This window comes from Streptomyces sp. bgisy130, from assembly GCF_057708345.1.
Map to the genome: position 1 here is coordinate 115,344 of NZ_JBYISA010000012.1, position 57,671 is coordinate 173,014.

Annotated in this window: 45 protein-coding genes (2 of these 45 cut by a window edge); 34 read left to right on the plus strand and 11 right to left on the minus strand. The window is 72.1% G+C overall.

The features are described from left to right. Positions 1 to 44: the end of a M1 family metallopeptidase gene (locus AC3EUV_RS18340; RefSeq protein ID WP_435603360.1), read on the plus strand. It extends 1,363 nt beyond the left edge of the window; only the last 44 of its 1,407 coding nucleotides appear in the window; the start codon falls outside the window, past its left edge; the stop codon is at positions 42 to 44. 16 nt (positions 45 to 60) lie between these two features. On the opposite strand, the gene AC3EUV_RS18345 is transcribed toward AC3EUV_RS18340, so the two are convergent. After that, on the minus strand, positions 61 to 696 hold the full coding sequence (locus AC3EUV_RS18345; protein ID WP_435603361.1) for a trimeric intracellular cation channel family protein: 636 nt from the start codon (positions 694 to 696) through the stop codon (positions 61 to 63). 96 nt (positions 697 to 792) lie between these two features. Here AC3EUV_RS18345 and AC3EUV_RS18350 point away from each other — a divergent pair, with 96 nt between their 5' ends. The 5 genes from AC3EUV_RS18350 (at position 793) to AC3EUV_RS18370 (ending at position 10,308) form a co-directional block, all read left to right on the plus strand. Then, positions 793 to 1,641 (plus strand): thioesterase family protein, encoded by an 849-nt coding sequence (locus AC3EUV_RS18350; protein ID WP_432142001.1) that lies wholly within the window; start codon positions 793 to 795, stop codon positions 1,639 to 1,641. Positions 1,642 to 1,752: 111 nt separating this feature from the next. Next, the gene (locus tag AC3EUV_RS18355) at positions 1,753 to 2,220 is read left to right on the plus strand and encodes a CU044_2847 family protein (protein WP_432142002.1); all 468 of its coding nucleotides are present in this window, start codon (positions 1,753 to 1,755) and stop codon (positions 2,218 to 2,220) included. Continuing rightward, a complete protein-coding gene (locus AC3EUV_RS18360) occupies positions 2,217 to 4,394 on the plus strand; it encodes a VMAP-C domain-containing protein (protein ID WP_435603362.1) in 2,178 nt (725 codons plus the stop codon). Before AC3EUV_RS18355 ends, AC3EUV_RS18360 begins: the two co-directional genes overlap by 4 nt. A gap of 41 nt (positions 4,395 to 4,435) precedes the next feature. Beyond that, the gene (locus AC3EUV_RS18365) at positions 4,436 to 5,449 is read left to right on the plus strand and encodes an AAA family ATPase (RefSeq protein WP_432142004.1); all 1,014 of its coding nucleotides are present in this window, start codon (positions 4,436 to 4,438) and stop codon (positions 5,447 to 5,449) included. Between the two features lie 86 nt (positions 5,450 to 5,535). Further along, positions 5,536 to 10,308, plus strand: a complete 4,773-nt coding sequence (locus tag AC3EUV_RS18370) for an SAV_2336 N-terminal domain-related protein (RefSeq protein WP_435603399.1) — start codon at positions 5,536 to 5,538, stop codon at positions 10,306 to 10,308. Between the two features lie 221 nt (positions 10,309 to 10,529). Here AC3EUV_RS18370 and AC3EUV_RS18375 read toward each other — a convergent pair whose 3' ends face one another. Then, positions 10,530 to 11,378: an alpha/beta fold hydrolase gene (locus tag AC3EUV_RS18375; protein WP_432142006.1), complete on the minus strand. Its 849-nt coding sequence runs from the start codon at positions 11,376 to 11,378 to the stop codon at positions 10,530 to 10,532. Between the two features lie 177 nt (positions 11,379 to 11,555). On the opposite strand from AC3EUV_RS18375, the gene AC3EUV_RS18380 reads away from it, so the two are divergent. Continuing rightward, entirely contained in the window at positions 11,556 to 12,725 is a 1,170-nt protein-coding gene (locus tag AC3EUV_RS18380) for a cysteine desulfurase family protein (RefSeq protein ID WP_432142007.1), read from the plus strand. Positions 12,726 to 12,783: 58 nt separating this feature from the next. Here the strand turns inward: AC3EUV_RS18380 and AC3EUV_RS18385 are convergent, their stop codons facing one another. Next, positions 12,784 to 13,509: an N-acetylmuramoyl-L-alanine amidase gene (locus AC3EUV_RS18385; RefSeq protein ID WP_432142008.1), complete on the minus strand. Its 726-nt coding sequence runs from the start codon at positions 13,507 to 13,509 to the stop codon at positions 12,784 to 12,786. Positions 13,510 to 13,563: 54 nt separating this feature from the next. Here AC3EUV_RS18385 and mnmA point away from each other — a divergent pair, with 54 nt between their 5' ends. The 14 genes from mnmA (at position 13,564) to gatB (ending at position 30,456) form a co-directional block, all read left to right on the plus strand. Continuing rightward, positions 13,564 to 14,694, plus strand: coding sequence for a tRNA 2-thiouridine(34) synthase MnmA (gene mnmA, locus AC3EUV_RS18390; RefSeq protein WP_432142009.1), 1,131 nt, complete (start codon positions 13,564 to 13,566; stop codon positions 14,692 to 14,694). 172 nt (positions 14,695 to 14,866) lie between these two features. Next, positions 14,867 to 15,652, plus strand: a complete 786-nt coding sequence (locus AC3EUV_RS18395) for a VC0807 family protein (protein ID WP_435603363.1) — start codon at positions 14,867 to 14,869, stop codon at positions 15,650 to 15,652. Positions 15,653 to 16,084: 432 nt separating this feature from the next. Further along, positions 16,085 to 17,464 (plus strand): NADP-specific glutamate dehydrogenase, encoded by a 1,380-nt coding sequence (gene gdhA, locus AC3EUV_RS18400; RefSeq protein WP_435603364.1) that lies wholly within the window; start codon positions 16,085 to 16,087, stop codon positions 17,462 to 17,464. 84 nt (positions 17,465 to 17,548) lie between these two features. Further along, positions 17,549 to 18,091, plus strand: a complete 543-nt coding sequence (locus AC3EUV_RS18405; protein ID WP_432142012.1) for an LOG family protein — start codon at positions 17,549 to 17,551, stop codon at positions 18,089 to 18,091. Positions 18,092 to 18,138: 47 nt separating this feature from the next. After that, the gene (locus AC3EUV_RS18410; protein ID WP_432142013.1) at positions 18,139 to 18,828 is read left to right on the plus strand and encodes an SDR family oxidoreductase; all 690 of its coding nucleotides are present in this window, start codon (positions 18,139 to 18,141) and stop codon (positions 18,826 to 18,828) included. Between the two features lie 147 nt (positions 18,829 to 18,975). Beyond that, on the plus strand, positions 18,976 to 19,353 hold the full coding sequence (locus AC3EUV_RS18415) for a MarR family winged helix-turn-helix transcriptional regulator (protein WP_432142113.1): 378 nt from the start codon (positions 18,976 to 18,978) through the stop codon (positions 19,351 to 19,353). Positions 19,354 to 19,504: 151 nt separating this feature from the next. Further along, positions 19,505 to 20,659, plus strand: a complete 1,155-nt coding sequence (locus AC3EUV_RS18420) for an MFS transporter (RefSeq protein WP_432142014.1) — start codon at positions 19,505 to 19,507, stop codon at positions 20,657 to 20,659. Positions 20,660 to 20,832: 173 nt separating this feature from the next. Next, on the plus strand, positions 20,833 to 21,846 hold the full coding sequence (locus AC3EUV_RS18425) for a methionine synthase (protein WP_432142015.1): 1,014 nt from the start codon (positions 20,833 to 20,835) through the stop codon (positions 21,844 to 21,846). Between the two features lie 31 nt (positions 21,847 to 21,877). Beyond that, positions 21,878 to 24,094 carry an NAD-dependent DNA ligase LigA gene (ligA, locus tag AC3EUV_RS18430; RefSeq protein WP_435603365.1) on the plus strand — a complete coding sequence of 739 codons (2,217 nt, stop codon included), beginning with the start codon at positions 21,878 to 21,880 and terminating at the stop codon, positions 24,092 to 24,094. Between the two features lie 156 nt (positions 24,095 to 24,250). After that, positions 24,251 to 26,359, plus strand: a complete 2,109-nt coding sequence (locus AC3EUV_RS18435) for a putative bifunctional diguanylate cyclase/phosphodiesterase (protein WP_432142017.1) — start codon at positions 24,251 to 24,253, stop codon at positions 26,357 to 26,359. Positions 26,360 to 26,896: 537 nt separating this feature from the next. Further along, positions 26,897 to 27,193, plus strand: coding sequence for an Asp-tRNA(Asn)/Glu-tRNA(Gln) amidotransferase subunit GatC (gene gatC, locus AC3EUV_RS18440; protein ID WP_006602950.1), 297 nt, complete (start codon positions 26,897 to 26,899; stop codon positions 27,191 to 27,193). A gap of 5 nt (positions 27,194 to 27,198) precedes the next feature. Then, entirely contained in the window at positions 27,199 to 28,692 is a 1,494-nt protein-coding gene (gatA, locus tag AC3EUV_RS18445) for an Asp-tRNA(Asn)/Glu-tRNA(Gln) amidotransferase subunit GatA (protein ID WP_387237168.1), read from the plus strand. Between the two features lie 5 nt (positions 28,693 to 28,697). Next, complete coding sequence (locus tag AC3EUV_RS18450) at positions 28,698 to 28,931, plus strand: hypothetical protein (protein WP_033266953.1); 234 nt, start codon at positions 28,698 to 28,700, stop codon at positions 28,929 to 28,931. 16 nt (positions 28,932 to 28,947) lie between these two features. Further along, on the plus strand, positions 28,948 to 30,456 hold the full coding sequence (gatB, locus tag AC3EUV_RS18455; protein WP_432142018.1) for an Asp-tRNA(Asn)/Glu-tRNA(Gln) amidotransferase subunit GatB: 1,509 nt from the start codon (positions 28,948 to 28,950) through the stop codon (positions 30,454 to 30,456). A 131-nt stretch (positions 30,457 to 30,587) separates the two neighbouring features. Here gatB and AC3EUV_RS18460 read toward each other — a convergent pair whose 3' ends face one another. Beyond that, positions 30,588 to 30,845, minus strand: coding sequence for a hypothetical protein (locus AC3EUV_RS18460; RefSeq protein WP_435603366.1), 258 nt, complete (start codon positions 30,843 to 30,845; stop codon positions 30,588 to 30,590). 70 nt (positions 30,846 to 30,915) lie between these two features. On the opposite strand from AC3EUV_RS18460, the gene AC3EUV_RS18465 reads away from it, so the two are divergent. Next, positions 30,916 to 31,143 carry a cadmium resistance transporter gene (locus AC3EUV_RS18465; protein WP_435603400.1) on the plus strand — a complete coding sequence of 76 codons (228 nt, stop codon included), beginning with the start codon at positions 30,916 to 30,918 and terminating at the stop codon, positions 31,141 to 31,143. Positions 31,144 to 31,298: 155 nt separating this feature from the next. Here the strand turns inward: AC3EUV_RS18465 and AC3EUV_RS18470 are convergent, their stop codons facing one another. From AC3EUV_RS18470 to AC3EUV_RS18480, 3 genes are read right to left on the minus strand one after another with little or no spacing between them, the layout of a single operon-like run. Further along, on the minus strand, positions 31,299 to 32,303 hold the full coding sequence (locus AC3EUV_RS18470; RefSeq protein WP_432142021.1) for an aldo/keto reductase: 1,005 nt from the start codon (positions 32,301 to 32,303) through the stop codon (positions 31,299 to 31,301). 17 nt (positions 32,304 to 32,320) lie between these two features. After that, entirely contained in the window at positions 32,321 to 32,644 is a 324-nt protein-coding gene (locus AC3EUV_RS18475) for a DUF397 domain-containing protein (RefSeq protein ID WP_432142022.1), read from the minus strand. Beyond that, complete coding sequence (locus tag AC3EUV_RS18480) at positions 32,641 to 33,474, minus strand: helix-turn-helix domain-containing protein (protein ID WP_432142023.1); 834 nt, start codon at positions 33,472 to 33,474, stop codon at positions 32,641 to 32,643. Before AC3EUV_RS18480 ends, AC3EUV_RS18475 begins: the two co-directional genes overlap by 4 nt. 112 nt (positions 33,475 to 33,586) lie before the next feature. On the opposite strand from AC3EUV_RS18480, the gene AC3EUV_RS18485 reads away from it, so the two are divergent. Further along, the gene (locus AC3EUV_RS18485) at positions 33,587 to 34,015 is read left to right on the plus strand and encodes an ATP-binding protein (protein WP_432142024.1); all 429 of its coding nucleotides are present in this window, start codon (positions 33,587 to 33,589) and stop codon (positions 34,013 to 34,015) included. 25 nt (positions 34,016 to 34,040) lie between these two features. On the opposite strand, the gene AC3EUV_RS18490 is transcribed toward AC3EUV_RS18485, so the two are convergent. Further along, a complete protein-coding gene (locus AC3EUV_RS18490) occupies positions 34,041 to 35,066 on the minus strand; it encodes a hypothetical protein (protein WP_435603367.1) in 1,026 nt (341 codons plus the stop codon). Between the two features lie 185 nt (positions 35,067 to 35,251). Here AC3EUV_RS18490 and AC3EUV_RS18495 point away from each other — a divergent pair, with 185 nt between their 5' ends. The 6 genes from AC3EUV_RS18495 to AC3EUV_RS18520 all read left to right on the plus strand — a co-directional run bounded on the left by AC3EUV_RS18495 (position 35,252) and on the right by AC3EUV_RS18520 (position 47,139). After that, positions 35,252 to 37,363, plus strand: coding sequence for a phosphocholine-specific phospholipase C (locus AC3EUV_RS18495; RefSeq protein ID WP_435603368.1), 2,112 nt, complete (start codon positions 35,252 to 35,254; stop codon positions 37,361 to 37,363). A gap of 224 nt (positions 37,364 to 37,587) precedes the next feature. Further along, entirely contained in the window at positions 37,588 to 39,822 is a 2,235-nt protein-coding gene (locus tag AC3EUV_RS18500) for an MMPL family transporter (protein WP_435603369.1), read from the plus strand. Positions 39,823 to 39,951: 129 nt separating this feature from the next. Continuing rightward, positions 39,952 to 40,596, plus strand: coding sequence for a hypothetical protein (locus AC3EUV_RS18505; RefSeq protein WP_435603370.1), 645 nt, complete (start codon positions 39,952 to 39,954; stop codon positions 40,594 to 40,596). Positions 40,597 to 40,810: 214 nt separating this feature from the next. Then, positions 40,811 to 43,483: a type 1 periplasmic-binding domain-containing protein gene (locus tag AC3EUV_RS18510; protein WP_435603371.1), complete on the plus strand. Its 2,673-nt coding sequence runs from the start codon at positions 40,811 to 40,813 to the stop codon at positions 43,481 to 43,483. A 208-nt stretch (positions 43,484 to 43,691) separates the two neighbouring features. Further along, positions 43,692 to 43,880 carry a hypothetical protein gene (locus AC3EUV_RS18515; RefSeq protein WP_435603372.1) on the plus strand — a complete coding sequence of 63 codons (189 nt, stop codon included), beginning with the start codon at positions 43,692 to 43,694 and terminating at the stop codon, positions 43,878 to 43,880. A gap of 160 nt (positions 43,881 to 44,040) precedes the next feature. Beyond that, a complete protein-coding gene (locus AC3EUV_RS18520) occupies positions 44,041 to 47,139 on the plus strand; it encodes a helix-turn-helix transcriptional regulator (protein WP_435603373.1) in 3,099 nt (1,032 codons plus the stop codon). Here AC3EUV_RS18520 and AC3EUV_RS18525 read toward each other — a convergent pair. From AC3EUV_RS18525 to AC3EUV_RS18535, 3 genes are all read right to left on the minus strand, one after another. Continuing rightward, a complete protein-coding gene (locus AC3EUV_RS18525; RefSeq protein ID WP_432142032.1) occupies positions 47,136 to 47,369 on the minus strand; it encodes a DUF6191 domain-containing protein in 234 nt (77 codons plus the stop codon). The two genes, AC3EUV_RS18520 and AC3EUV_RS18525, sit on opposite strands and share 4 nt — an antisense overlap. Before the next feature lie 87 nt (positions 47,370 to 47,456). Further along, positions 47,457 to 48,632, minus strand: a complete 1,176-nt coding sequence (locus AC3EUV_RS18530) for a PQQ-dependent sugar dehydrogenase (RefSeq protein WP_432142033.1) — start codon at positions 48,630 to 48,632, stop codon at positions 47,457 to 47,459. Positions 48,633 to 48,891: 259 nt separating this feature from the next. Then, positions 48,892 to 49,929 carry an aldo/keto reductase gene (locus AC3EUV_RS18535; RefSeq protein ID WP_432142034.1) on the minus strand — a complete coding sequence of 346 codons (1,038 nt, stop codon included), beginning with the start codon at positions 49,927 to 49,929 and terminating at the stop codon, positions 48,892 to 48,894. A gap of 88 nt (positions 49,930 to 50,017) precedes the next feature. Here AC3EUV_RS18535 and AC3EUV_RS18540 point away from each other — a divergent pair, with 88 nt between their 5' ends. The 5 genes from AC3EUV_RS18540 to ilvC all read left to right on the plus strand — a co-directional run. Then, positions 50,018 to 50,980, plus strand: coding sequence for a 2-hydroxyacid dehydrogenase (locus AC3EUV_RS18540; protein ID WP_432142035.1), 963 nt, complete (start codon positions 50,018 to 50,020; stop codon positions 50,978 to 50,980). 305 nt (positions 50,981 to 51,285) lie between these two features. Further along, positions 51,286 to 54,204: a putative bifunctional diguanylate cyclase/phosphodiesterase gene (locus AC3EUV_RS18545; protein WP_432142036.1), complete on the plus strand. Its 2,919-nt coding sequence runs from the start codon at positions 51,286 to 51,288 to the stop codon at positions 54,202 to 54,204. 207 nt (positions 54,205 to 54,411) lie between these two features. Beyond that, on the plus strand, positions 54,412 to 56,283 hold the full coding sequence (locus AC3EUV_RS18550) for an acetolactate synthase large subunit (protein ID WP_435603374.1): 1,872 nt from the start codon (positions 54,412 to 54,414) through the stop codon (positions 56,281 to 56,283). Positions 56,284 to 56,323: 40 nt separating this feature from the next. After that, positions 56,324 to 56,848, plus strand: a complete 525-nt coding sequence (ilvN, locus tag AC3EUV_RS18555; RefSeq protein ID WP_018087233.1) for an acetolactate synthase small subunit — start codon at positions 56,324 to 56,326, stop codon at positions 56,846 to 56,848. Positions 56,849 to 56,949: 101 nt separating this feature from the next. Further along, a protein-coding gene (gene ilvC / locus AC3EUV_RS18560; protein ID WP_432142038.1) for a ketol-acid reductoisomerase crosses the window boundary here: on the plus strand, positions 56,950 to 57,671 show its 5' portion. 277 nt of this gene lie beyond the right edge of the window; 722 of the gene's 999 nt are visible here — the first part of the coding sequence; it begins with the start codon at positions 56,950 to 56,952; the stop codon falls past the right edge of the window.

The window sequence follows — 57,671 nt, forward strand, 5'->3', positions numbered from 1 at the left end:
ACACCTGGCTGAACACGGACAGCAAGCCGGCGCTGCCGAACTAGGCCCTGCGCCCCCGGGTCAGCCGGCGTCCGGCCGGCCGCCCCGGGGGCGCAGCTGCTCCGGCCGCGGCAGATGCAGCCCGAGGTAGACGGCCCCCATCCGCAGGGCGAAGACCAGCCCCGCCGAGACCACCGCGGCGGAGGTGGCGCCGGTGCCGAGGTGGTACAGCAGCAGATAGCAGCCGCCGCCGGCCAGCGCGGCGATCGCGTAGACGTCCTCCCGCAGCAGCAGCGGCGGGAACTCCCCGCACAGCACATCGCGGATGACCTCACCGGCGACGCCGGTCAGCACCGCCAGGATGATCACGGCGAGCGGGGTGGCGCCCGCGTCGATCGCGGCGCGGGCGCCGATCACCGTGACGACGGACAGCCCGACCGCGTCGACCACCAGCAGCGACTTGTGCGGCAGCTGCCAGAACCGCAGATAGATCATGGTGCCGACGCCGACACAGATGATCACGGTCAGCAGTACCCAGTCGTGCGTCCAGTACAGCGGGCGCCGGTCGAGGATGAGATCGCGCAGCGTGCCGCCGGAGATGGACGCGGCGAAGGCGAGCACCAGCCCGCCGAAGGGGTCCATGTTGGCGCGATAGGCGGCCAGCACCCCGCTCGCCGCGAAGGCCGCGACACCGACCAGGTAGAGGACGTGAAGCATGGCGCACATCATGGCAGGCGCGGAAGGAGCGGTTCCGCCCGAGGCGGTAAAAACTGACACTACCGGTCGGTAACTATCCGGTGTAGCGTGCAACCCATGGCTCTGGCGACCCACTGCACCAGCGAGTTCGACCGCGATACGGCGGTCACCCGCCGCGCACCCGGCGTCTATGACGCCCACCTCTCCGCCGGCTGGACGATCATCCAGGCGGTCAACGGCGGCTACCTCCTCGCCCTCATGGGCCGCGCCCTGGGCGACGCCCTCCCGCACCCCGACCCGATGTCGGTCACCGCGCACTACCTCACGGCCTCGGTCCCGGGCCCCGCGGTGATCCGCACCGAAGTGGTCCGCACCGGCCGCACGATGTCGACCGGCACCGCCACCCTCGTCCAGTTCGCGGAGGACGGCAGCGAGATCGAGCGGCTGCGGGTGCTCGCCGCGTACGGCGACCTCGGCGCCCTGCCCGACGACGTCCGCACCACCGCCAAACCCCCGGCCATCCCGCCGTACGAGCACTGCCTGGGCACGGACAGCGCCCCCGACGGCCGCCCCGCGATCCCCGGCAGCACCGCCATCGCCGAGCGGCTCGCCCTCCGCCTGGACCCGGCGACCGCGGGCTGGGCCGTCGGCGCCCCCTCCGGCAGGGGCGAGATGCGCGCCTGGTTCGGCCTGGCCGACGGCCGCGAACCCGACCCGCTCTCCCTCCTGCTGACCGTCGACGCGCTGCCGCCCACCGCCTTCGAGATGGGCCTGTCCGGCTGGGTCCCCACCGTCGAACTGACCGCCCACATCCGGCGGCGCCCGGCCCCCGGCCCGCTGCGGGTCGCCATCACCACCCGCAACCTCGCCGGCGGCTTCCTGGAGGAGGACGCCGAGGTCTGGGATTCCGAGGACCGACTCGTCGCCCAGTCCCGGCAGTTGGCGCGGGCGCTGCTCCAGGGGTAGGGCGGGGATGTCGCTTCCGTGCCCTTTTCGCAGGTGGCTGCGGGTGCGGAAGCGGAAAAAGGACGGGAAAGTACGGGCGGTGACCCGGCGGCTCATGTCAGACTGACCGGCATGGGGGATGTGGCTCTCAGAATCGATGAGGCAACCGTCGTGTGGCTGCGGGCCGCGGAGCCGGCCGCCACCGGCGGTCCGGGCACGCACGACCACTCCGGCGCACAACCGCCGTCCGGCGGCGGCCGAGGCCAGCAGCCCGGCACCGACGGCGAGTTGGAGCTGCCCGAGGAGTTCGGCTCCGCCCAGCCGGTCAGCGCCGACAGCCGGGTGGCCCGGGCGCTGACCCGCGGCGGGGAGGCCCTCGAAGAGGCCCTGCGGCCGCTCAGCGGGGTCCTCGGCCAGATCCATCGCTCGATCGCCGCCGGCAGCCACCGCCCCGACGAGGTCACCGTGGAGTTCGGTGTCACCCTCGGCTCCGATCTGAGCCTCGGGGTGTTCTCCGGCAAGGGAGACGCGAGCTTCAAGGTCTCGGCCACCTGGAATCTCGCCCAGGGCGCGGGGGAAGCCGGCGGGACGGCCCCGTGATCGCAGGCGCAGGCCCGGACACCCCGCTCCAGCAGTCCTTCGCCTCCGTGCGCCATGGCGACCACGCCCTCGGCGCGGGGGTGCTGGTCGCCGAACGGCTCGTGCTGACCTGCGCCCATGTCGTCAACAGCGCGCTGGGCAGGGACCGTTTCGCCCAGCAGACCCCCGGCCCCGGCGACACCGTCACCCTCCGGCTGCCCCATGTCGCCGCCGGCCGCGACCTGACCGCCCGGGTCTTACGGGACATGTGGGTGCCGCCGCGGGCCACGGCGGCCGGGAGCGCGCCCGTCGAGCCCGGCCGGGTGCCGTACCACGGCGACCTCGCCGTCCTGGAGCTGACCGGCGCCGCACCCGAGGGCGCCGAACCGGCCCCGTTCCTCCAGCACAACTACGCCAACGAGACCATCGCCTTATGGGCCAGCGGCAATCCGCTGCCCACGGTGCGCGCCGTGCCCCGGGTCTCCGCGCCGCCCTGGATCGCGCTGGACGTGCTCGGCGGCGCGCAGGTCACCGAGGGCTTCAGCGGCGGGCCGCTGTGGGACCGCGAGCGGCAGGCCGTGGTGGGCCTGGTCGCGGCCGTGCACCGGGCCCCGGAAGGGGCCGCCCCCGGGGCCCGGCCGACGACGATGTACGCCATCAGCGTCCCCGCCATCGAGGCCGAACTCCCCACCCTGCCGCCCTCGGCGGTGCCCACCGCCCGGCGCGGGGTGCAGCAGCTGCTCACCGCGCTGGAGCGGGTACTGAAGGGCCGCGAGGCGGTGCTCGCCTGTGAGGAGCGGCTCGCCGCCCGGCTCGGCAGGCCCTCGGCGGGCCCGGCCGCCGACCTGGAACGGCTGGTCGGCCTGGCGGTGAGCGTCCGCCGCGGTATCCCCGAACTCCTCGACCTGGTACGGGACCACGAGCCGCCGGCCGCCGACCCGTATGACCCGCACGTCCGGCCCGGCCTCTACGGGGCCCGCGAGGACTGGGAGCGCCTGCGCCGCGCCGCCCGTACGGTCCGCCCCGCCGAATACCTGACCACCCGCCAACGCCGCGACCTCTCCGGCCTGTTGGCGCACTGCACCCGTACGGACCCCCGCACCCTCCTGGAACGCGTCCTGCCGCACGCCCCGGAGCTGCCCGCCGTCACCGGCCTGGCCGACGCGATGGACGCCCTGGAGGGCTTCAGCTCCACCACCGGGGCGCCGGTGCCGCCGCTGCTCCAGGGCGTGGTGCGGATCAGCGTCGACGAACGCGCGGCCGGGGCGTACCCGGCCGAGGACCTCGACGCCTGGGTCGAGCGCGTCGCCGCCCGCTCCGGGGTCGACGAGGCGGCCGTCTGCCAGTTCCGCGCCGATGTCACGGCCGCCGCGGCCCCGGTCCGCACCCTGGCCCCCGTCCGGCCGGCCACCGGCACCCCGGCGGCCTCTGCTCCCCGAGTCCAGGTGGAGCTGCTGCCCACCGCGACCGGACGCCGCTTCACCTACCAGATCTGGACCCTCGCCGACCGCCAGCCGCACCGGCTCGCGCTGGTCCGCGATGCCGAGGCGGGCAGCGAGCAGGTGGTCGACGACATCCGCCGGGTGCTGCGCACCGAGGTCCGGGAGGACCCGGAGACCGCCCTGGTGGAGTACTTCCTGCCGTCCGCCTGGCTCGGTCTGGACGTCGACTCCTGGGAGTCGCCCGACAGCGACGAGGACGGGCCGTTCGCGCCCGGGATCACCCGGCGGGTGGTGGTGCGCACCACGGAGCGCTCCCGGGAGAGCTACGCCGGCTGGAAACAGCGCACCGCCGCCCTGCCGCACGCCAAACGCCTGGTCCTCGACCACCGGCACACCGACCGCAAGGTCGCCCGCGCACAACTGGAAGTGCACCGCGACGCCGGCACGGTCATCGTGTGCTGCGAACCGCACCACCACGGAACGCTGTTGCGGCAGTGCGTCCAGGCCGGCGTCCACACCGTGCTGTGGCACCGCGCCGAACACGGCGAGCACATCGCCCAGGACCTGCTGGCCCTGGTCGACGGCACCGACCACGCCGAGGTCCCCGAAGCGGTGCGCCTGGAACGGGCCAGGGCGATGGCCGAGCCGGAGCGCGACACCCACCACGGCCGCCGGCTGTCCCTGCTCTACGACGCGCCCGACCACCGTCCCCCACAACTCGCCCCGGACGCCTGGGTGCTGACGCAGCCCTGAGTGCCGGACCGTGGACGCAGCAATGAACGAGGAGAAGGTGCGTGACCGGACAGAGCGCAGCAGGCCCACACGACGACCCGGGGGCGGCGCCGGAGGACTGGTGGGTGTTCCGCGGCCCCGCGCAGCTGCCTGCCCCACCGCCCTGGCGCCACCTGCCCGCCGGCCGCGGGGAGCCGCCCCGGGCGCCGTATCTGCTGGAGCGCAACGAGATCTCCGTCGTCAACGCCGCCCTGCATCTGCACCGTCCGCTGCTGGTCACCGGCCGCCCCGGCGCCGGCAAGAGCTCGCTGGCCCGCGCCGTCGCCGGGGAACTCGGGCTCGGTGACGTCCTGCGCTGGTCGGTCAACAGCCGCTCCACCCTCCAGGACGCCCTCTACCGCTACGACGCCGTGGGCCGCCTCCGGGAGGCCTCGCTGCGCCGGGAGCGCGAGACCCCGCACGGCTCCGCGCGCCGTCCCCGGGTCCGGCGCGCCACCGGGGCCGGCGACATCGGCCAGTATCTGCGCCTCGGCCCGCTCGGCAGTGCACTGGCGGCCGGCCGCCCCCGGGTCCTGCTCGTCGACGAACTCGACAAGGCCGATATCGACCTGCCCAACGACCTGCTGGTCGTGCTGGAGGAGGGCGAGTTCGAGATCCCGGAGCTGGCCCGGCTGCCCGAGCACCAACAGGAGGTCCAGGTCCTGCTGAGCGGAAGCCGGGAGCGGGTCGCGGTCCACCGCGGCGTGGTCCGCTGCACCCACTTCCCGATCGTCATCATGACCAGCAACGGCGAACGGGACTTCCCGCCCGCCTTCCTGCGCCGCTGCGTACGGCTGGACCTGCCGGAGCCGACCGGCGACCGGCTGCGGAAGATCATCGAACACAACCTGGGGGAGCAGGCGGTCGCCGCGGCGGAGGACCTCATCGAGGTCTTCCACCAGCGCGCCAAGACCCAGACCCTGGCCACCGACCAGCTGCTGGCCGCCGTCCATCTGCGCATCAGCGGCGCCGACCTCACCAAGGAAGAGCTCCTCGCCGCCGTGCTGCACCGCCTCGACGAGTCCATGTCGCCATGATCGACCGACTGCGACAGGCGATGTCGGCCGCCGGCTACGACCTCGGGGCCACCGAACTCCTCGATGTGCTGTGGCTGTCACGGGCGATGGAGGGGTGTGCGGCGGCCGGGGCGCCGGGGGATACGGGGGAGTCGGGGGATGCGGGGGAGCGTGTGGGTGGGACGGGGAGTGCGGACGGGGTCGGGGGCGAGGGGGCTGACGGGACCGGTGCGTTCGACGAGACCCGCGGTCGGCCGGCTGACGGGGGGCGGCGCGGGGACGGGGGGTGGGGGGCGTCCGATGCGGCCGAGGGCTCCGGGGAGTCCGGCGCGGGCCAGGCGTCTGACGGAGCCGATGCGGGGGTGGATGCCGCTGAAGCCGCTGCTCCTGGCGACTCGGCTGACCCCACTGACCTCACCGATCAAGCCGATCAGTTTGACCCTGCCGACCCCCTGACTCCGGCCCTTCCGCCCCGTCGTGCGCTGTACGCCATGGGCAGTCAGGGCGGCGGGACGGGCGCGGAGCGGGCCCGTCCCGCGCGGGTCCCCGGTGGGCGGGCGCTGCCCGATGCCCAGCAACTGGGCCGGGCGCTGCGCCCGTTGCGCCGGTCCCGGGACCACCCGCACCGCACCGTCACGGATATCGAGGCCACCGTCCGGCTCGCCGCCGAGACCGGGTTCCTCGATGTCGTCTCCCGGCCGGACCAGGAGCGGTGCTGGTCCGCCGTGCTGCTGGTGGACTGCTCGCCGTCCATGCAGGTGTGGGGCCCGCTCGCGGCCGAGCTGCGCGCGCTCCTCGCCCGGAGCACGGTCTTCCGTTCCGTCCATGTCCTGTCCGTCGACCCCCGGAATCCGAGCGGCCCCACGGGGCGCCGGCGGTCCGCGGGCGCGGCGGTGACCTTTCTGCTGACCGACGGGACGAGCCCGGGATGGCGCAGCCCGCAGGCCGTACGCGCGCTCGCCGCATGGGGCCGCCGCGGCCCGCTGGCCGTACTGAACCCCCTGCCCCGGCGGCTGTGGCGGGGCACCGCCCTGGATGCCCGCCCCCGGCTCCTGGCCGCACCGGGCGAGTTCGACCCCCTCGGCCGGCTCGTCGTCTGCGATGCGCTGAGCGGCGAGCGCGATCCGGAGGCGGACGGCCTCCTCGCGCTGCCCGTATTGCACCCGACCGCCTCCGCGCTGGAACAGTGGGCCGGGCTGCTCACCCGCCCCGGAGTGCCGCATCTGATCGAAACGGTGCTGCTGGACGAGGCGCCCCCGGCGTCCGCCCGGCCCGCCGTCCCCCAGGGCACGGCCGAGGAGTTGCTGTCCCACTTCAGAGGGGCGTTCTCGCCCGAGGCATACCGTCTCGCCGTCCGCCTCTCGGCCATCCGCCCCCTGACCACACCCCTGATGCAGCTGGTCCGTGCCGCCACGATGCGGGACGCCGGTCCCACCCATGTGGCCGAGATCCTGCTCGGCGGCCTCCTGGAGCGCACCGACCAGGCGCGGGACGCGGCCGCCGCCCACACCCTGGACTGCGCCCTGGGTGCCCCGCCCCCGGGCCAACTCGACCAGCCCGTCTACGACTTCCGCCCCGGCGTACGGGAGCTGCTGTTCAGCGGGCTCGGCGCCGAACAGGCCGTGGAGGTCGTCGAGGCGGTAGGACGCTCGCTGGAGCCGTACATGGGGCGGCTGCCGGACTTCCCGGTCCTGATGGGGGACGAGGAGGGGGAGCTGCGGCTACAGGCGTCGGCGCGGGCCTTCGCGGTGCTGGCCAGTCCGGTGCTGGAGCGGATGGGGGGTGTGGTGCCCGAGCTGACCGACCACCCGGTCCCGGCCCAGCGCCGCCCCGCGCCCCCGCCGCCACTGCCACCGCGCTTCGGTGTCCTCGGTCCTGTCCGCGCCTGGCGCGGGCCGACGCCGCTCGCGCTGGGCGGTCCGGAGGAACAGGCGCTGCTGGCCGCCCTGTTGCTGCGCCCGGGGCACGCCGCCGCCGCGGCCGAGCTGATCCCCGACCTCTGGGGCGCCCGGCCGCCGGGTAACGCCCTCTCGTCGCTGTACGCCTGCGCCACCCGGCTGAACGCGGCCCTCGGCGCAGACATCGGGGCGGGTGCGGGCGCGGACCCCGGTGTGGATCCCGGTGCGGACCTCCTGGTCAGGGAGCGGGACGGGAGCTATGCCCTGCGCCGCCCCGACGGCAGCGCACCCGTCCTCGACCTCGATCTCGACCGTGCCGAGCAACTGATCGACCGGGCCCGCCGCGCCGCGGATCCGGCCGCGGCCCGCCAACTGTGCGATGAGGCACTGGCGTTGTGGGACGGCGCATCACTCGCGGGCCTGCCGGGGCCGTTCGCCGCCGCCCAGCGGGCCCGTCTGGAGCACTGGCGCAGCGACCTCATGGACGGGCACTACCGCCCCCTCGCCGAGGAGCCCGCGCCCGATCCGGCCGGTCCACGGGCCGACGCGGTGGCCCTGCCGCCCGCGCCGGAGCCGTTCGCCGGCCGCAGCGAGCAGATCTCCCGGCTGGCCGCAGGACTGACGGGGGGCACAAGCGACGCCCCGCCCTGCCGCTTCCTCCACGGACCGGCCGGGGCGGGCAAGACGGCACTCGCGCTGCGCGTCGCCCACGAGGTCGCGGACCACTTCCCCGACGGACAGCTGTTCCTGGATCTGCGCGGCAGGGCCAAGGCGGCAGAGGAGCGGGTCACGCCGACCGGCGCCCTCGAAGCACTGCTGCGCGCACTGGGCGTGCCGGACGACCGCATTCCCCTGTGGCGCGACGGGCGGGCGGCCCGCTACCGGTCGCTGCTGGCTGAACGCCGCGTGCTCATCGTGCTGGACGATGCACCCGACGCCGACGGGACAGAGGGGGCCGACACGGCAGCAGCCCTGGCCCCCCTCCTCCCCGGCCCCACGGGCGCACCGGAAGGCCGGGGCGGCAGCGCCGTCCTGATCACCGGCCGTGGATCCCCGCCGCTCACCCAGCTCGCCCAGCTCACCTCGCTCACCCCGCCCGCCGAAGCCCTCGAACTGGCCCCGCTGGCCCCCGCCGAGGCGCAGGACCTGTTCACCGACCCCGGCCCCGCGGCGCTCCGGTGGCTCGACGCACAGCTCTCCCCGGCGGCCCGGCGGGCCTTCCGCCTCCTCGCCGTGACGGACACCGCCGGGGCCTCGTCCGCCGACCTCTCCTCCGGCGCCGCAGCCGCCCTCCTCGCTACCACGCCACAGCAGACCAACTCCCTCCTCAACGAGCTGCGTTCGGTCGGCGCGCTCCACAAGGCGGGCGCCGACCGCTATCGCTATACGGGCCAACTGCGGCGCCTCGCCTGCCGGTCCGCCGATCAGGAGCTGCCGGCGGCGGCCCGTGACGAGGCCCTGGTCCGGCTGCTGACCTGGTATCTGGCCATGGGCCGGCAGGTGCACGCCCTCCGCTGCCCGGGCGACCGGATGCTCCACGACCTCGCCCGCGTCCCCTCCGGCGGCTCCCGCCCCACCACGAAGGACCACGGCCGGGACCGGGACCGGGCCCTGGCCACCTGGGCCGAGGAGACCCCTCGACTGCTCGCCACCGTCCGCCGTGCCGCGCTCCGCACCCCGGGGATCGTCCGCCAGGCCGCTGATCTCCTGCTGCTCGCCCAGGTGACGGCGGACTCCGGCGCGCTCTCCGCCGCGTACGAGCCGGCCGCCCGGACGGTGGCGGCGCGGGCGGCCCGGGACGGCGACGCACGGGCGGAAGGCCGGGCCCGGCTGGCGCTCGCCGAGGCGTACCTCGCGCTGGGCAAGTGCGCCGAGGCCGAGCCCGAGGCGCGGCGCGCGGAGCAACTGGCCAACCGCTCCGGCGACTCCCTCACGCGGTTCCGCGCCCCCTATACGCGCGGCCTCATCGCCCTCCACCAGGGGCAGCACGACACCGCGGAGCGGCAGCTCACCGCGGCCTGGGAAGAGGGCCGCCGCCGCAACGACCAGCTGGGCGAGGCCGATGCGCTCGCCGCGCTGGCCCGGCTCTGGGCCGCGACCGGCAACAGCGACGAAGCCGTACTGTTCGCCGAACGGAGCCTGGGCGTCCACCGCCGGCTCGCCGACGGCTCCGCACGCCTCGCACACGGCCGCTACGCCCTCTCCGAAGCGCTGTCGGCGGCCGGCCGGCACGCCGACGCACTCCGCGAACTCTTCCAGGCCCTGCCCCTCTTCGAGCAGGACCGCCAGCATCTGTGGGCGGGGCGGACCCGCTGCCGGACGGCCGAGGCGATGGTCGCCCTGATCCGCCCCGGCGAAGCGGTGACCGCTGCCGAGGACGCGGCGAAACGGCTGCTGGTGCCGGGCGGCGAACGGTGGCGGGCCGACGCCCTGACCGCCCTGGGCCACGCCGAGACCGCCCTGGGCCGCAAGCAGAGCGCCCAGGCACACTGGCGCGAAGCCCTCACCGTCCACGAGGCGTTCGGCACCCCGGAGACAGGCATGCTCCACGCACTGCTACGCGACAAGGAGGACGCCCCCACCGCCGGCCCCCGCCGCCCCGGCCCCTCCCTCACCGCCGACCTCGCACGCACCGGCACCACCCTGCGCGACCTGACCGCCGCCCTCCGCACCCTCACCGACCAACTACGCCTCCAGCCCCCCGACGAGAACTCCGCCCCGCCCACCCCCGGCGAGAACTCCGCCCCGCCCACCCCCCACCACACCCTCGAATCCCTCGACACCCTCGACACCCTCGAGTCCGAACTCACCACCACCCTCACCGACTTCACCCACACCCCCCGCCCCCCACGCGCCACCCTCCGCCGCCTCCGCACCACCCTGGATTCCCTGACCGCCCCCGAGACCCTGCCGACCCCGTCGGCCGCCGTAGCGGAGGCGGCGGCAGTGGTGCGCGAGCTGGGACGGCGGATGGCTCCGTAGGCAGGAGGGCCGTCAGAAGGCTCAAGTCGACGTCTAGGTGGGGTGGTTGAGCGGGAGTGCATACGCGGCAATCCGCAACCGTCTGGCGTGAGAGGGACCGCGCGCCCGCGGCTCCCGGGAACGCCGCCCCGGGGCGGACGACGACGAGGTCAAGCGGTTCATCGGGCCGAGGGCTGCGCGGTACGGCGGGCCCGCCGGGAGCAGCGCGTCCTGAGACACCCTCACACCGCCAGGAACTCCCCCAACACCGCCGTGAGTTCCGCCGGCGCGTCCTCCTGCACCAGATGGCCCGCGCCTTCGATCAGGCGGAGGCGGGCGCCGGGGATACGGGAGGCCAGGTCGTGGCCCTTGGCGGGCGGGATCCAGGTGTCCTGGGTGCCCCAGCAGATCAGGGTCGGGAGGGTGAGTTCGCCGTAGCGGTCCTGGATGTCGTCCGTGAAGCGCTGGTCGTTCTGGGCGATCTGGCGGTAGAAGGCCGGGCGGCCCGCGTCCGTGCACCAGGGCTCGACCAGCCGGTCGAGGACGGCCGGGTGGAGGCCGGGGTGGCTCGCGGAGGAGACGTACTCCCGTACCAGCGCGCGGTGGAGGTCCGGCGGCAGCTGGGCGAACACGTCGGGGTGGGCGCCCAGCAGCCGGTACGTGCGCGAGCCCCAGGGGGCGAGCGCCACCGGGTCGACGAGGGCCAGCCGCGCGTAGGGGGCACCGTGCAGGAGATGCGCGCGCAGGGCTACGCAGCCGCCGAAGTCGTGCGCGACCACGGCCGGCCGGGTCGCCTCCGTGGCCAGGTCCCAGTGGGCGAGCAGCTCGGCGAAGACGCGGGCCTGGGCGGCGAGTGAGACGTCCTGGCCGGTCCGCTGCTCCGAGGCGCCGTAGCCCGGCATGTCCCAGACGAACACCCGGTGGCGGGCGGCCAGGGCCCGTGCCACCCCGCGCCAGACGTAGGAGGAGAAGGGCGTGCCGTGGAGCAGGACCACCGCCGGGGCGTCCGGCTGCGGGTCCCCGAGTGCGGCCCAGCGCACCTCGTCGCCCGACGCAGCGCGGAACGTCCGGTCCAGATGCCACGGTGTCATGACCGTCAGGCTAGTGACTCCTTACCGGGGTGTCGAGGGCGCGGGCGGGCCGGCCCATGGGCTACCCGAGCGGGGCGGTCGGTGGCCCGCCCCCTGGCATTCCGGCGTACGGCGCTCCCGCGCGCTGCGCATGCGCCCCCGGAGCCCGCCGCGCCGGCTCGTAGAATCGTGCGCACCATGGTTTACCTCGACCACGCCGCCACCACCCCGATGCTCCCGGAGGCGGTGCAGGCGATGACCGCCCAGCTGACCGTCACCGGCAACGCGTCCTCACTGCACGCTGCCGGCCGGCGGGCCCGGCGTACCGTCGAGGAGGCGCGCGAGTCCCTCGCCGTCTCCCTAGGCGCCCGCCCGAGCGAGATCGTCTTCACCGCGGGCGGCACCGAGGCCGACAACCTCGCGGTCAAGGGCCTGTACTGGGCCCGCCGCGCCGCCGACCCGGCCCGTACCCGCCTCCTCGCCAGCCCCGTGGAGCACCATGCGGTGCTCGACGCCGTGGAGTGGCTCGCCGAGCAGGAGGGCGCCCGCGTCGAGTGGCTGCCGGTCGACAGCTACGGCCGGGTGCACGCCGAGGCGCTGCGTACGGCCATCGCCCGCAACCCCGCCGATGTCGCGCTCGCCACCGTCATGTGGGCCAACAACGAGATCGGCACCATCCAGCCGGTGCGCGAACTGGCCGAGGTCGCCGCGGAGTTCGACATTCCGCTGCACGCCGACGCGGTGCAGGCCGTCGGCCAGCTGGAGGTCGACTTCGCCGCCTCCGGGCTCGCCGCGATGACGGTCTCCGGCCACAAGATCGGCGGACCGTACGGCATCGGCGCGCTGCTGCTGGGCCGTGAGTACGCCCCGGTGCCGGTGCTGCACGGCGGCGGACAGGAACGGCACGTCCGCTCCGGCACCCTCGACACCCCGGCCATCGCCGCCTTCGCCGCCGCCGGCCGGTACGCCGTCGCTCACCGTGCGGACTTCGCCCGCGACATCGGCGCGCTCCGCGACGACCTGGTCAAGGCCGTGCGGGCCGCCGCGCCGGACGCCGTCCTCGGCGGCGACCCGGACCCCGCCGGCCGCCTCCCCGCCAATGCGCACTTCTCCTTCCCCGGCTGCGAGGGCGATTCCCTCCTGCTCCTCCTGGACGCCCAGGGCATCGCCTGCTCCACGGGCTCCGCCTGCACCGCCGGCGTCGCCCAGCCCAGCCATGTCCTGCTGGCCACCGGCATGTCCCCGGACCTCGCCCGCGGCACCCTGCGGTTCTCCCTGGGGCACACCTCCACCGCGGAGGACGTGGCGGCACTGGCGGAGGCCATCGGCCCGGTCGTGGAGCGGGCGCGGAGCGCGGGACTGAGCTGAAGGCGGTCCCGTACGCCCGCCAGGGATTAGGGGACGACCGACCGTCGCCCAGCGCGCCTCAGGCCTTCCGTACGGGCGGGCTTTCCCGCGCCCGTACGGGGGGCTTGCGCAGCTCGGCCCGTACGAGCCGCAGATAGCGGTCCCAGTCCCAGTGGGGGCCCGGATCGGTGTGATCCGTCCCCGGCACCTCCACATGCCCGACGAGGTGCTCCCGGTCGGCGGGGAAGCCGTAGCGCCGGCATATCCCGGCCGTCAGCCGCGCCGACGACGCGTACATGGCATCCGTGAACGACTCCGGCCGGTCCACGAAGCCCTCGTGCTCGATCCCGATGCTGCGCTCGTTGTAGCCGCGGTTGCCCGCGTGGAAGGCCACGTCCAGCTCGCGGATCATCTGGGCGACATGGCCGTCCTTGCGGACGACGTAGTGCGCGCCGGCCTCGTGCTCCGGGTCCTGGAAGACGTCCAGCGCGGTCGCGTAGCTGCCCTGGACGACATGGATGACCACCCGGTCGATCACGTAATCCGCCGGCCGGTCCGCCCGCCGGTAGTTCGCCGGGGACGCCGCGACCCACTGCGCGCCCCGATGGTCGACCGCGCCGGGCGTGCGCGGTTTGTCGTTCCCGGGCAGCCGCCACCACAGGTGGGCCAGCGCCTCGCGCCCCGCGAACGCCGCCGCCCCGGCGGCCACCACCCCGCCACCCCCGACCCACAGGGCCCGTCGCCGCGTGATCCCGGCCGGGGCCGCCTGGCCGCCGCCGTCCTTCTCCCCGTCCCTCTTCCCCATGCGCTGCATAACGCTTTCGGCCCTGTCGGCGGTTCCGTCTACTCTGGACTGGCTATGACTGATGACGCCCCCCGCCGCCTCCGTGTGCTCGCCGCCATGTCCGGCGGCGTCGACTCCGCCGTTGCCGCCGCCCGCGCCGCCGAGGCCGGCCATGACGTGACCGGCGTGCATCTCGCGCTGTCCGAGAACCCGAAGTCCTTCCGCACCGGCGCCCGCGGCTGCTGCACGATCGAGGATTCCCACGACGCCCGCCGGGCCGCCGACGTCATCGGTATCCCGTTCTACGTCTGGGACCTCGCCGAACGCTTCCGTGCGGACGTCGTCGACGACTTCATCGCGGAGTACGAGGCCGGGCGCACCCCGAACCCCTGCCTGCGCTGCAACGAGAAGATCAAGTTCGCCGCGCTCCTGGACAAGGCGCTGGCCCTGGGCTTCGACGCCGTCTGCACCGGCCACTACGCCACGGTCGTGCTGCGCGAGGACGGCACCCGCGAGCTGCACCGCGCCTCCGACATGGCCAAGGACCAGTCGTACGTCCTCGGTGTCCTCGACGACCGCCAGCTCGCGCACGCCATGTTCCCGCTCGGCGACACCCTCACCACCAAGGCGGAGATCCGCGAAGAGGCCGCCCGCCGCGGTCTGTTCGTCGCCAAGAAGCCGGACAGCCACGACATCTGCTTCATCGCCGACGGCGACACCCAGGGCTTCCTGGCCAAGCGGCTCGGCACGGCCCCCGGCGACATCGTCGACGAGTCCGGCAAGCGCCTCGGTACGCACGAGGGCGCGTACGGCTTCACCATCGGCCAGCGCAAGGGCCTGCGCATCGGCCACCCGGCTCCCGACGGCAAGCCGCGCTATGTCCTCGACATCTCGCCGGTCGACAACACCGTCACCGTCGGCCCCGTCGAGTCCCTCGACGTCACGGCCCTCTCCGCCATCCGCCCCCGCTGGTGCGGCCGCCCCCCGACGGCCGGCCCCGCGACGTACACGGCCCAGCTCCGTGCCCACGGCGGCGAGACCGAGGTCACCGCCGAGCTGATCGGTGACGCCGAGCTCCAGGTGTCCTTCACCGAGCCGGTGCGCGGAGTGGCCCCCGGCCAGGCGATCGTGCTCTACGACGGCACGCGTGTGGTCGGCTCGGCCACCATCGCCACCACGGAGCAGGCGGCGCGCGCGGAGGCGTAGCCGCCCTCCCGGAGGTGCTCCGGGGAGGCGCGGCGCACCCCGGTGCGCCGCGTCCATCTGACAAATGTCATGGCGAACCCAGGACAGCTGAAACTGTTGCCGGCCACGGCTGTGCCCGAAGCTGAAGGCACCGCAGAAAGCAGCGGTTCACCGCAACATGGGGGAGTACGCCGTGCGCAGCAAGCAGTCCGTGGCCGGGTCCGCAGCCGAGGGGGAGCGCGGCAATCCGCTGGCGAGCTTTGTGCCGCTGATCGTGGACGCGGGGATCCCGATGGCCTCGTACTACCTCCTCAGCGAGGGCTTCGGCTTCAGCACGGTGGCCGCACTGGGCTGGAGCAGCGTGGTGCCGGCGCTGCGGACGGTGTGGGGGCTGGTCAGCAGCCGGAGTGTGAACGGCCTGGCGCTGCTGATGCTGGTCGTCAATGTGGTCGGCCTGGCGCTGAGCGCGGTGGCCGGTGATCCACGGCTGATGATGGCCAAGGACAGCGGGGTGAGCAGCGTGGTCGGGATCGCGATCCTGCTCTCCGTGCGGACGAAGCGGCCCCTGATGACGGCGGGACTCAAGCCGTGGGTCACCAAGGGGAGCGCGGCCGGTAGCGCCGCCTGGGACCGGCTGATGGCCGGCTCGGAGCGGTTCCGGCGGGCCGGGCGGCAGTTCTCGGCGATATGGGGGACGGCCCTGCTGACCGAGTGTGTGGTCAAGGTCATCGGCGCCTACACCGTGCCGGTGGACACCATGGTCTGGCTGGGCACGGTGCTGACGGTGGTGGCCATCCTGGCGGCCATGGTCATCGCGGGGGGCGGCTGCGCCGAGCCGATGCAGAAGATGGTCGACGCCGAGGTCGCGGCCGGGGCCGAGCGCGCCGCTGACGTGGGCGGGCCGGCCAGGGGCGGGGCGGACGCGGGGAGTGCCGTGCCCGTCGGGGCGGCCGGGGCGGCGGCCGGGGTCGCGAGCTGAGGAGCGGGCGGCGGGGGCGCGGAAGGTCCGGCGGCGAGGGGAGCCGGGCGGTGGGGCGCGTGGGCCGGACCAGGAGGTGGGGCGCCTGGGGCGGGCAAAGACCGCTGGTCAACTGTGAGCTCCCGCACAGCGGGCGGTGCGGGCGGCCGGTGCGCGCGAGCCGTCACCGGTGCGCTGACCTGCGGGCATGCGGTGGGGGAGGCCGGGCCGCGGGAGTCGGGCGATTGCGTACGTGAACGACGTGTCGTATATCCCACAGTCGATCGGCGGAGTGCCGCCAAATAGGGTCGGGAAAGCGACGGGACGTCAGCGGCTGTCGGGGCGTGAAATGGTGACGATAAGGACTGGCAAGGAGTTGTAGACCTTGTGAGGACTCGTCAGGGTCCGGACTGCAGGCGGCCTTTCCGCGGCCACGAAAGGGAACGGAAGTCAATGTCGACTGTTCAATCTGAGGTCAAGCCCGGTATTCATACCGCCGGGCCGGCGGCAGCCCTGTACGCCGAGCTGGTCCGGCGGAATCCCGGGGAGCCCGAGTTCCACCAGGCGGCACTTGAGGTGCTGGAGACGCTGGCACCGGTGCTGGCCGCCCGCCCGGAGTTCGCCGAGGCAAAGATCCTGGAGCGGATCTGCGAGCCGGAGCGGCAGATCATGTTCCGGGTCCCCTGGCAGGACGATTCCGGGGCGATTCACGTCAACCGCGGTTTCCGGGTGGAATTCAACAGTGCCCTCGGCCCGTACAAGGGCGGTCTGCGTTTCCACTCGTCCGTGAATCTGGGGATCGTCAAGTTCCTCGGCTTCGAACAAATCTTCAAGAATTCCCTTACCGGGCTCAGCATCGGTGGTGGTAAGGGCGGCAGCGATTTCGATCCGCACGGCAAGTCGGACGCCGAAGTCATGCGATTCTGCCAGTCGTTCATGACGGAGCTGCACCGTCATCTCGGCGAGCACACGGACGTACCGGCCGGCGATATCGGCGTCGGCGGCCGCGAGATCGGTTTTCTCTTCGGCCAGTACCGGCGGATCACCAATCGCTGGGAGGCCGGGGTGCTCACCGGCAAGGGACTGTCCTGGGGCGGCTCCAAGGCCCGTACGGAGGCCACCGGCTACGGCAATGTGCTCTTCACCGAGGAGATGCTCAAGCAGCGCGGCGAGGAACTGGACGGGCAGCAGGTGGTGGTCTCCGGGTCCGGCAATGTCGCGATCTACACCATCGAGAAGGCTCAGGCGCTCGGCGCCAACGTGCTGACCTGCTCGGACTCCGGCGGCTATGTCGTCGATGAGAAGGGCATCGACCTGGCCCTGCTGCGGCAGATCAAGGAGGTCGAGCGCGGCCGGATCAGTGCGTACGCCGAGCGGCGCGGGGTGTCGGCCACCTACGTCCCCGGTGGGCGGGTGTGGGATGTCGCGTGCGATGTGGCGCTGCCGTCGGCGACCCAGAACGAGCTGGACGCGGACGCCGCCCGGGTCCTGATCCGCAACGGCGTCAAGGCGGTCTCCGAGGGCGCCAACATGCCGACCACGCCGGAGGCGGTGACGCTCCTCAAGTCGGCCGGTGTGGCGTTCGGCCCCGGCAAGGCCGCCAACGCGGGCGGGGTGGCGACCAGCGCCCTGGAGATGCGGCAGAACTCCTCGCGTGAGGCATGGTCCTTCGAGCGTACGGAGGGCGAGCTCGCGACCATCATGCGCGGGATCCACCACCGCTGCTACGAGACCGCGGAGCGCTTCGGACAGCCGGGCGACTATGTCGCGGGCGCCAACATCGCCGGCTTCGAACGGGTCGCGGAGGCGATGCTGGATCAGGGACTGATCTGACCCGGGGCGGGTTCGGGGGTGGCGAGCTCGCGCTTGCTGCTCCCCCCACCCGTCACCCCTCCCGCCCGCTCGTAAAGTGACCGCATGAATATCTGCGTCTTCTGCTCCGCCGCCGATCTCGACGACCGCTATGTGGCCGCTGCCCGTGAGTTCGCCGAGCTGATCGGCCGGGGTGGGCATGCGCTGGTCTGGGGCGGTTCGGACACCGGTCTGATGAAGGTCATGGCCGACGGGGTGCAGGAGGCCGGCGGCAAGCTGATCGGCGTTTCCGTGGAGTTCCTGGCGCACAAGGCGCGCAAGGGCGCCGATGAGATGGTCGTCACCAAGGACCTCGCCGAGCGGAAGGCGCAGATGCTGGTGCGCGCCGACGCCGTCGTCATCATGGTCGGCGGTACGGGCACCCTCGACGAGGCCACCGAGATCCTGGAGCTGCGCAAGCACGGGATGCACAGCAAGCCGGTGGTGCTGCTCAACACCGCTGGTTTCTATGACGGGTTGAAGCAGCAGTTCCAGCGGATGGAGGCGGAGGGCTTTCTGCCGCTTCCGCTCACCGACCTGGTCTTCTTCGCGGAGGACGGCGTCGGCACGCTTGCCTACCTGGAGGAGAAGGCGGGCCTCCAGGGCTGAGCCGCCGGGCCCCGCGTCCGGCCGTCCCGCTCGTTAGGATCGGGCCCATGGGTACGCACTTGATCACGGGCGCAGGGTCGGGCATCGGAGCGGCGGTCGCACGGCGGCTCGCGGACCGCGGGGAGGACCTGTGGCTGCTGGCGCGCAACGCGGTCCGGGCCAAGGAGCTGGCCGCGCAGTTCCCCGGCGCCCGTACGCTCGTCGGTGATCTCGCCACCCCCGAGAAGCTGTCCTGGGCCTTCGGTCAGCAGCCGCTGCCGGACCGGATCGACTCCCTGGTGCACAGCGCGGGCGTGATCGAGCTGGGCCTGGTCGCCGATCTGCCGGCCAAGTCCTGGCAGCGGCAGCTCGCCGCCAACCTGGTCGCGCCCGCCGAACTTACCCGGCTGCTGCTGCCGCTGGTGCGCGCCGCCCAGGGGCACGTCGTCTTCGTGAACTCCGGGGCCGGGCTGAGCGCGCGTGCCGAGTGGGGTGCGTACGCGGCGACGAAGCACGGCCTGAAGGCGCTGGCCGACGCGCTGCGGGCGGAGGAGCACGACAACGGGGTCCGGGTCACGTCGGTCTATCCGGGGCGTACGGCCACGCCGATGCAGGAGAGCACCCATCGGCAGGAGGGTAAGGAGTACGACCCGGCGCGCTGGATCGACCCGGAGTCGGTCGCGACGGCCATTCTCACGGCCATTGACCTGCCGCGGGACGCGGAGATCAACGATGTGTCGGTGCGGCCCGGCCGCTGAGGCCCGGGGCCGCTCCGTCGGCGGTTGTCCACAGATTTAGTCCGGGTACCGCTGGTTTCCGCCACGGCGACGTACGCTGCATGAGTGACCATAGAAGCGAAGGCGACCGCCGCGGCGGGGTGCGGGTTCCGGGAGATACGGGGGCTCGTGACGGAGCTGAGCCGCCGGCTCGACGCCCATCAGCGCAGCCGGGTCGCCGAGCTCGATCTGACGCCGACGCAGGCCAAGGCGCTGGAGGAGCTCGGCGAGCCGAGGACGGCGCGGGAGCTGGCCGTGGTGCTCTGCTGTGAGCCGCCGAATGTCACCTATGTCATCTCCAAGCTGGAGAAGCAGGGCATGGTCGTGCGCCGGCCGCATCCGCTGGACGGGCGCGCCAAGCAGCTCGTACTCACCGCGGAGGGGCGGGAGTTGCGGCTCGATCTGCTGCGGCGGATGGGCACCGCCTCGCCGCTCGATCATCTTTCGCACGAGGAGCGGGCCGCGTTGCGCGATGGCCTGCTGAGGGCGCTGGGGCGGGGCGACTGACCGCTCGCGGGGGCTTGTTGCGCCGCCACTGCCGGGGCCCCGGGATGCACACCCACACCGCATCCCGGGGCCCCGGCGTTTTCGTATGCGTTCAGTAAAGCTATAGCTGTAACTATTGTCGCCGGCGATGGCTACAGCTTTAACTAAATCCGTGATCAGTGAGCAGGCCGCGCCGCACGTACCGCCGCGCGAGGACGGGACGACCGCCCCGGACCAGGACCAGGACCAGGGTCAAGACCGGACCCGACTACAGCGCCAGGACCCGACACCACCACCCCACCGCTCTCGCGACGGTGTCCAACTCCTCGTCCTGGCCCTCGGGTTCGTGATGGCGAGCCTGGACACCGGCATCATGAACATCGCCGCGAACGATCTGCGGTCCCGGCTCGGACTGACCATGTCCGGCCTCACCTGGGTCGTCGACGGCTATGTCCTCGCCTTCGCCGCGCTGCTGCTGCTCGCCGGTTCGCTGGCCAAGCGGTTCGGCGCCCGCCGGATCTATCTCGTCGGGCTCGCCGTGTTCACCGCCGCGTCCCTGCTGGGCGCCGTCGCGCCGAACGGTGCCGTTCTGGTGGCGGCGCGCTTCGTCCAGGGGCTCGAGGGGCCCGGCAGGGGCTGGTCCGCGCCGTACGTCCTGGGGGCGTTCGCGGTCGCGGCGGTCGCGCTGGCCGGTTTGCTCGTCCGTGAACGGGTCGCGCGTACCCCGGTCCTGCCGGTCTCGCTCTTCGCCGACCGCGGTTTCACGGCGGCCAATGTGGTGGGTTTCCTCTTCAACTTCGCCTTCTACGGGGCGCTGTTCGTCCTCGGCCTCTTCCTTCAGGGCGCGCGCGGGGCGAGTCCGGTGACGGCGGGGCTCCAGATGCTGCCCGCCGTCCTGGTCCTCCCGTTCGGCAACATGCTCTACGCCCGGTTCGGGCCGCGGCTCGGCGACCGGACCGCGCTCACCGCCTCCCTGGCGCTCTCCACCGTGGGTTACGTCCTGTTGTTCCTGATCCTCGCGCCCGGCCTGCCGTACTGGGTGCTCGCGGTGGTGCTCGCGGTCGCCAACCTCGGCGGCGGGGTCAGCTCCCCGGCGCTGACCGGGGTCCTGATGGCGGCCGCCGGCCGGGAGCACGCCGATATCGGCAGCGCGACCCTCAACGCCAACCGCCAGATCGGCTCTCTGGTGGGTATCGCCGGTATGGGCGCGGTGCTGACGGGGGCGGGCGGCGGCCACCAGGGCGCGGCCTGGGCCTTCGCCCTGACGGCGGGCGCGCTGGCGGTCGCGGTCGTGGCCGGCCGGACGGGCCTACGCACCCGGACCTGAGCGGCGTCCATGGTCCGGCGTGCGGGACGTACCCGGGCCGGTGGAGCGGGGCGTACGCACCGGAGCGTGACCGCCGTACGCATCCGGGCGGGACGGCCCTCGGCGCCGGGGGCCGTCCCGGGCGCGCACACCTGGCGCACCCGGCTCCGCACACCGGCGCATACCCTTCCTGGGTGAGCGAGAACAGCACGCAGAAGTGGACCGCGGGCGCCGCGACCGGGATCGGATCGATGCCGGGCGGTGACGCGCGGGAGGCGGCCAAGACCGTCACCGGATCGCTGGAGACCTTCCCGTATCTGCCGGAGCTGCCGGCCCGGGGACCCGGCGCCGACATGATCGGCCGGACCCTCGGGATGCTGGTCGAGGTCTACGGCCATGTGGAGCCCAGTGGCTGGCGGATCAGTGACCGGCCCGGACGGGACACCCGGCGGGCCCACTCGTGGCTCGGGGAGGATCTCGACGCCCTGGAGGAGTTCACCCAGGGCTACGAGGGTCCGCTGAAGGTCTCCGCGGTCGGCCCGTGGACCCTGGCCGCCGCCCTGGAGCTGCGCAACGGCGAGGCGGCCCTCGGTGACCCCGGGGCCCGCCGGGATCTTGCGGCGTCCCTGGCGGAGGGGCTGCGCGGCCATCTCGCGGACGTACGGCGGCGGATCCCGGGCGCGCGGGTCGTGCTCCAGCTCGACGAGCCGTCGTTGACGGCGGTACTCCAGGGCCGGGTGAAGACGGCGAGCGGCTACCGCACCCACCGGGCGGTGGACCGGGCGGTCGTCGAGGGAACGCTGCGTGATCTTGTCGCGGTGGCGGAGGGCGGCCCCGTGGTCGTCCACTCGTGCGCGCCCGAGGTGCCCTTCGGGCTGCTGCGGCGGTCCGGCGTCACCGGCGTCTCGTTCGATTTCTCGCTGCTCACCGAGCGTGAGGAGGAGGCGATCGGGGAGGCCGTCGAGGGCGGTACGACGCTGTTCGCAGGCGTGGTGCCGGGCGTGGACGGCCGATTGTCAGACCCTGCCGGTAGCGTCATGGGTGTCAGGACGCTGTGGCGCAGGCTGGGGCTGGCGCCGGGGACTCTCAGCGAGTCCGTGGTGATCACTCCGTCGTGCGGACTGGCGGGCGCTTCGCCCGCTTATGCCCGCTCTGCTCTCGCCCATTGCGTCCGGGCGGCGAGATCACTCGCAGACAACCCTGAGTGACCGCACTCAAGGACCACGGGAGGACAAGACGGTGGCTGGCGAACAGCACGCAGCGGAATCCAATGTGCCCGCAGCGGCGCGGGAGAAGCACGCGCAGCTCGCTGAGCAGATCGAGGAGCATCGCTTCCGGTATTACGTGAAGGATGCCCCGGTCATCAGTGACGCGGAGTTCGACAAGCTGCTGCGCTCCCTGGAGGCCCTGGAGGACGAGCACCCCGAGCTGCGCACGCCCGATTCCCCGACCCAGAAGGTCGCCGGGGCCTATGCCACGGAGTTCACCGAGGTCGAGCACCGCGAACGGATGCTCTCGCTCGACAACGCCTTCGACGACGAGGAGTTGGCGGGCTGGGCCGAGCGGATCGCCGGTGAGCTGGGCGGCGACCCCAAGAGTGCCAAGTACCACTTCCTGTGCGAGCTGAAGGTCGACGGTCTCGCCGTCAACCTCACCTACGAGCAGGGCAGGCTGACCCGCGCCGCCACCCGCGGCGACGGCCGTACGGGCGAGGACATCACCCCCAACGTCCGTACGATCGCCGAGATCCCGCACCGCCTGAAGGGCGACACGATCCCGGACCTGGTCGAGGTGCGCGGGGAGGTCTTCTTCCCGATGGAGAAGTTCCTCGCACTCAACGCGCGGCTGGTGGCCGACGGCAAGCCGCCGTTCGCCAACCCCCGTAACGCCGCGGCCGGTTCGCTGCGCCAGAAGGACCCCAAGATCACCGCCAGCCGCCCGCTGCACATGGTCGTCCATGGCCTCGGTGCCCGCGACGGCCTGGAGATCGACCGGCTGTCGGAGGCGTACGACCTGCTCAAGGAGTGGGGCCTGCCGACGGCCACGCACAACAGGGTCGTCGACTCCCTGGCGGACGTGCGGGAGTTCATCGGCCATTACGGCGACGCCGAGACCCGCCGTACGGCCGTTGAGCACGAGATCGACGGCGTGGTCGTCAAGCTGGACGAGATCCGGCTCCAGGGCCGGCTGGGCTCGACCTCGCGGGCGCCGCGCTGGGCGATCGCCTGGAAGTACCCGCCGGAGGAGGTCAACACCAAGCTGGTCGACATCCGCGTCGGCGTCGGCCGTACGGGCCGGGTCACGCCGTATGCCGTGGTCGAGCCGGTGACCGTGGCCGGCTCCGAGGTGGAGTTCGCCACCCTGCACAACCAGGACGTGGTCAAGGCCAAGGGCGTGTTCATCGGGGACACCGTCGTCATCCGCAAGGCCGGCGATGTCATCCCGGAGATCCTCGGCCCGGTCGTCGATCTGCGGGACGGCAGCGAGCGGGAGTTCGTGATGCCCGCCGAGTGCCCCGAGTGCGGGACGGCGCTCCAGCCCGCCAAGGAAGGCGATATCGACCTGCGCTGCCCCAACGCCCGCGCCTGCCCCGCCCAGATCCGTGAGCGGCTGTTCTACCTCGCCGGCCGCAAGTGTCTGGACATCGAGAACTTCGGCTATGTCGCGGCGACGGCACTCAGCCAGCCGCTGGAGCCCGCGGAGCCGCCGCTGAGGGACGAGGGCGATCTTTTCGGCCTCTCCATCGAGCAGCTGCTGCCTATCAAGTCGTATGTCCTCGACCCCGATTCCGGTCTGCCCAAGCGCGACCCGAAGACCGGCGAGGAGAAGGTCGTCACCTTCTTCGCCAACCAGAAGGGCGAGCCGAAGAAGAACGCCCTGGCCATGCTGGAGAACATCCAGGCGGCCAAGCAGCGCCCGCTGGCCCGGATCATCACCGGTCTGTCGATCCGGCATGTGGGCCCGGTCGCGGCCGAGGCGCTGGCCCGGGAGTTCCGCTCGATCGACCGCATCCGGGAGGCGGACGAGACGGAGCTGGCCGCCGTCGACGGGGTCGGGGGCACCATCGCCGCCTCGCTGAAGCAGTGGTTCGCCGTGGACTGGCACCAGCAGATCATCGAGAGCTGGCGGGCCGCGGGCGTCCGAATGGAGGAGGAGCAAACGGGTGATGAGGGCCCGCGGCCACTCGAAGGCGTCACCGTCGTGGTAACGGGCACACTTCAGTCACACACCAGAGATGGCGCGAAAGAGGCCCTCCAGAACCTCGGAGCGAAGGTGACCGGTTCCGTTTCGAAGAAGACCGGATTCGTAGTGGTGGGCGACAACCCTGGTTCGAAGTACGACAAGGCCATGCAGTTGAAGGTCCCCGTGTTGGACGATGATGGCTTCGCGGTGCTGCTGGAGCAGGGTTCTGACGCAGCGCGAGCCGTAGCTGTCACTCCACCTGAGGAGGAGTGAGGTGTCACCTCATCGGCGCATACCAGATTGATCCGCGACGCCGGGTCGCATTCGGGCAACCGTCGTGGATGGCTGCCCGTCGCGGCCTTCCGCGGCCTACTGTTGAGGAGTGCGCCTGCCGTGGCGCGGGCACAGCCGGCTGTGAGAGGGATCGGAATGAAACCGACCGACAGCGCCGCTCCGGCGTCGCGGCTCCGGCGGCTCGTCGTGCCCGCGCTGCCCGCGACCATCGTCACCGTGGCGGGCCTCGCGCTCGCCACGGGCGTCATCGTGACCCTCGGCGAAGGTGACGCTCTGTTCCCCGGCCGGGCCGTGGGCTGGTCGCTGGCCATCCTCACCGGCATCATCGTCGGCCACCTGGTCGCCCTCGGCCGGGACCGCTGGTGGGGCGGCACGGGCTCCGGCGCCGCCCTCGCCCTCGCCGTCCTGCTGCTCTACGGCTGGCTGCCCGCCGTCCTCGTCAGCCTCTCCGTGGTCGTCCTGGTCGGCGCCGCCCGGCGGCACCGCTGGCGACAGGCCGTGGTGCACGGCGCCGTGGACATCCTCGGCCTCGGCACCGCGGCGCTCGGCCTCGTCGCCTTCGGTGTGGCCTCCAGCGTCCGCCACCCCTGGGCCCCGTCGTCCTGGAACCTCTCCGTCCTCCCCGAAGTCGTCGTCACCGCCGCCGGCTACCTCCTGGTCAGCCGCGGCCTGCTCTGGGTCAGCCTCACCCCCCGCACCGGCCAGCTGCCCGCCATCCCCCGAACGGCCGTGGTCCGCCAGGCACTCGTCGGCATCGCACTCCTCGGCATCTCCCCGCTGATCGCCGTCTGCGCCATCCACGCCCCCCTGCTGCTGCCGCTGTTCGCGGTCCCGCTGATCGCGCTGGACTCCACCCTCTGGATAGCCCGCGCCCGCGCCGAGGAGCAGCTGCGCGACCCGCTCACCGGCCTGCCCAACCGCCAGTGGCTGCTGGAGCGCACCTGGACCGCCCTGGACGACGCCGAGCGCGTCGGCGCCCGCTCGGCGCTGGTCCTCATCGACCTGGACCGCTTCCGCTCCGTCAACGACACCCTCGGCCACCTCGCCGGCGACCGTCTGCTGCTCCAGATCGCCGACCGCCTGCGGCACGCCCTCCCGCGCGGCGCCGAGGCGGCCCGGCTCGGCGGTGACGAGTTCGCCGTCCTGCTGCCCACCACCGACTCCCTCACCAGCTCCCAGCGGGCGGCCCGCCATCTCGTCGCCGCCCTCGGCTCCCCGCTGGACCTCGACGGACTGACCCTCGTGCTCGAAGCCAGCGCGGGGGTCGCCGTCTTCCCCGACCACGCCCTCGACGCCGAGGGGCTGCTGCGCCGCGCCGATGTGGCGATGTACCAGGCCAAGCGCGATCGCAGCGGTGTCGAGCTCTACGAGGCCAAGCGGGACGGCAACACCCCTGACCGGCTCGGCCTGTTGGGCGATCTGCGCCGCGCCCTGGACGCCGGCGACGTCGAGCTGCACTACCAGCCCAAGGTCGGCTTCGACGGCCATGTCGCCGGGCTGGAGGCGCTGGTCCGCTGGGTGCACCCGGACCGCGGCCGGGTGCCACCGGACGAGTTCATCGCCATCGCCGAGTCCTCCGGGCTGATGCCCCGGCTGACGGAGTACGTCCTGGAGACCGCGCTCGCCCAGGTGGCGCGCTGGCGCGCGATGGGCCTGGAGGTGCCGGTCGCCGTCAATGTCTCCCCGCGCGATGTGCACTCGCCGGGCTTCGCCGGAGCGGTCGCCGCGCGCCTCGCCCGGCACCGCGTCCCACCCGGCGCCCTCCAACTGGAGATAACCGAGCATGTCCTCCTGGAGGACCCGCAGCGGGCCGCCGACACCCTCGCCGGGCTCACCGCGCACGGCGTCAAGATGTCCCTCGACGACTTCGGGACCGGCTACTCCTCCCTCGTCCACCTCAGGCGCCTCCCGGTCAGCGAGCTCAAGATCGACCGCTCGTTCGTGGCCCGGCTGGCCGTCGACACCGAGGACGCGGAGATCGTCCGCTGCACCCTCGACCTCGCCCACTCCCTCGGCCTCCTGGTCGTCGCGGAGGGCGTCGAGGACGACGAGACCTGGGAGCGGCTGCGTGACCTCGGCTGCGACGCCGTACAGGGCTGGCTGGTGGCCGCGGCGATGCCACCGGACGAAACCACGGCCTGGCTGAGAGCCCGCGGCGAGCGAGGCTGGCAGCGCGAATCGGAAACGGCCGCCCTGGCGGCGGAGAAGGCCGCCGAGCGCCCTTCGGGACAGGTCCTGAACTGACCCGGCCACTGGCCGTCCCTTGTCCCCGCTCCGAAGAAGACCCCGCGGAAGCCCTCCCGGAGGCCGCGGCACCGCACGAGGCACCGCACGAGGCACCGCCCGCGGCGCCGGTTGACGGTGAGACGTCCACCGATCCCGGCGGCGCCGAGCGCGACACCGACGTGCCCGAGGCCACCGATGCCAGGGCCGACGCTGTCCGGGCCACCGATGCCACGGCCACCGATGCCAGGGCCGGCGATGCCACGGCTGACGATCCCCCCGGCCAGGTACCCGAGGCGATCAACCCCCCGGCCGACGATCCCCCCGGCGGCCCGTCGCCCGGCGACCACTGACCGGCCGTCGCACGCCGGGCCACCGACCGCTGACCGGCCGCCGCACGACGGGCCCCCGCCCGCCGCGCGACGGCCCACCGGCGGGCCCGGCGCCCGCCGGAAAGGCCCCGCGCAATTCCCATGCAGGTACGCCAGGGGAATGCGAATAGGATTGGGCCCGCATATACAGCCAAGAACACTCCGAGAACCAGCAGAGGATCGCTGCATGCCTGGCATCACGCGCGAGGAGGTCGCCCACCTCGCCCGGCTGGCACGTCTGGAGCTGAAGGCCGAAGAGCTCGACCACTTCGCCGGACAGCTCGACGACATCATCGGCGCGGTCGCCCGCGTCTCCGAGGTCGCCGATCAAGACGTACCGCCGACCTCCCACCCGCTGCCCCTGACCAACGTCATGCGGCCGGACGAGGTCCGTCCGTCGCTGACCCCCGAGCAGGCGCTCTCCGGCGCCCCGGCCCAGGAGCAGCAGCGTTTCAAGGTGCCGCAGATCCTGGGGGAGGAGTGACCGACATGGCAGACCTGATCAAGCTCACCGCCGCCGAGATCGCGGCGAAGATCGCCGCCGGTGAGGTCACCGCCGTCGAGGTGACCGAGGCCCATCTGGCCCGCATCGAGGCCGTCGACGAGAAGGTGCACGCCTTCCTGCACGTCGACCGCGAGGGCGCGCTCGCCCAGGCCCGCGCCGTGGACGAGAAGAAGGCCCGCGGCGAGAAGCTCGGCCCGCTGGCCGGTGTTCCGCTCGCGCTGAAGGACATCTTCACGACGGAGGGCATTCCCACCACCGTCGGCTCGAAGATCCTCGAAGGCTGGCTCCCGCCGTACGACGCGACGCTCACCAAGAAGCTCAAGGCCGCCGACGTCGTCATCCTCGGCAAGACCAACATGGACGAGTTCGCCATGGGGTCGTCGACGGAGAACAGCGCCTACGGGCCGACCGGCAACCCCTGGGACCTCACCAAGATCCCCGGCGGCTCCGGCGGTGGCTCCAGCGCCGCCCTCGCCTCCTACGAGGCCCCGCTCGCCATCGGCACGGACACCGGCGGTTCCATCCGCCAGCCCGCGTCCGTCACCGGCACGGTCGGCGTCAAGCCCACCTACGGCGGCGTCTCCCGCTACGGCATGGTGGCCTTCTCCAGCTCCCTGGACCAGGGCGGCCCCTGCGCCCGTACGGTCCTGGACGCCGCGCTGCTCCACGAGGTGATCGCCGGGCACGACCCGCTCGACTCCACCTCCATCGACGCGCCCGTCCCGCCGGTCGTCGAGGCGGCCCGCAACGGCAGCGTCGCGGGCATGCGCGTCGGTGTCGTCAAGCAGTTCCGCGGCGAGGGCTACCAGGCCGGTGTCATCCAGCGCTTCGACGAGTCGGTCGCGCTGATGAAGGAGCTGGGCGCCGAGATCGTCGAGCTGGACTGCCCGTCCTTCGACCTCGCGCTGTCCGCGTACTACCTCATCGCGCCCTCGGAGTGCTCCTCCAACCTGGCCCGCTTCGACGCCATGCGCTACGGCCTGCGGGTCGGCGACGACGGCACCAAGTCCGCCGAGGACGTCACCGCCCTGACCCGTGAGGCCGGCTTCGGTCCCGAGGTCAAGCGGCGGATCATGCTCGGTACGTACGCGCTCAGCTCCGGCTACTACGACGCGTACTACGGCTCCGCCCAGAAGGTGCGGACGCTGATCACCCGCGACTTCGAGAAGGCCTTCGAACAGGTCGACGTGATCGTTTCGCCGACCACGCCGACCACGGCCTTCCCGATCGGCGAGCGCGCCGACGACCCGATGGCGATGTACCTCGCCGACCTGTGCACGATCCCCACCAACCTGGCAGGCAACGCGGCCATGTCGCTGCCCTGCGGTCTGGCTCCCGAGGACGGGCTGCCGGTGGGCCTTCAGATCATCGCTCCTGCCATGGCCGACGACCGGCTCTACAAGGTCGGTGCCGCGGTCGAGGCCGCGTTCACCGCCAAGTGGGGCCATCCGCTGCTCGAGGAGGCACCTGCACTGTGACCGCCATGACCAAGAAGGCCAAGAACTTCAAGAAGTCCAAGTCCGGTCTGTACCTGTCGATCGGCAGCACCGCGTTCGGCGCCATCAGCGTCGCCAAGCAGGCCAAGCTGGCCCGCAAGGAGAACGACACGCTCCGCCTGATCGACGCCGCCGTTTCGGCCGCGGCGATCGTCACCGGCCTGGCGATCCTCTACCGCGAACTGAAGCGCCTGGGCGACGACGACGTCCTGCTGGGCTGAGAGGGAAAGTTTCACCGTGACTGTCACTGACCTGGTGTCGTACGAGGACGCCCTCGCGACGTACGACCCCGTCATGGGCCTGGAGGTCCATGTCGAGCTCGGCACCAACACCAAGATGTTCTGCGGGTGTTCCACGGCTCTCGGCGCGGACGCCAACTCGCAGACCTGCCCGACCTGCCTGGGCATGCCCGGCTCGCTGCCGGTCGTCAACGCGATCGGCGTCGAGTCCGCGATCAAGATCGGCCTGGCGCTGAACTGCTCCATCGCCGAATGGTGCCGCTTCGCCCGGAAGAACTACTTCTATCCGGACATGCCGAAGAACTTCCAGACCTCTCAGTACGACGAGCCGATCGCCTTCGACGGCTACCTCGACGTACAGCTGGAGGACGGGGAGATCTTCCGGGTGCACATCGAGCGCGCCCACATGGAGGAGGACACCGGCAAGTCCACCCACATCGGCGGTGCCACCGGCCGTATCCACGGCGCCCGGCACTCGCTGCTGGACTACAACCGCGCCGGTATCCCGCTCATCGAGATCGTCACCAAGCCCATCGAGGGCGCGGGCGAGCGGGCCCCCGAGGTCGCCAAGGCGTACGTCGCCGAGCTGCGCGAGCTCATCAAGGCGCTCGGCGTCTCCGAGGCCCGGATGGAACAGGGCCAGATGCGCTGCGACGTGAACCTCTCGCTGCGCCCCAACGGCACCGAGAAGTTCGGTACGCGTTCGGAGACCAAGAACGTCAACTCCCTGCGCTCCGTGGAGCGTGCGGCCCGTTTCGAGATCCAGCGCCATGCCGCGGTGCTGTCCTCCGGCGGCACGATCGTCCAGGAGACCCGGCACTTCCACGAGGAGGACGGCTCCACTACGGCCGGCCGCATCAAGGAAGAGGCCGAGGACTACCGCTACTTCCCCGAGCCGGACCTGGTGCCGGTGGCCCCCTCGCGTGAGTGGGTCGAGGAACTGCGGGCCACGCTCCCCGAGCTGCCGCGGGTCCGCCGCAACCGGCTGCGCGAGGAGTGGGGCATCTCCGAGCACGACATGCAGTCGATCCTCAACGCGGGCGCGGTCGACCTGATCACCGCCACCGTCGACGCCGGCGCGGACTCCGCCTCGGCCCGTAAGTGGTGGATGGGCGAGCTGGCCCGCCGCGCCAACGAGGACGGCGTGGACCTGGCCGCCCTGCCGATCACCCCCGAGCAGGTCGCCCGGGTCACCGCGCTGGTCGCCGACGGCTCGCTCAACGACAAGCTGGCCCGCCAGACCATCGAGGGTGTGCTGGCCGGCGAGGGCGACCCGGACACCGTCGTCGAGAAGCGCGGTCTCAAGGTCGTCTCCGACGAGGGCGCCCTGGGCACCGCCGTCGACGAGGCGATCGCCGCCAACGCCGCCATCGCCGACAAGATCCGCGGCGGCAAGGTGGCCGCGGCCGGCGCCCTGGTCGGCGCGGTCATGAAGGCCACCCGGGGCCAGGCGGACGCGGCCCGCGTCCGCGAGCTGATCCTGGAGAAGCTGGGCGTCGAGGGCTGACGCGCCACTTCGTGCACGACGGTGAGCGGCCGTCCTTCCCGGGCACTCCTCGGGAGGGACGGCCGCTTTCCGCTCACGGCAGGCGAGAACGCCCGGCTGCCCGTCCCGCGGCGCGCCCCGCCGGGCGGCGTTCACTCCGCGAAGAGCCAGCCACCGCCGAAGACCGCGACCAGCAGCGTGGCACCAGCCGTGAGCGTCATCCACGCCCTCTCCTTGCGCCACCCGACCACCGCGAGCACGGCGCAGCAGACCAGCACCAGATCCGTCACGAGGAGCTCCACGCGGGCCGCACCCTTGGCGATGCCGATGACGGTCGCCACCGTGACCAGCAGCGCCATCCCGCTGGTCCCCAGCGCGATACGGCGTGGGTAGTCGTTCCTGATCAACACTGTTTCGAGATCCTTCCCTGGGGTCCGGGCGCTCTGTGGGGGCAGGGGACAGCACGGAGCCTCGGCCAACATCGGCGTCTACGTGCCCGTCTTCGCCACCGCCGGCATCGGTGGCATGACGGTGTACGCCGTGGTGTTCCTCGTGCTGGTGGCTGTGTGGTGCTTCGCGGGCCGGTTCTTCGCCACCCGACCCGTCATCGCCAAGGCCCTCGCGCGCTGGGGTCACATCCTGCTGCCGCTGGTCCTGATCGCCATCGGCCTGCTCATCTTCATCGAGGGCGGCGCCTTCGGCCTGTAACCCCAGTGGTACGTCACCGAGTTCGCCCCCGGCGTTGCCCGGTCTCCTGAGCCGGACGGCGGCGGGGGCGGCGGGGGGCAGCGGGGGCGGAACCTGACGGGGAGGGGACGGCACATTCCGGGCGCGGCCCGACGGTTGCCGCCCCCCTGCCCGGCTCAGTGGCCCAGACGTTCCAGGGCGGCGAGCGGGTAGCGTTCCCCCGCCACGGCGCCGTCGGGCACGGCCGCCCGGAGCAGGGCCAGCTGCTCCGCGCTCAGCTCGGTCCCGGCCGCCGCCGCGTTCTCCTCCAGGTAGGTACGGCGCTTGGTGCCGGGGATCGGCACGATGTCCTCGCCCTGGCCGAGCAGCCAGGCGAGGACGGCCTGGGCCGGGGTGCAGCCGAAGGACTCGGCGGTGGTCCGCACGGCCCGGACCAGGCGCAGATTGCGGTCGATGTTCTCCTCGGCGAACCGCGGCCAACGCCGCCGGGCGTCCTCGGCGGTGAGATCGTCCCGTGCGGCGAGCGCGCCCGTCAGCATGCCGCGCCCGAGCGGCGAGTACGCCACGATGCCGATGCCCAGCTCCCGGCAGGTCGCCAGCATTTCGCCCTCCACGACCTCGCGGGTGAAGAGGGAGTACTCCAGCTGTACGGCGCTGATGGGGTGGACGGCGTGCGCCCGGCGCAGGGTCTGCGGGCTGACCTCGCTGAGGCCGAGGTGGCGTACGGCACCGTCGGCGACGAGCTCTGCCATCGCGCCGACCGTCTCCTCGATGGGGACGGCCGGGTCGCGGCGGTGCAGGTAGTAGAGGTCGATACGGTCCGTGCCGAGGCGGCGCAGCGAGGCGTGGCAGGCCGCGCGCACCCAGGCGGCGGAGGAGTCGACCGCGTTCACCCGCCCGGTGGCGGCGTCGTGCCGCAGCCCGAACTTGGTCGCGAGGACGAGCCCGTCCCGCACCGATGCCGTACGGCTGTGCAGCCAGCGGCCGAGGAACTCCTCGTTGGCGCCCCGCCCGTAGGCGTCCGCGGTGTCGAGCAGGGTGATGCCGAGCTCGGCCGCGCGGTCGAGCGTACGGAGCGATTCGGCGTCGTCCGGGACGCCGTACGAGGTCGACATCCCCATACAGCCGAGGCCGAGGGTCGAGACGGTGGGGCCGTGCGTTCCCAGCTGCCGGAGCATCATCGTCACTTCCGCGCCCGTCAGTTGGCGACGTCGGCCAGAAACGCGGACCAGGCGGCGGCGCTCAGGGTGAGTATCGGGCCGTCCGGATTCTTGGAGTCGCGGATGTGTATGGCGGAGGGGCAGGTGGAGACTTCGAGGCAGTCGCCGCCCTCGCTGCCGCTGTACGTGGACTTGCGCCAGTCGTAGGCCACTTCGATGCAGTTGCCGCCCGCGCTGCCGCTGTAACTCGACTTCCGCCATTCGTAAGCCGCTTCGAGGCAGTTGCCGCCTTCGCTGCCGCTGTAGGTGGACTTGAACCAGTTCAGTCCGTGAGAGAAGTGCTGGGCTGCTGTGCTGGTCATGACTCTCCTAGCAAGTCGTCCAGCAGGCTCTTCGTCTCCTCAGGGGTGAGGGCCTGCGATCGCAGCATCCCATATTTCTGTTGGTACGCACTGACCTCATCCGGGTCGTCGACCAGGAAGCTGATCCGCTGGGCTTCGATGTAGGCGAGGTGCTCGTGGTCGGGTGTCTCCAGCAGGATCAGTGGACCATCCAGGGAGGCGTGGGTGTGTCGGGACGTTGGCATGATCTGGAGTCCCAGGAAGGGGAGTTCGGCGCACGAGCGGAGATGGCGGAGCTGGGCGCGCAGGATCTCGGGGCCGCCGACCGGCCGGTGGAGCACCACCTCTTCCAGGATGAAGTTGAGCATGGGCAGCGGCTTTTTGCGCTCCAGCAGTTTCTGTCGGCTGATGCGTCCCGAGAGCCACACCTCGGCTCGTTCCTCGTCCAGCGGTGGGTAGAGCGAGTCGAAGGTGGCTTGTGCGTACGCCTCCGTCTGCAACAGCCCCGGAACCACCTGGTTCTGATACGACAGCAGCGTCAGCGCGGCCTCCTCATGCTCCACCAGGTCCTGTACGAACGCGGGCAGCTTCTCCCGCTCCGGAACCTTCGCCACCGCGACCGCCAACGCGCCCTTGGTGTCGAGGATTTCGTCCAGGGTCTCGGCCAGGTCGAGCTTGAGCGGTCGGCGGCCTTGCTCGATGGAGCCGATGGTGTCCTCGTGGAGCCCCACCCGCTCGGCCAGTTCGGGCTGGGTGATGCGGGCGGCCCGGCGGAAATGACTCAGCAGGGCGCCGATGACGTGCCAGGAAGTGATTTTCTTCGGTTTGTTCGCCTTGTTCGCCTGGTGCATGCGCTCTGCCTTCCCCTCCCAGTGACGGCATGACACAGCCAGAAGTCGTACAGCGGATCTGTACGACCTGACACTGTGGTCCAGCGTAGTTACGCACTGTGACAGTGGCGCCATGCAAAAGGAGATCCAGACGCTCTGTGCCCGTACGGTGCGCTACCGGCGGGAGCGCCGATCCGTGCCGCTGGCCAGGGAGTTCGCCCGTAACGCGCTCGTCGAATGGGACTTGGAACGCCGGGCGGACGAGGTGCTGCTGTGCGTCAGTGAACTGGCCACCAACGCCCTGCTGCACGGTGTTCCGCCCGGTCGTGAGTACCGGCTGCGGCTGTTGCTGGGCGAGGACGGGCTGTTGCGGGTCGAGGTGCACGACAGCGGGGACGGGGAGCCACGGGTTCCGGTGCGGGACGGTGCGGCGGAAGAGGAGTGCGGGCGGGGGCTGTTGCTGGTGTCCGCGCTCGCGGACAAGTGGGGGGTGGGGGAGCGCGCCCCGGGCAAGGTCGTGTGGTGTGAGTGGTGGCCGGAGTATGTGGGCGGCCGGCGTTGACCGGGCCGGGGGCGGCCGGTGCGGGTCAGTGGCAGCCCATGGAGGCGGCGACCTTGGTCAGCACGGCGCGTTTGATCGCCGTGTACTGGGCGTCCGAACCCTCGGAGATCACGTGGACATATCTGCGCTCGCGGCCGCCTGCGCAGGCCAGTTCCGTGGCGGCGTCGCCGTCGAAGCGGAGGTCCTTGGCCGTCAGCTTCAAGGGCCGGGCGGACGACACCTGTACACGGGCCTGGACGCCGGTCGGTGAGAAGGCGTCCAGGGTTGCCCGGTCGCGCAGCACGAGCGCCGAGAACAATCCCAGGCCGCGCGCGTCGTCGCCCTCCTCCAGGGCGGAGCACCGGCTGACCGGGTCGGCGCTGAAGCCGCCGAACTGGCGGACCTCCCCGTCGGCCCATTCCCGTACGGTCCTGGCGTCCGCCACGCCGCAGGGCGTCTCGCCGTGCGAGAGGTGCACGGGCTTCGGCGCGGGCCAGGTGAAGCTCCGGGGGACGGGGAAGGGCTTGCCCCCGCACCGGGCTATCTGGGCGTTGCCGACGGCGAGCAGGCTCCTGGCCGCGAAGTCCGAGGCGGCGTGCCGGTCCGCCCCCGCGCTGGGGACGTTGATGTGTGCCAGCTTGTTGTGGCACTGGGGGAGGCGGAGCCAGCCGTCGACCCGGTTGGGGTTCGGCTTGATCATCCCGGGCAGGCCGTGGCGGAGCGGGACGGTGCCGAGGCCCCACCACATGTCCGCCTTGAGCGGGGTCGTCATGACGGTGGCGTCGAGCCGCCAGTCGCCCCGCTGCACCGTGCAATCCGGGTCGCCCCACCGGTCCTTCTCCTCCCTGACCTCCCACGACGCGTCGCCCGGTGCCGCCTTCGTCAGCAGCGAGCGGTCGAGGGAGCCCCAGCACGCCCGGTCCGGCAGGGAGCCGCTCCAGGGCCACGCGCCGTTCACCGTGGCCCAGGCGGCGAGGAGCAGTGCGGCCATGGCCAGGGCGACCGCGGCCCAGAGCCGCCTGCGGCGCGGCGCGCCGGGGCCTGCATTCGCCGGATGTTCGATTTCCCCCATGCCATTGAACCTAAGAGGTGATCCTTCGACGCCGCAACCGCCTGTGGATAACCCGGAGTTGTCACCACGCTGCCTATCGCCGGTCAGGTCGCTCCGCTAGCGTCCCGCTCGCACCGGCTCAATGGGCCGAACGCAGACCATTGAGCGGTCCGTGGTTGTCGTGACTGTCGACTGGGAGGTCGGGCGTGGCACCGGAGATATCTCGTAGACGTGTATTGGGAGTTGGGGCGGGCGCGGCGGGCGCGGCGATGGCCGGGTCGCTGCTGCCGCCGTCGTTGCAGCAGGCACTGGCGGCCGACGCGGCCCGGCCTGCCCGGGGCGGCGGCGGGCTCGCGGAGATCGAGCACGTCATCGTGCTGATGCAGGAGAACCGGTCCTTCGACCACTACTTCGGCACGCTGCGCGGGGTACGCGGCTACGCGGACCGCAATGCCATCGAACTGCCCGGCGGCCGCAGCGTCTTCGAGCAGCCGGGGCTGCTGGGCCTCGGCACCGTGCTGCCCTTCCCGGTGCGCGAGGCGGCCGCCGCGCAGAAGAAGGACCTCCAGTACATCGGCGCGCTGGACCACAGCTGGTTCGGCGGGGCGGTGGCCTGGAACGGCGGCTGGATGAACGGCTGGGTCACCGCCAAGACGGCCGCCACCATGGCGCACTACGACCGGCAGGACGTCCCGCTGCACCACGAGCTCGCGGACACCTTCACCGTCTGCGACGCCTACCACTCCTCCATCCACTCCTCGACCAGCCCCAACCGCAACCACCTGGTGAGCGGTTGGACGGGCTACGAGCCCAACGGGAAGCGGGCGGTCGGCAACGACGCCTACGAGGAGGACACCCACCCCGGCTACACCTGGACCACTTACGCCGAGCGGCTGGAGAAGGCCGGCCGCAGCTGGCGCGTCTACCAGGAGTGGGACAACTTCACCGACAACAACCTGGAGTTCTACGCGCGCTTCAAGGCGGTCGCGAGGAAGGCCCTGGCCAAGGTGGACGGCGTGCGGACCATGACCGCCTTCTATATGACGCTGGCGGGCGCCGACGAGGCCGGGCGCAAGCGGCTCCAGGGGCTCCTGGGGGACGGCGTCAAGGGGCTGAGCCGCGCGGAGCGGAGCCTGTTCGAGCGGGCGCTGCGGCGGGGCGAGCCGGACACCCTGGCGACCGCGTTCGCCGCGGATGTGGCGAGCGGCAAGCTGCCCGAGGTGTCCTACCTCGTGCCGTCCGCCGCGGACTCCGAGCACCCCGGCTCCTCCTCGCCGGTCGAGAGCGCCACCCTCGTCTACCAGGTGCTGGACGCGCTCGGCCGGAACCCGGACGTCTGGCGGCGCACCGCGCTCTTCCTGACCTACGACGAGAACGACGGGTTCTTCGATCATGTGCCGCCCCCGGTGCCGCCCGCCGGGACCGACGGGGAATTCTGGGACGGCCGGCCGACCGGTCTGGGCATCCGGGTGCCGATGCTCGTCATCTCGCCGTGGACGGTCGGCGGCTACGCCTGCTCCCAGGTCTTCGACCACACCTCGATCACCCGCTTCCTGGAGTGCTGGACGGGAATCGAGGAGCCCAACATCAGCGCCTGGCGGCGCACCGTCTGCGGTGATCTGACCGCCGCCTTCGACTTCTCCCGTGGGCGAGGACAGCCGTCGGTGCGGCAACCCGGCGCGATCCCGGCGTTCAGCGGGCGCTGGGCACCCCAGCCGCCGGTCCGGCAGGCGCTGCCGCAGCAGGAGCCTGGTGGCCGGCCGGCCAGGGCGCTGCCCTACCAGCCGGACGCCGACGGCGGCTTCGACCCGGGCGCCTCGGTTTTCCGGATGGCCGTCCGCAACACCGGCCGGGCCTCCGTCCACCTGGCGCTCTATCCGTATGCGAAGGAATTCGGTGCGCCGCAGCACCGGGACGTCGAGGGGACGGAGCGCTGGGAAGTGCCGGTGAAGGGCGGTACGTACCGCTTCACGGTGACCGGGCCCAACGGCTTCCGGCGGGAATTCGCCGGTACCGGCCGCGGCGCCGCCGCGGCCGTCAAGATCAGCACCCGGATCGACGCCCGGCGGCAGGAGCTCCACCTGACCGTCACCAACCCCGGCCGCACCGAGCTGACCTGCACCCTCACGCCGCTGGCCTACACGGACACCGCGCCGCGCACGGTCAAGGTGAAGGCCGGCCGCAGCCGCACCGTCGGGTACCCCGCCGCGGCCGCGCACGGCTGGTACGACCTCCGCCTCACGGTCGCCGAGGACCGGTCCTTCCACCGCCGGCTCATGGGGCATGTGGAGAACGGCAAGGAGTCGGTCACCGGCTGAGCCTCGGTGTACGGGGCGGAGCGGAGTTCCCCATTCCCGTCTCTTTGTGGGGAAGTCCACAAAGAGGTCAAAGGATCTTTTCCGGCTGGCATCCTGCCCCAGGGGTGGACCGGACGCTTCCGCTTTTGCGTGTGCGACGGCCCGCCCCGTCCCCGTACATCCGCGTTCGGCACCGCCCGCCCCCGGGAGATATCGACGCCCAACCCGGGAAGCAGACGAGGTCCGTGACCGCTCTGGCTCGGTGGTGTCTCCGGCGCCGCATCGTGGTGATCGTGCTCTGGCTGGCCGCCTTCGCGGGGGTCGCCGTCGCAGCGGGGGTGACGGGGGCCGCGTACTCGAACAACTACGAGGTGCCCGGGACCGAATCCGGGCAGGCGACCGCCCGTATGGCGAAGGCCTTCCCGGAACGCTCCGGGGACGGCGACACCGTCGTGTGGCACACGGACCCCGGAACGGTCCGCTCCGGCGCCGTAGAGAAGACGATGCGGCACACCCTGAAGGAGATCGCCGGGCTGCCCGGCGTCTCCGAGGTGCAGGGCCCCTACGGCAAACACGGCGCGGGCGGCACCGGGGCGCGGCAGATCAGCAAGGACGGGCACACCGCCTATGCGTCCGTGATCTTCGACCGGTCCACCGACGAGCTGGACGTCGCCCAGGTCAGGAAGGTCGTCGACACCGCGCAGCACGCGTCCGGCCGGGGCCTCCAGGTCGAGCTGGGCGGCGCCGGCATCGCGCTGACCGAGGCCCCGCGCGCCCAACTGGCGGAGATCATCGGGCTGGGCGCCGCGGCCGTGGTGCTCTTCCTCGCCTTCGGCTCGCTCGCCGCGACCTTCCTGCCGATCATCACCGCGCTCGCCGCCGTCGGCACCGCCTCGGCCGGCATCACCCTGCTCAGCCACGCCATGACCGTTGCCGACTTCGCCCCGATGCTCGGCATGCTGATCGGGCTCGGCGTCGGCATCGACTATGCGCTGTTCATCGTCACCCGGCACCGCAAGGGGCTGCGTGCGGGCCTGTCGGTCCAAGAGGCCGCCATCCGGGCCGTCGCGTCCTCCGGGCGCGCGGTCGTCTTCGCAGGTGCCACGGTCTGTATCGCGCTGCTGGGCATGCTGATCCTGCGGCTGAGCTTCCTCAATGGCGTCGCCCTCGCCGCCTCGCTCACCGTCGTCCTGACCGTGGCCGCCGCCGTCACCCTGCTGCCGGCGCTGCTCGGGCTGATCGGGATGCGGGCGCTGAGCCGTCGCGAGCGGCGCCGGCTGGCCGAGCACGGACCGCGGCGCGAGCGGACCACCGGGATCGCCGCCCGGTGGTCCGGCTTCGTAGAGCGGCACCCCAAACTGCTGGGCACCATCGCGGCGGCCGTCATGCTCGTCCTGGCGCTGCCGACCTTCGGCCTCCATCTGGGCACCTCCGACCAGGGCAACAACCCGGCCACCTCGACCACCCGCAAGGCGTACGACCTGCTCGCGGGCGACGGCAACGGCAGCGGCTTCGGCCCCGGTTTCAACGGGCCGCTGACGCTCGTCGGCACCCTGGACGGCGCCAAGGACCGGATCGCGTTCTCGGACCTGCCGGACCGGCTGCGGGACACCCCCGGCGTCGCCCAGGTCAGCCGTCCCACGTTCGACGGCAACCACAGCACCGGCGTGATCACCGTCGTACCCACCACCTCACCGCAGTCCCGGCAGACCTCCGACCTGGTGGAACGCCTGCGGACGGAGGTGCTGCCCGAGGCCGCGGGCACCAGCACGCTGCGCGTACAGGTCGGCGGGATCACCGCCAGCTACGACGACTTCGCGTCCGTCATCGTCGGCAAGCTGCCGCTCTTCATCGGCGTCGTGATCGCGCTGGGCTCGGTCCTGCTGCTGCTCGCCTTCCGCAGCATCGGCATACCGCTCAAGGCCGCGCTGATGAACGTCGCCGCCGTGGCCTCGTCCTTCGGGATCGTGGTCGCGGTCTTCCAGTGGGGCTGGGGCAGCGAACTGCTGGGGCTGGGCAGCGCCGGCCCGGTCGAACCGTTCCTGCCGGTCATCATGGTGTCGGTGCTCTTCGGCCTGTCCATGGACTACCAGGTGTTCCTGGTCTCCCGGATGTACGAGGAGTGGCAGCTGACGCACAACAACCGGCGGGCGGTACGGGTCGGCCTCGCCGAGACCAGCCGCGTGATCAACTCGGCGGCGGTCATCATGATCGCGGTGTTCGGGGCCTTCATCCTCAGCGGCGACCGGATCATCGCGATGTTCGGCATCGGCCTGGCCGGCGCCGTCGCCCTGGACGCGTTCGTGCTGCGTACGCTGCTGGTGCCCGCCCTGATGCATCTGCTGGGCGGCGCCAACTGGTGGCTGCCGTCCTGGCTCGACCGGTGGCTGCCCCGGATCAGCATCGAGCCGCCGCCGGAGCCGGGCGGGGTGCGGCTGCCCGGCCCCCAGGACGGGGAGAAACCGCTGGTCGGCGTGTAGCCACCGGCCCCGGACCGCGACCGGACCGCCCCTGGGTGCGGCCCCCGCGGTCGGCGTGTCGCCGTCCGCCGCGCGCTCGGCGCCCCGGCTCTCATCCGACTCTCAGACGGGACGCCTACCGTCGCGCCCATGGGTACCAGGACGACCGAGAAGAAGACCGACGACGAGAAGGCCGTGCCGGCGCAGACCGCCACGGAGACAGCCGCGATTCCGGAGGCCACCGAGGCCGAGGCGGCCGGCAAGGCCGCCGCCAAGGCCGACGAGCAGGCCGATGAGAACGCCGCCCTCGCCGCGCAGGACGAGGCCAGTGACCTCGGCGCGGACGACGGCACCGACGAGCCGGACCACGGCCCGGACACCGTGCCCGTCACGACCTCCACCGGGATCGCCGCCGGCGCCGGTGCCGTCGTCGCCGCGGGGCTCGGCCTCGCGTCCGTCACGGGCACCTGGCTCGGTACGACGATGGCCGAGCGGGCGAACCTGATGGGCCAGATCAAACTCCAGTCGGGCAAGGCCAGCGACCAGATCGCCGCCGTCTACGGCGCCTCCTGGCACACCAACGCCCTGGTCAACGGAGTCTTCGCGCTCCTGGCCGTGCTCGCCGCCACGGTGGTGCTGACCCGCCCGCGCGCCACCTGGGTGCGGGCCGTCGCCTGGGGCGGACTGGTCCTGGGCGTGCTGGGGATCCTGATCTCCGCGGGCATGTACCTCGACCTGTTCGGCAGCATGCCGACCGTGCCCAAGGCCCCGACGGGCGGCCCGGCCGGTCCGTAGGCCACCGAAACCGACATCCCTTGAAGACCCACCGGTCCGTCCGGTGGGTCTTCGCCATTGGCGGGGGCGTGGTGGCCCTGCCGGGCCGCGCTCCCGGCGAACCGGCGGCGGCTGCCGCGCGTCATCCACAATTTCCGCAAGTCGATTGAGCCCTCACGGTCACCCATCTAGCATGGATAACTACCGTGCGTAGATCATTAGTTGGACCTTTGAGGTGAGATCCGCGAACAACTCCGTCGAACCCTCCTCCTTCCCCGACGATGCGGGAGCGGACTACTTCATCCGCGAGTACCGCACCGCCGTGAACCCCGCCCGCCGGGACCTCCTGGAGAACAAGCCGCCCCTGCTCCTCCTCAGCACCCCGGCGGATGCCCCGGAGGCCCACACCCACCGGGTCCTGGAAGCCCTGCGCTGGGCACTCGGACCCGAGTACAAGCGCGTGCCGCACACGGTGCTGTACGCCGAGGAGGATGTGCCCCTGCTCACCGTCCAGGCGGGCAGGGGCCTCGAATTCGACATCCCCCGGCGTTCGACCCCTGACCGCTTCCCCAACTTCTGGCTGATGGCTGATGTCGTCGCCCAGATACAGGAAAGCCGTCCGGGCGGCGGCCTGGGGGCGCGGAAGTTACGCGACCACGTCTACCGTCAGCGGGCCGAACGGGGCGGCCTCCCCGGCCTGTTGTGGCACATGGGCGGCACGGACACCGCGCCCATCGGCGGGGTGTACGGCTTCTTCGTCGGGCTCGTATGGCACTCGCTGACCCGGACCCTGCCCCGGTGGATCTGGGCCCGGCGGCAGAACCGCAAGCTCGTCAGGTCCAAGCGCAGCGGCTGGCTCGGCAAACACCTCAACGCGACCGCCGGCGGGGCGCCGGTGTTCGAACTCCTCGACCAGGTAGGGGCCCGCCAGTCGCCCCGGCTGAGTCTGGAGCCCAGCCATCCGCGCCACAAGGAGGGCCTCGCCGCCCTCGAACTCCTGCTGCTGCGCGCCCTGCTGGAGGACCTGCGCAAACCCGCCGTCGGACGGCTGCTGCCCAAGCGCCGCCGCAGGGTGGCCCGCCCCGTACTGCTGGTGGAGATTCCGCCGGAGGGCGCCCCGGGAGCCGACGCGGCGGAGCGGTTCCTGCGCGCGTTACACACCCTCCAGCCCGGGCTGGACGGGCCCGGCCCGCTCGTCATCGCGGTCGGCCGTCCCTCCGGCTCCCTGCAGGCCGAGCTGGGCGTGGAACGCACCAACCTCCGCCGGGCGAGCAGCCTGCTCCACTCCAGCAACCCGCGGCCGGTCGTGGTGCCCCTGGAGGACGAGCCCTTCGAGCGTCCCGGACTGCAGATTCCCCCGGTGCAGCCACGGAAGTTCACGATGGGCTGGCGCGCCGTGACCGCCGTCGAACTGGCCGCGCTGGCCACGCTCCTGGTGGGCGGCGCCCTCGCACCCGGTTTCTGGGAAACGCCGCCGGAGACCCGGTGTGTGGGCGGGGACCGGCCGGCCGCGGCCGGCAGCCAGACCGAGCGCGTCGAGGTCAGGCCGAAGGAGTGGTACCAGGATGCGCAGAACCGGATCGACAAGCAGAACCAGGAGGCCGAGAAGTACGCCGAAACCCGCGCGGTGCGCACCGTCGTGCTCTTCGAATCGACCCCTCCGACGAGTGCCGAGGACACCATCTTCGACGGGGCCATCCCCGAACTGCGCGGGGCCGCCATGTGGCAGCAGCGGCTGATCGAGGACGCCGCTTCGGACTCCTCCCGGGTACCGCTGCGGGTGGAAGTGCGGAGGGCCGGTGCGGGCTTCCGCGAAGCCGTCCCCGCCGTGCGTGACCTCATCCAGGAAGTCAAGCAGGAGAACTCCAAGAAGGCGTACGAGCAGATCGTCGGCGTCCTGGGCTTCGCGCAGAGCACGAAGGAGACCCAGGCGGCCGTGAAGGAACTGGGCGCCATCGGCATGCCGATGGTCGGCACCACCGCGACGGCGGACGAGATGCAGCAAAGCGATTCCTACTGGCCCTTCACGCCGGCCAACAGCACGGAAGCAGGCATTGAGGCCGCCTTCGCCGCCCATTCCCCCCTCGTGGCGAAGCCGGGGCAGACGGACCCGCACGCGCAGGTGGAATGCGTTCCCGCCGGGCACGCGGTGATCGTACGGACCCCCGACGACCTCTACAGCGAGAGCCTCGCCGACAGGTTCCAGCAGGCCTTCAAGGGGGGCGAGACGGTCATCAGCTTCCGCCAGGACTCACAGCCCTTCGCCACACAAGGGGGTACGCAGAAGGCAACCACGGCCGACCAGCTCGTCGGCCAGGTGTGCCAGGCCCTGAAGGCCGAACCGGACACCGTCGTCTACTGGACCGCACGGGCGAAGGACTTCACGGCCTTCGTCAGAGCCATGGACACCAACGGGACCTGCATCGAGAACGATCTCACCGTGCTCGGCGGCAATGAGCTGACGAATGTGGCGCTCACCGGCCAGTATGCCGACAAGGACTGGCTCCGGCTGTACCACTCCGCGCACCGCCTCCCCGAGGAGGACAGCCGCGCCAGCGCGAAGACCAAGGACTTCGTGCGCCAGTACAACAGGCAGTATCCGCAGGACCCCTGGCGGCAGGACGGGCACTCCGCGGTCTCCTACGACGCCTTCCACGTCCTGTCCAGGGCCGTGGACAATGCGGGCAGCACCGTGCGGCGGGAATCCGTTCTGACCGCCCTGAGAAACAACATCACCTTCGACGGTGCCACCGGGGTCGTCAGCTTCTCCGAGTTCAGCAGCGGCCCCCCGAAGCGGAAGACCCTGGTGATCCTCCGGCAGTCGGCCGGCGAGCCCGAAGCGGTGGTCGCCTGCGGGGCGTACAGCCTGACGGCGCCGAAGCAGCAGGATTCGCCCTGCCGCGACTGACCCTCACCGCATCGGTTTTCCGGGGTCCCTACGGCCCCCGGACCCCCTCCCTAGGCACCCCTCCGCCCGCCGGGTACCCGTTCCTAAGGACTGTACGGACACGAAGATCGGGAGGTCTCCCGATGTGGCGGACCCCCCTTGGCGACGAGGCTGGAACCACTCGACACACCGTCGGGCAGCACACCACACCGTCGTCAGGGGAGACACCATGTTCCACTCCGAGCTGGAGCTCCGGGTCCGTCACGAAGAGCTGCGCCGGGAGGCCGACCGGCAGCGCCTGGTACACGAGGCCGGGCAGACCCGGCAGCGCGCCGCCGCCCGCTCCGGGTCCGACGAACCCGAGGGGAGGGTGAGGGCGCGGAGCCGGTGGGCGCGGGTACGCCGCGCCACCGCCTGACCCCGAGGCCCCCGTGCCACGCCACTCGCCGGCCCCACAGCCGGCCCGACCGCCCCACGCCCGGCCCCAGGTGCGCACTGCACCGGGCCGGGCGTGCCACGTACCGGGCCACTCGCTCCGTGCAGCGAAACCCGCTGCCGGATTGTCAGACCCCTGTGCGATGCTCAGCGGCGTGGAGACCAGGTCCGTCAGTCCCGTGTTCGTCGGCCGAGCGGCCGAACTCGCCGTGCTGGAGGGCGCGCTCGACTGCATCGCGGCATCCGGCGAGCCCCAGGCCCTGCTGATCGGGGGTGAGGCAGGGGTCGGAAAGACCCGTCTCATCGAGGAGTTCGGCGAGTCCGCGCGCGCCCGGGGCGCGCTCGTCGCGCTCGGCGGCTGTATCGAGATCGGCTCCGAAGGTCTGCCCTTCGCCCCGTTCTCCGCGATCCTGCACACCCTCAACTGGCATCTGCGCGACGAGCTGGCCGCCGCCGTCGCCGGCCAGGAGGGCGAACTCTCCCGCATCCTGCCCGAATTGGGGGAGACCCCCGGCGAGGCCCATGACGAGGAGATCGGCCGTGCCCGCCTCTTCGAGCTGACCGCCCGCCTCCTGGAGCGGCTCGCCGCCCACCGCACCCTCGTCCTCGTCATCGAGGACCTCCACTGGGCCGACCGCTCCACCCGCGAACTGCTCGCCTATCTCCTGAGGGCGCTGCACGACGCCAACGTCCTCCTGGTGGCCACCTACCGCTCGGACGACATCCACCGCCGCCATCCGCTGCGCCCGTTCCTCGCCGAGATCGACCGGATGCGCACGGTCCGGCGCGTCGAACTGGCCCGCTTCAACCGCGAGGAGGTCCGCTCCCAGATCGCCGGGATCAACGGCAGCGACCCCGAAGAGGACACCGTCGACCGGGTCTACAAGCGCTCCGAGGGCAACGCCTTCTTCGTCGAGGAACTGGCCCGCGGCCTCGCCGACGGCGCGCTGCACGGCCTCAGCGACCCCCTGCGCGATCTGCTGCTGGTCCGCGTCGAGGCGCTGCCCGAGGACGCCCAGCGGGTGGTGCGCACGGCCGCCGAGGGCGGCTCCACCGTCGAACACGAACTCCTCTCCGCCGTCTGCCGGATGCCCGAGGACGACCTCATCGAGGCGCTGCGGGCGGCCGTCGGCAGCAACACCCTCGTACCCACCCAGGACGGCACGGGCTACCGCTTCCGGCACGCCCTCGCCCGCGAGGCGGTCGTCGACGATCTGCTGCCCGGCGAGCGCACCTGCCTCAACCGCCGCTACGCCGAAGCTCTGGAGGCCAACCCCTCCCTGGTCCGCGCCGAGGTCTGCGCCGCCCGGCTGGCCAGCTACTGGTACAAGGCCCATGACGCCGCCAAGGCCCTGCCCGCCGTCCTCGCCGCCTCCGTCCAGGCCCGCCGCCGCCATGCGTACGCCGAGCAACTGCGGCTGCTGGACCGCGCCCTGGAGCTGTGGGACGACGCCCCCACCGAGGTCCGCCAGGGGGTGCGCCCGGTCGACTACGCCGAGGCGTATCCGGCCTGCGGCTGCCATGACGGCGACGCCCTGCGCTTCCTCGACCTGCTCGCCGAGATCGCGGTGGCCGCCCGGCTGTCCGGCGACATCGAACGGGCCTTCACGATCACCAAGCGTGCCCTGCGCTCGCTGCGCAGCGAGCAGGACCCCCTGCGCACGGCCTGGTTCCTGGTGCAGCGCTCCCGCCTCTGCCAGAGCACCGGCCGCGGCAACGGCTGGGAGGACCTCGGCACCGCACAGGAGCTGGTCCGCGGACTGCCGCCGTCCTCCGTACATGCCGAGGTGCTGGCCGCCGTCGCCGGCTGGGAGGTCCTGCACGAACCGGGACCGGGCACCTTCGCGACGGCCGAACGCGCCGTGGAGCTGGCCCGGTTGGTCGGCGACGAGGAGGCCGAGCTCAACTCCCGGCTGACCCTGGCGGGGCTGCGGGTCGACGCCGGCCATGTCGACGAGGGCATCACCGAGTTCCGTACGAGCCTGGAACGGGCCGTCGACCGCGGCTACTTCGCCGTCATCGGCCGTGGCCAGGTCAACTTCGCCTCCGCGCTGGAAGGCGTCGGCCGCTCCCGGGAAGCCGTCGAGGTCACCGACCAGGGCGTCGAACTCACCACCCGCTACGGCCTCAAGGACAGCACCAGCTGGGTGCTGGGCAACCGCGCCGAATCCCTTCAGTCGCTGGGCCGCTGGGAGGAGGCGGGCCGGGCCGCCGCCGACGCCCGCCGCCTCGCGCAGAACCCGCGCGCCATCGCCCTGGCCGCCAGCCGCCGCACCGGTCTCGCGCTGGACCGAGGAGACCTCGCCGAGGCCGAACGCGAACTGGCCATCGCCCAGGAGTACTACGGAACCCACGACCCCCAGCCGCAGCACGCCCTCGTCATGGCGCGGCACGCCCTGCGCATCGCCGCCCGCCAGGGCCGCCTCCTGGATGCCCGCAGCATCCTCCAGCAGGCCCTGGACGCCGGCTTCCCGCCTGGCACCCAGCGCTACACCTGGCCGCTGCTGTGGGCGGCCGCCACCGCCGAGGCGGACGCCCGCGGACTGCCCGCCGCCGAGCCCGGCCGGCCCGCGATCCTCGCCCGCATCCGGGACGCGGCCAAGCGGCTGCCCGAGCTCTGCCCGGTCTGGTCGGCCTACGACCGCGCGGTCGACGCCGAACTCCGCCGTGCCGAGGGCCGCGAGACCCCCGACGCCTGGGCCGGGGCGGTCGCCGCCTTCAAGCCCCTGGAGCGCCCGCACGAACTCGCCCGTGCCTGCTACCGCTGGGCCGAATCACTCCTCCACGTCAGCGAGCGGGCCACCGCCGGACTGCACGGCCGTACCCCGCGGGAGGCCGCCGTCCTCCTGCTCACCCAGGCGCACACCGCCGCTGTGACGATGGGCGCCCGCCCGCTCGCCGACGAACTCGAACTCCTCGCCCAGCGGGCCCGGGTCCCGCTGCCGGGCCTGATACCGGACTCCACGGCCGGGACGGCTGCCCACAGCACCCGCGCCGCCGAGGCACTCCCGGCCGCCGCCCCCGCCGAATCCCTCGGCCTGACCCCGCGCGAACGCGAGGTGCTGCGGCTGGTCGCCGACGGCCGCAGCAACCGCCAGATAGCCGACGCCCTGTTCATCTCCCCGAAGACCGCCAGCGTCCATGTCTCCAACATCCTCGCCAAGCTGGGCGTCTCCGGCCGCGGCGAGGCGGGCGCGGTGGCGCACCGCCTGCGCCTCTTCGGCGAACCAGCGGCCGGCTAGGGCACGTTCGGCGAACCGGCACCCGGCCGGGACGGGCCCAGGGGCGGCCCGGCGTCCCGGTCCTGCCGCTGCGGCGCCATCCGGACGACAACGGTGCCCGAGGCGAGATCTATCGGGCCCTTGCCGGGGTCGCCGTCGCCCACGTCATCGACGACGAGCGACATCCGCTGCCGCTCCTCGTCGGTGTTCTTGCGCCCCGGTGCGAACAGTTCTTCCGCGATGTTGAACATGGTGCCCTGCCCCCTCTTCGGTGTGCGCGCACCCGTCCCCCCTGCTCCCCGAGTGTAGGCAGGACACCCGAAAAGGGATCTGCCGGATCAGCTCACCTTGAGGCGGAGAATCCGGTCATCGCCCTTGTGCGGAGTGCCCCGTCCGTCGGTGTTGCTGGTGACCAGCCACAACGTGCCGTCGCCGGCCGCCACGACGGTCCGCAGCCGTCCGTAGGTGCCCTTCAGGAAGGCCTGCGGAGCGGCCACCGGCTTCGTCCCGTTCAGCGGGATCCGCCACAGCCGTTCGCCGCGCAGCGACGCCATCCAGACCGAGCCCTTGGCGACGGCGATACCGCTGGGCGAGGCGTCCGCGGTCTTCCACTGCTCGACCGGGTTCACGAACCCGGGCCCCTTCGCCCCGCCCTTGGCCCGGCCCTCGACCTCCGGCCAGCCGTAGTTCCTGCCCGGCTCGATGAGATTGAGCTCGTCCCAGGTGTCCTGCCCGAACTCCGAGGCCCACAGCCGCTTGCCGTCGTCCCAGGCCAGCCCCTGCACATTGCGGTGGCCGTAGTCGTACACCACCGAATCCGCCTCGGGGTTGCCGTGCGCCGGCTCGCCGTCCGGCGTCATCCGCAGGATCTTGCCGGCCGGTGAGTCCTTGTCCTGGGCCAGCCCGCTGTCACCGGTCTCGCCGGTGCCCACGTACAGCATCTTGTCCGGACCGAACGCGATCCGCCCGCCGTTGTGGATCTGTCCCTTCGGAATGCCCTTGAAGATCGTGTCGGGCGCGCCCAGCTGATTGCCCGGCGGGCGCTTCTCGTCGTAGTTCATGCGGGCGATGCGGTTGTCGGACGCGGTGGTGAAGTACGCGTACACCTGGTGGTCCGCGCCGAACGTCGAGGACACCGCGATCCCCAGCAACCCGCCCTCGCCCCCCGGGTCCACGCCGGGCACCGATCCCAGCTCGGTCTTCTTGCCGCTGTCCGCCGAGACCCGGACGATCTTTCCGGTGTCACGGGAGGCGACCAGCAGATCCCCGCCCGGCAGCACCGCCACCCCCCACGGCGACGTCAGCCCGGTCGTCAGGGAGCGGGTCACCTTCACCGAGCCCTTGGCGGGCGGTGCGGTGGACTCCGGTGTGGCGCCCGGCGAGGCGTCGGCGCTCTTCGACGGGGCCGCCGGGGAGCTGCCACCGCCCTCGGGCTGCGCGCCGCCGGACGAGCAGCCCGCTGCCAGGAGCAGCGAAGCGGCGGCCAACACGGCGGTCTGGGAACGGCGTTGCACGGCAGGGTCCTCTCGTCGGCAGGGCGTGGACAAGAACACCACATCGCGCGCCGCACCGCCGCGCCGTACGCGCTCCGGAGCCACTCCCACCTGCCATGATCCGCCGCGGACGGCCGGGCCGCGAGCGGGCCGTGCGGGCCCGCCGGACGGCGGCAAGCCGCGCCCACGGGCGGGCTGCCAGGGAGGGCCGTCGCGCCCGCGCCAGGCAACACGGGACGCCATCTCCCGGCCTGTTCGCCCCTGCCCCTTCCTGCCGTCCCTAGTACCACGACCCCCGCGCCGGCGGCAGCGCGGCGATCTCCGCCAGATCCTCGCGGGTGAGCGTCAGCTCCGCGGCCTTGGCGTTCTGCGCCGCCCAACGCTCCTTCTTCGTGCCCGGCACCGGGACGACATGCCGGCCCTGCGCCAGCGTCCACGCCAGCGCCACCTGCCCCGGCGTCGCGCCGTAGCGGGCACCGACCCGTCGCAGCCCGGCCACCACCGGCTGGTTCGCGGCCATCATCTCGGCGGTGAAACGGGGGTGGCGGGCCCGTAGGTCCTCCGGTTCGAAGCCCTGCCCCGGGGTGAGGGTGCCGGTCAGATAGCCGTTCCCCAGCGGCATCGCCGCCAGGAAGCCGACACCCCGCGACTCGCACCACGGCAGCAGCGCCTCCAGCGCGTCCAGCGACCACACCGACAGCTCGGCCTGCACACTGCTCACCGGGAACACCTGCTGGATCCGCTCCAGTTGGGCCAGCGTCCCGTCGTGCATCCGGGACCGGGGACGCGCCCGCCCGGCCGGCCGCCGCTCCGTACGGGCCGCGCGGGCCGGCCGGACCGCCCGCGCGCCCACCGCACAGAGCCCCAGCGACCGCACCTTCCCGGCCGCCACCAGTTCCGCCATCGCCCCCCAGGTCTCCTCGATGGGCACCTCGGGATCGGCCCGGTGCAGCTGGTAGAGGTCGATACGGTCGGTCTGGAGCCGGCGCAGCGAGGCATCGCAGGCCCGCTTGACGTAACCGGGCCGCCCGTTGGCGACGATGTGCTGCTCACCCACCAGCAGCCCGCACTTGGTCGAGACGAACGCGTCCGCCCGCCGCTCCTTGAGCACCCGCCCCACGAGCAGCTCATTGGTGAACGGGCCGTACATGTCGGCGGTGTCCAGCAGGCTGCAACCCCGGTCCAGCGCGGTGTGCACGGCCCGCAGCGAGCTGTCCAAGCTGCGCTGCGACTCGGTGTACCCCCAGCTCATCGGCATACAGCCGAGCCCGATGGCCCCCACGTCAAGGGCCGCCGCACCGATTGTCCTGCGCTCCACCTGGCTGTGCCTCCGTCCCCTCGCCCCCGGTCAAGGGCCTGACCAAACTAACGTCTGAACAGAACGTCTCTTCGCATAGCCTCGGGACATGGCAACACCGGACCAGCACACCCAGGCGCACGACGTATGGCTCCCGATCCCGCCCGAGGAGATCGGGGGACTCCCCGACGGGCTCCACTACGTCCACTGGGACGCCGGCCCCGACTATCCGGCCGACCCCGCCCGCTGCGCCTTCTACGCCGTCCCCTACATGAAGAGCGCGGAGATCCTCCTGCGCCCGCTGCGCCGGATGAGCCGGGTGCGGGTGGTGCAGGCGCTCACCGCCGGCACCGAGAACCTGCTCCCGGGGCTGTCCGACATGCCGTCCGGTGCCCAGCTGTGCAACGCCCGCGGGCTCCACGACGCCAGCACCGCGGAGCTGGCGCTCACCCTGATCCTCGCGGCGCTGCGTGACATCCCGGGCTTCGTCCGGGCCCAGGACGCGGGGGAGTGGCGGCCGGACTTCCGGCCCGCGCTGGCCGACAAGTCGGTCCTCATTGTGGGCTATGGTTCGATCGGCAGTGCCATCGAAGACCGGCTCACACCCTTTGAGTGTGCGCGGGTCGTACGCATCGCACGCACCGCTCGTGACACAGTGCGCGGTCCTGTGCATCCACTCTCCGACCTGTCCGCCCATCTGCCCGACGCGGACGTCGTCGTGCTCGCGACTCCGCTCACCGACGCCACTCGTGGCCTGGTGGGAAGCGGTTTCCTGGCGCAGATGAAGGACGGTGCGCTGCTGGTGAATGTGGCGCGCGGCCGCGTCGTCGACACCGGGGCACTGCTCGCCGAGCTGGAATCCGGACGGCTGTACGCGGCGCTCGATGTCACCGACCCGGAACCCCTGCCCACCGGACATCCGCTGTGGCACGCTCCCGGCGTACTCGTCACTCCACACGTCGGCGGCCCCAGCTCTGCCTTCCTGCCCCGTGCGAAGCGGCTGATCCGGGACCAGTTGACGCTTTTCGCGGCCGGCGAGCCCCTGCGGAACGTGGTCGCCACCGCCGACTGAAACCGCTTGCGCGTAGCGCTACGAGGCCGTACGACTGCAAGGAGTGTTCGCCATTCGCTCGTAGTCACGCTCCGTAGAGACGCTATGTCCCTGAGTGACGGAACTGGTGTATCGTCCGAGCGGGGACGACGCCGGGAATGACGCGGCGCGTGCGAACGATCCGGGACTCGAGGGGGGCGACGGGCGATGTACGGCCGATGGACGAGTAGCGAGAAGCACGATCCACGAGCGCCCGCGGGAATACTGCGCGGCCCCCAGGAGCTTCGCTCGCGGCGACGCCCGGTACGGGTGAGCGGGAGAGTCCGGTGAGCGCCCCCGGGGCGATGCTCTCCAGGTCGCCGGCGCCGGCCGGCAACCCGCCGAGCGTCGTGCCGCAGATCGTGCTGGCGGTGGTCTGCGGCGGCTATGCCATCGGCGCCGCGTTCGGCTGGGGATCGCCCGAAGTCGCCGCGTTCATGGGGGACTTCGGCCTCAGCTTCGCGGCCTTGCTGGCCGCCGTCTCCTGCGGGCTGTACGCACGCAAGCGCCGCAGCCGGTTCCGCCCGGCCTGGATGCTGTTCGCCGCGTCCTCCGGGATGGCCGGCCTCGGCAACGGCGTCTGGGGCTGGTACGAGGTCATCGAAGGGGTCACGGTACCCAGCCCCTCCCTGGCCGACTTCTGCTTCCTGCTCTTCGCGCCGCCGGCCATCGTGGGCCTGCTGGTGCTCGCCAAGAGGCCGGTGACCCGGGCCGGTTGGGTCTGCCTGGGTCTCGACTCCTGGCTGATCGCCGGATCGCTGGTCACTCTCTCATGGAGCCTCGCGCTCGCGCACACCGCCCACTTCCAGGGCCGCAGCGTGGCCCAGTGCGCCCTCTCGCTGGCCTATCCGCTGCTGGACATCGTGCTGGTGAGCATGGTGCTCGCGCTGCACTTCCGGCGCTCCTCGGTGCACCGCTCGGCCATCAACACCGCGGTCGCGGCACTGGCGTTGACGGTGCTGTGCGACGCCCTGTTCAGCTCCCCGCTGCTGCGCGAGCACTACCGCTCCGGCCAGATCCTGGACGCCGGATGGTTCGCCGGCTCGATGCTGCTCGCCTACGCGCCCTGGGTCGCCCGCCGCGCGGGGGAGGAGCGCACCGAGGAGGACGTCAAGCCCGCCGCCCGCCGGGTCCAGCCGCACGGCAGCCGCCCCATCGCGGGCTCGCTCGCCGCACTGACCCCGTATCTCGCCGCCGCCGTCTGCACGCTGGGCATCCTCACCAACGTCCTGGACGGGCGGCGCATCGACCGCGTGGTGCTCTTCACCGGCTGCACGGTCGTCCTCGCGCTGGTCGTCCGCCAGGGCATCATGCTGCTCGACAACATCACCCTCACCCAGGAGCTGGCGCAGAAGGAGAACCACTTCCGCTCCCTGGTGCAGGGCTCCAGCGACGTCATCATGATCGCCGCCCCGACCGGTGTGCTCCGCTATGTGAGCCCGGCCGCCGCCGGTGTCTACGGCCGCGACGCCGAGGAGCTGGTCGGCTCCGAGCTGGCCTCGCTGATCCACCCCGAGGACCTGGGGCGGGTGGTGCACGAGGTCCGCAGATTCCTCGCCGCGGCCCCCGAGGACGAACCGACCACCCGTATCGAGTGCCGCTTCCGCGCCGGCGAGCGGCGCTCCGGCGGTGACGGCTGGCTGAACGTCGAATCCACCGTCAACCGCCACCACGGCGGCCTGATCTTCAACTCCCGCGATGTCACCGAACGCGTCCGCCTCCAGGCCCAGCTCCAGCACAACGCCTCACACGACACGCTCACCGACCTGCCCAACCGCGCGCTGTTCACCGAGCGCGTCACCCAGGCCGTCACCGGCCGCCGGGCCAGCGACCACGACACCGCGGTGCTCTATATCGACCTCGACGGCTTCAAGCAGGTCAATGACACCATCGGCCATCAGGCGGGCGACGAACTGCTGGTGCAGGCCGCCCGCAGGCTCGCCGACTCGGTGCGCTCCGGCGACATAGCGGCGAGGCTGGGCGGCGACGAGTTCGCCGCGCTGATCACCGGCGACGGCACCCGCGACCGGGCCGCCCGGGAGTTCCGTATCCACGAGATCGCCGACCGGCTGCGCATCAAGCTCTCCGAGCCGTACCGCATCGACGGCCGGGATGTGCGGGTGGCGGCCAGTATCGGCGTCGCCTTCGCCGAGCCCGGGGTGAGCCCCGCGGGCCTGCTGCGCAACGCCGACCTCGCGATGTACCGCGCCAAGCAGGCCGGCAAGGGCCGGGTGGAGCTCTACGCACCCCAGATGCAGGACGAGGTCGCGCACCGCGCCGAGCTGGTCGGCAAGCTCCGTACGGCGCTGAGCGACGGCGCCTTCGCGCTGCTGCACCAGCCCGTCGTGGAGCTGGCCACCGGACGGGTCACCGCGGTCGCGGCACACGCCCGCTGGCGCTCCGCCCAGGGCATTCTCTTCACCCCGGCCGAATTCCTGCGGGTCGGCGACCGCGGCCGGTTCGTCGACGACGGTGACCGCGCCGCCGAGCTGGACCGCTGGCAGCTGGAGGAGGCCGTCGAACAGGCCGCGGCGCGCCACCGGGCCGGCTATCCGGTGCCGGTCGCGGTCCGGCTCTCCGCCCGTCGGCTGCTGGACCACGCCCTGTCCCCCAAGGGCGTCGAGTCGCTGCTCACCCGGCACAGCCTCCCCTCGCGCGCGCTCGTCGTGGAGCTGTCCGAAAGCGATCCCCGCCTCCCGCTGGACGACCTGGAGCGCCGGCTGATCGCGCTGCGCCGACTGGGCGTACGGATCGCCCTCGACGGCTTCGGCAGTGGTTACGCCGCCATCAGCGCGCTGCGCCGGCTCCCGGTCGACGTCCTGCGGCTGGACCGCGGGCTGGTGGACGGCGTCGTGGAGTCCGCCCGGCTGCACAAGATCACCGCAGGGCTGCTGCGGATCGCCGGTGACCTGGGCATGCAGTCCGTCGCGGACGGCGTCGATCTGCCCGAACAGGTCCTCGCCCTGCGCTCCATGGGCTGTACGCACGGGATGGGCGCGGCCTTCTCCGGGCCGCTCGACGAACACCGGCTGCGGCGGTCCCTGACGCACGCCCAGTATCCGGTGCCGGATCTGGCGGGCAACGGCCGCGCGGTGGTGCTCAGCGGCAGCGCGCTGCCCGTCCGGCAGGGCGGTCCGGTGGGCCCGGAATCGCTCGTGCATCCGCCATTGCGCTCAAATAGTGAGACCTCCGTCCCACCCACTTGACACTCGGTGCACGGCGGGGGGAGGGTCAGTGCCATGCGCACCCGAATTCTCGTACTTGGAAAGCGCGTCGGCTGAAGCCGGGTCCTGACGAACCCGGCTCATCGCACCGACGCGCTCCCCTCGCTTGCCACTAGGCACGGGGGGTTTTTTGTTGCACAGCAACCTCACAAATCCCGTCAAAACCCTCAGCTTCGAGAAGAGACGCAGATGACCGAGCAGGCCTCCGGGGCCCACCATCCGCAGCCGCGGGCCCGTACCGCAGGCGGACCGCAGCAGCCCGCCACCATCGAGCACGTCACGGGTGCGCAGTCCCTCATCCGTTCGCTCGAGGAGGTCGGGGCCGACACGGTGTTCGGCATTCCCGGCGGTGCGATCCTTCCCGCGTACGACCCGATGATGGACTCCTCGAAGGTCCGGCACGTCCTGGTGCGCCACGAGCAGGGCGCCGGTCACGCCGCCACGGGATACGCGCAGGCCACCGGCAAGGTCGGGGTCTGCATGGCGACCTCGGGCCCGGGCGCCACCAACCTCGTCACCCCGATCGCCGACGCCCACATGGACTCCGTCCCGCTGGTCGCGATCACCGGTCAGGTCGCGTCCAAGGCGATCGGCACGGACGCCTTCCAGGAGGCGGACATCTGCGGCATCACGATGCCGATCACCAAGCACAACTTCCTGGTCACCGACCCCGCCGACATCCCGCGGACGATCGCCGAGGCGTTCCACATCGCGGCCACCGGCCGTCCCGGCCCCGTCCTGGTCGACATCGCCAAGGACGCGCTCCAGGCGCAGACCACCTTCGCCTGGCCGCCGCAGACCGACCTGCCCGGCTACCGCCCGGTGACCAAGCCGCACGCCAAGCAGATCCGCGAGGCCGCCCGGCTGATCGTCGAGTCCAAGCGCCCGGTGCTCTACGTCGGCGGCGGCGTGATGAAGGCCGGCGCCACCGCCGAGCTCAAGGTGCTCGCCGAGCTGACCGGCGCCCCCGTCACCACCACGCTGATGGCGCTGGGCTCCTTCCCCGACAGCCACCCGCAGCATGTCGGCATGCCCGGGATGCACGGCGCGGTCACCGCCGTCACCGCGCTCCAGAAGTCGGACCTGCTGATCACCCTCGGCGCCCGTTTCGACGACCGGGTCACCGGCAAGCTGGACTCCTTCGCGCCGTACGCCAAGGTCGTGCACGCGGACATCGATCCGGCGGAGATCGGCAAGAACCGTGCCGCGGACGTCCCGATCGTCGGTGACGCCCGCGAGGTCATCGCCGACCTGATCGTCGCCGTCCAGGCCGAGTACGACGCCGGCCACCGGGGCGACTACACCGCCTGGTGGAAGGACCTCAACCGCTGGCGCGACACCTACCCGCTCGGCTACGACCTGCCGGAGGACGGCACCCTCTCCCCGCAGCAGGTCATCGAGCGGATCGGCAAGCTCGCCCCCGCCGACACCATCTACGCCGCGGGCGTCGGCCAGCACCAGATGTGGGCCGCCCACTTCATCGGCTACGAGCAGCCCTCCACCTGGCTGAACTCCGGCGGCGCCGGGACGATGGGCTACGCCGTCCCCGCCGCGATGGGCGCCAAGGCCGGACAGCCGGACCGTACGGTCTGGGCGATCGACGGCGACGGCTGCTTCCAGATGACCAACCAGGAACTGGTCACCTGCGCGCTGAACAACATCCCGATCAAGGTCGCGATCATCAACAACGGCGCGCTGGGCATGGTCCGCCAGTGGCAGACCCTGTTCTACAACCAGCGCTACTCCAATACCGTGCTGCACAGCGGTCCCGAGTCCAACGGCCTGGTGACCGCGGGCAAGGCCAGCGGCGGCACCCGCGTCCCGGACTTCGTGAAGCTGTCCGAGGCCATGGGCTGTGTCGCGATGCGCTGTGAGGACCCGGCGGAGCTGGACGCGGTGATCGCCAAGGCCAACGCCATCAACGACCGCCCGGTCGTGATCGACTTCATCGTCCACGAGGACGCCCAGGTGTGGCCGATGGTCGCCGCCGGCACCTCCAACGACGAGGTCATGGCCGCCCGGGGCGTGCGTCCCGACTTCGGCGACAACGAAGACGACTGATCCCAGGACGTCACGGACGCACGGAAGAAGAGAGAAGACCATGTCCAAGCACACGCTCTCCGTCCTGGTGGAGAACACCCCCGGCATCCTCGCCCGGATCGCCGCCCTGTTCTCCCGCCGCGGCTTCAACATCGACTCGCTCGCGGTCGGGGTCACCGAGCACCCCGACATCTCCCGCATCACCATCGTGGTCAGCGTCGAGTCGCTGCCGCTGGAGCAGGTCACCAAGCAGCTCAACAAGCTCGTCAACGTCCTGAAGATCGTCGAGCTGGAGCCGGGCTCCGCCATCCAGCGCGAACTGGTCCTGGTCAAGGTCCGCGCCGACAACGAGACCCGCTCGCAGATCGTCGAGATCGTCCAGCTCTTCCGCGCCAAGACCGTGGACGTCTCGCCCGAGGCCGTCACCATCGAGGCCACCGGATCCAGTGAAAAGCTGGAGGCGATGCTCAAGATGCTGGAGCCGTACGGCATCAAGGAACTGGTGCAGTCCGGAACCATCGCCATAGGCCGTGGCGCCCGGTCCATCACCGACCGCTCACTGCGCGCACTGGACCGTACGGCCTGATCGCCGTGGTCCGACCGGACCGCATGGCGAGACCCACCGCCCTTCCCCACCCCGCCCGACGTACTGTGTGGGCACCCGCTAGATCCAAGGAGATACCCGAAGTGGCCGAGCTGTTCTACGACGACGATGCCGACCTGTCCATCATCCAGAACCGCAAGGTCGCGGTCATCGGCTACGGAAGCCAGGGCCACGCCCACGCGCTGTCGCTGCGTGACTCGGGCGTCGATGTGCGGGTCGGTCTGCACGAGGGCTCCAAGTCCAAGGCCAAGGCCGAGGAGCAGGGTCTGCGCGTGGTGACTCCGGCCGAGGCGGCCGCCGAGGCCGACGTCATCATGATCCTGGTGCCGGACCCCATCCAGGCCAAGGTCTACGAGGAGTCCATCAAGGAGCACCTGAAGGACGGCGACGCGCTGTTCTTCGGCCACGGTCTCAACATCCGCTACGGCTTCATCAAGCCGCCGGCCAACGTGGACGTCGCGCTCGTGGCCCCCAAGGGCCCGGGCCACCTGGTCCGCCGCCAGTACGAGGAAGGCCGCGGTGTGCCCTGCATCGCGGGCGTCGAGCAGGACGCCTCGGGCAAGGCCTTCGAGCTGGCGCTCTCCTACGCCAAGGGCATCGGCGGCACCCGCGCCGGCGTCATCAAGACCACCTTCACCGAGGAGACCGAGACCGACCTGTTCGGTGAGCAGGCCGTGCTCTGCGGTGGCGCCGCGGCGCTGGTCAAGGCCGGCTTCGAGACCCTGGTCGAGGCGGGCTACCAGCCCGAGATCGCGTACTTCGAGTGCCTCCACGAGCTGAAGCTGATCGTGGACCTCATGTACGA

Bases quoted from the DNA above. Each gene is read 5' to 3' on its own strand.
- AC3EUV_RS18345 (WP_435603361.1), bottom strand. From the start codon at position 696: ATGCTTCACGTCCTCTACCTGGTCGGTGTCGCGGCCTTCGCGGCGAGC.
- AC3EUV_RS18350 (WP_432142001.1), top strand. From the start codon at position 793: ATGGCTCTGGCGACCCACTGCACCAGCGAGTTCGACCGCGATACGGCG.
- AC3EUV_RS18355 (WP_432142002.1), top strand. From the start codon at position 1,753: ATGGGGGATGTGGCTCTCAGAATCGATGAGGCAACCGTCGTGTGGCTG.
- AC3EUV_RS18370 (WP_435603399.1), top strand. From the start codon at position 5,536: ATGGAGGGGTGTGCGGCGGCCGGGGCGCCGGGGGATACGGGGGAGTCG.
- AC3EUV_RS18375 (WP_432142006.1), bottom strand. From the start codon at position 11,378: ATGACACCGTGGCATCTGGACCGGACGTTCCGCGCTGCGTCGGGCGAC.
- AC3EUV_RS18380 (WP_432142007.1), top strand. From the start codon at position 11,556: ATGGTTTACCTCGACCACGCCGCCACCACCCCGATGCTCCCGGAGGCG.
- AC3EUV_RS18385 (WP_432142008.1), bottom strand. From the start codon at position 13,509: ATGGGGAAGAGGGACGGGGAGAAGGACGGCGGCGGCCAGGCGGCCCCG.
- mnmA (WP_432142009.1), top strand. From the start codon at position 13,564: ATGACTGATGACGCCCCCCGCCGCCTCCGTGTGCTCGCCGCCATGTCC.
- gdhA (WP_435603364.1), top strand. From the start codon at position 16,085: ATGTCGACTGTTCAATCTGAGGTCAAGCCCGGTATTCATACCGCCGGG.
- AC3EUV_RS18405 (WP_432142012.1), top strand. From the start codon at position 17,549: ATGAATATCTGCGTCTTCTGCTCCGCCGCCGATCTCGACGACCGCTAT.
- AC3EUV_RS18410 (WP_432142013.1), top strand. From the start codon at position 18,139: ATGGGTACGCACTTGATCACGGGCGCAGGGTCGGGCATCGGAGCGGCG.
- AC3EUV_RS18435 (WP_432142017.1), top strand. From the start codon at position 24,251: ATGAAACCGACCGACAGCGCCGCTCCGGCGTCGCGGCTCCGGCGGCTC.
- gatC (WP_006602950.1), top strand. From the start codon at position 26,897: ATGCCTGGCATCACGCGCGAGGAGGTCGCCCACCTCGCCCGGCTGGCA.
- gatA (WP_387237168.1), top strand. From the start codon at position 27,199: ATGGCAGACCTGATCAAGCTCACCGCCGCCGAGATCGCGGCGAAGATC.
- AC3EUV_RS18450 (WP_033266953.1), top strand. From the start codon at position 28,698: ATGACCAAGAAGGCCAAGAACTTCAAGAAGTCCAAGTCCGGTCTGTAC.
- AC3EUV_RS18470 (WP_432142021.1), bottom strand. From the start codon at position 32,303: ATGATGCTCCGGCAGCTGGGAACGCACGGCCCCACCGTCTCGACCCTC.
- AC3EUV_RS18475 (WP_432142022.1), bottom strand. From the start codon at position 32,644: ATGACCAGCACAGCAGCCCAGCACTTCTCTCACGGACTGAACTGGTTC.
- AC3EUV_RS18480 (WP_432142023.1), bottom strand. From the start codon at position 33,474: ATGCACCAGGCGAACAAGGCGAACAAACCGAAGAAAATCACTTCCTGG.
- AC3EUV_RS18485 (WP_432142024.1), top strand. From the start codon at position 33,587: ATGCAAAAGGAGATCCAGACGCTCTGTGCCCGTACGGTGCGCTACCGG.
- AC3EUV_RS18490 (WP_435603367.1), bottom strand. From the start codon at position 35,066: ATGGGGGAAATCGAACATCCGGCGAATGCAGGCCCCGGCGCGCCGCGC.
- AC3EUV_RS18505 (WP_435603370.1), top strand. From the start codon at position 39,952: ATGGGTACCAGGACGACCGAGAAGAAGACCGACGACGAGAAGGCCGTG.
- AC3EUV_RS18515 (WP_435603372.1), top strand. From the start codon at position 43,692: ATGTTCCACTCCGAGCTGGAGCTCCGGGTCCGTCACGAAGAGCTGCGC.
- AC3EUV_RS18520 (WP_435603373.1), top strand. From the start codon at position 44,041: ATGCTCAGCGGCGTGGAGACCAGGTCCGTCAGTCCCGTGTTCGTCGGC.
- AC3EUV_RS18525 (WP_432142032.1), bottom strand. From the start codon at position 47,369: ATGTTCAACATCGCGGAAGAACTGTTCGCACCGGGGCGCAAGAACACC.
- AC3EUV_RS18540 (WP_432142035.1), top strand. From the start codon at position 50,018: ATGGCAACACCGGACCAGCACACCCAGGCGCACGACGTATGGCTCCCG.
- AC3EUV_RS18550 (WP_435603374.1), top strand. From the start codon at position 54,412: ATGACCGAGCAGGCCTCCGGGGCCCACCATCCGCAGCCGCGGGCCCGT.
- ilvN (WP_018087233.1), top strand. From the start codon at position 56,324: ATGTCCAAGCACACGCTCTCCGTCCTGGTGGAGAACACCCCCGGCATC.